Source organism: Pseudomonas palmensis, assembly GCF_017848315.1.
Taxonomy (GTDB): domain Bacteria; phylum Pseudomonadota; class Gammaproteobacteria; order Pseudomonadales; family Pseudomonadaceae; genus Aquipseudomonas; species Aquipseudomonas palmensis.
This window is the reverse complement of sequence record NZ_JAFKEC010000002.1, coordinates 171,448-226,572: the sequence shown is the minus strand read 5'-3', so window position 1 is coordinate 226,572 and position 55,125 is coordinate 171,448. Positions and strand designations below refer to the sequence as shown.

Below are 55,125 nucleotides of genomic sequence, written 5' to 3'. Positions count from 1 at the left end.
GCCAGGCGTTGCTGGGCCACCACGACGTGGCCCAGCGCATCGACCAGGGCATGGTGCTGGTGCCCGAGAGCCGCGAGCTGTTCGGCCTGATGAGCGTGGAGGACAACCTGCGCCTGGGCGCCTTCAGCCGCCACCGGCGCGGTTTTCGCGACCATCAGCAGACCCTCGACGAGGTGTTCGGGCTGTTCCCGCGCCTGCTCGAACGGCGCCAGCAGGCCGCCTGCACGCTGTCGGGCGGCGAGCGCCAGATGCTCGCCATCGGCCGCGCGCTGATGGCCAAACCGCGCCTGCTGATGCTCGACGAACCGAGCCTGGGCCTGGCGCCGCGGGTGATCGGCGAGATCTTCACCATCTTCGACACCCTGCGCCAGAGCGGCGTGTCGATCCTGCTGGTGGAGCAGAACGCCCGCGCTGCGCTGAAGATTTCCGACTACGGCTACGTGCTGGAGGTCGGCGAGATCGTGCTTGAAGGCGACGCCCAGGCGTTGGCCAGCAACCCCCGGGTGGTCGAAAGCTACCTGGGCCGCGCACCCGCGCCCACCGCCACCACGGAGGTGATCAGCGCTACCGGCACGTAGCGCCCCGCAGCACTTGCCACACCCATAAAAACAATATCAGGAGCTTGCATGAAACCGATTCTTCCCTTGCTGTTGCTGGCCACGCTGTCGACCGCTGCACAGGCCGACATGACCGTCGGCGTGATTCTCTCCACCACCGGCCCGGGGGCCTCGCTGGGCATCCCCGAGCGCAACACCGTGGCGCTGCTGCCCAGGGAGATTGCCGGGCAGGCCGTGAAATACGTGGTACTGGACGATGCCAGCGACAGTACCGCCGCGGCCAAGAACGCGCGCAAGCTGGTCAGCGAGCACAAGGTCGACCTGCTGATCGGCTCGACCACCGTGCCCACCTCGGCAGCAGTCGCGCAGATCGCCAAGGAGAGCCAGACCGCGCAGATCGCCCTGGCACCGTTCAGCCCCGCCAGCGGCGAGCAGAGCTGGATCTTCACCATCGCCCAGACCAACACCCTGATGGCCCAGGCGCTGATCGAGCACATGCAGCAGAACGGTGTGAAGACCCTCGCCTACATCGGCTACAACGATGTGTGGGGCGAAGACTGGCACAAGGTGCTCAGCGAAATGGCGCCGGCGGCAGGCATCACGCTGGTGCGCGACGAGCGCTTCAACCGCACCGACTCGTCGGTCAGCGGCCAGGCGCTGAAGGTGATGAGCAGCAAGCCCGACGCGGTGCTGATCGGCGCCACCGGCACCCCGGCGGCACTGCCGCATACCGAGCTGCGCCGGCTGGGCTACAAGGGCACCGTGTACCACACCCACGGCGCGGCCAACAGCGCGTTCCTGCGCATCGGCGACAAGGCGCTCAACGGTGCGATACTGCCGGTGGGCCCGGTGGTGGTGTGGGACAAGCTGCCCGCCAGCCACCCCTCCAAGGCCATCGCCAGCCAGTACGCGCAGGACTACCAGGCCAAGTACGGGGACAACAGCCTGTCGCCGTTCGGCGCCTACCTGTACGACGCCATGCTGCTGGTGCAGGCGGCCACCCCGGCGGCGCTCAAGGGTGCCGAGCCCGGCACCGCGCAATTTCGCCAGCAACTGCGCGACCAGCTGGAGCAGACCCGCGACGTGGTCGGCACCCATGGCGTGTACAACCTCAGCGCCACCGACCATTTCGGCCATGACCAGCGCGCGCGTGCACTGGTGAGCGTGCAGGACCAGCAATGGGTCCTGCTGCATGCCCCTGAATAAACCCCCACAACAATAATAAAAAAGGCAGATCCATGAGCACTCTGAAACGGGTCAACACCACCCTCGCCCTCGGCACCCTGTGCGGGCTCAGCCCGGCACTGCTGGCCCAGGGTTTCATCGAAGACAGCAAGGCCACCCTGACCGCGCGCAACTACTACTTCGACCGTGACTACAAGGGCGAATCGGCGCAGTCGGCGACGCGCGAATGGGCCCAGGGCTTCATCCTGCGCTTCACTTCCGGCTACTCCCCGGGCACCGTCGGCTTCGGCCTGGATGCCCAGGCCATGCTGGGCCTGAAACTGGACTCCAGCCCCGCGCGCACTGGCACCGGGCTGCTGCCGTTCGACCCCAGGGACCGCGACCCGCGCGACGATTATTCGGAGCTGGGCCTGACCGGCAAGGTCAAGGTCTCCAGGACCGAACTGCAGGCCGGCACCCTGGCACCGTTTTCGCCGATCCTGTTCGCCAGCCCCACGCGCCTGCTGCCGCAGACCTTTCGCGGGGTGCAGTTCAAGTCCCAGGACATCGACAACCTGACCCTCAGCGGCGGGCGCCTGGACCGCATGAACCAGCGCGATTCCACCAACTACCAGAAGATCACCGTCGCCGCGCCCAACCGGCGCTTCAATGGTGCAGCCGAGTCGGACAGCTTCACCTATGGCGGCGGCGACTATCAGTGGTCCGAGCAGCTGGTGCTCAAGTACTACCATGCGCAGCTGGAGGACATCTATCGCCAGGACTACGTCGGCTTCGTCGACAACCGTGCGGTGGCGAACGGGCGCCTGAAGACCGATGTGCGTTACCACATCAGCGGCGAGGACGGCCCGGCCAGGGCCGGCAAGGTCGACAACCGTACCTTCGGCGTGATGAGCACCTACAGCCTGGGCGCACACAGCCTGGGGCTGGGCTACATGCAATTGAGCGGCGATACGGCGATGCCGTACATCGCCGGGTCCGAGCCGATGGTGGTGAGCGAGGGCGCATTGAGCAGCGAGTTCCTCAACCCCAAGGAGCGTACCTGGCAGGTGCGCTATGACTACGACTTCGTCGCCCTGGGCGTACCGGGGCTCAAGGGCATGCTGCGTTACCTGGACGGCAGCCGCATCGAATTGCCGAATGCGCTGGGCGGCAGCGGGCGCAGCGAGAGCGAGAAGGACATCGAGTTGTCGTACGTGGTGCAGAGCGGCACGTTCAAGAACGTTGCATTGCGGTTGCGCCATGCGTGGTACCGCAATGACTTTGCCTCGACTGCGGCGTTCAGGGATGACAACGAGCTGCGGGTGAACGTGGATTACACCGTGGCGCTTTGGTAACGCGCTGGCATCGTGTGTAGATGAACAAACGCCCCGGCTTGCCGGGGCGTTTTGCGTTGGCAGCGTCGAATCACCGCGGTACCTGTAGGAGCCGGCCTTGCCGGCGAACGGGCGCGCTGCGCTCGCGGGGCAGTCAGGCCGCCTGTGCCGGTCCTGCTGGTGCTTCGCACCAGTTCGCGGGGCAAGGCCCGCTCCTACACGTCCGTTGCCGCGCCCTACCCCGTAACCACCTGCCCCACCTGCTCCTCCAGCTGCTGCGCCAACGCCCTCAGCTCATCACACGACTGGCGCGTCTGCTCGATGGTGCGCGCGCTCACCGTCGAGGCGTCGTGGATGCGCGTGACGCTGCGGTTGATACCGTCTGCCGTGGCCGCCTGCTGCTCCGCCGCACTGGCAATCTGCAAGGTCATCTGGCTCACCGTGGACGCCGACGCATCGATCAACGCCAGCGCCTGCCCGGCCCGCGCCGAGGCGGCCACCGGCTGCTGCGCCGACTCGACGTTGGCGCCGATCTGCGCCGCCGCCTGGCTGGCACCGGCCTGCACGCGGTTGATGATCTGCTGGATCTCCAGCGTCGACTGCTGCGTACGCCGCGCCAACGTGCGCACCTCGTCCGCCACCACCGCAAAGCCACGCCCATGCTCACCCGCGCGCGCCGCCTCGATGGCAGCATTCAACGCCAGCAGGTTGGTCTGCTCGGCAATCGCGGTGATCACGTCCAGCACGCGCCCGACACTGCCCGAGTCGGTGGCCAGTTGGTCCACCACGCTGCGGCTGTGCTCCAGCGCCTCGGCCAGCGCACCAATCGCCTCACCGGCATCGCGCACCGTGGCGCTGCCGGCCGTGGCCTGTTGCTCGGCATCGCGGGTGGCGCTGGCGGCGACGCTGGCGTTGTGCGCCACGTCCTGCACGGTGCTGACCATCTCGCTCATGGCCGTGACCACGCTGTCGGTCTCCAGTTGCTGGGCCTGCATGCTGCGCTGCGCCGCCTCGGTGATCTGCCCCAGGCTGTCGCTGGTGCTGGAGATGCGCTGGCTGGCCTTGGCCATGCTGCGGGTGACGCGGTGCGCAGCCTCCACCAGGCGGTTGAAGCTGTGCGCCACCTGGGTCAGCTCGTCGAAGCCGTCGGTGGGCAGGCGCAAGGTCAGGTCGGTGTGGCCATCGGTGGCGCGGGCCAGCGCCTGCACGGTGTGGTTGAGCGGCCGGGTGATGCTGCGAATCAGCAGCCAGGCGCACAGCGCCATGCCGAGCAACGCCACCAGCACCAGCAACGCCGGCATGCGCAGCACCGTGTTCACTTCGTGGCGCACGTCCTGCGGGTGGATGCCGCTGGCCAGCACCCAGCCCCAGGGCTTGAACAGCACCACCTCGGACACCTTGAATTCCGGCGCCTGCCCGGCTGCCCGCGGGAACCAGTACTCGACCGTGCCGCGCCCCTGGGCCACGGCCCGGTCGATCATTTCGCGGGCGAACGGCTTGCCGTTGACGTCCTTGAAATCGGCCTGCGACTTGCCCACCAGGGCGGGTGCCTTGGGGTGCATGAGCATGCGGTGCTGCAGGTCGAGAATCAGCAGGTAGTTGTCGCCCAGGTAGCGAATGCGGCTGACCATTTCTGCCGCCTGGCGCTGCGCCTCGGCGCGGCTCAGGTGGCCTTCCTCGGCCTGCTTCTCATAATGCGCCAGCAGGGTGGATGCGGTGTCCAGCGCAGTGCCGACACCGGCCATCTTCTCCTGCAGCAGGCTGCGTTGCAGGGTCAGCCCCAGCCAGCCACTGAGCAACACGACAAACAGGGTGATACCGATCACCAGCACGGTGATGCGGGTGCTGATACGCAGATGTCTCAACCCGATCATAGGGGGCAATACCTCATTTTATTGTTATGCACGACGGCGCAAGGCGCACCGCGCACAAACATACACTATTGTATTTTAAAATGAAGATTGACCCGCCTCTAATCTGGCATTTCCCTCTTACAAAAAGATTCAGACATGTATTCGATCAGTAGGCGAATGCAGCCCGGTGCTTGCGCACGAAATCCACCCAGCGCACCGGCTCGCGACCGGTGATGGCCTGGAAGTTGTCGAACACCTGGTCGACCCCGGGGATGGTGCCGGCGGCCATGCGCGTGAAGTTGTCGTGCACGCAGCTCATGTAGGCCATCTCGGCGCCGGCGGCGCGCATGTTTTCGAGAAACACGTCGGGTGATTGCGCGTCATAGCGAAACGGCTGGCCGAGTACCTCGCTCATCACCTGTGCCACCTCGTCGTAGGACTTCACGTCGTAGCCCAGGCGGTAGGTCTGCCCGGCATGGCGCTGCGGGTGCAGCAGGGCCTGCGCCGCCACCCGCGCCACGTCTTCGCCGTCGACCCAGCTGAACCGCGTGTGGCCGGTGTACTGTTCGATCACGCCGTTGCGCACGGCCTGGGTGCCGTCGTAGCTGAGCAGGTTCTGCATGAAGCACTCCGGGCGCAGGTGGGTGAAGCTGAAGCCGCACCATTGCACATAGCGCTCCACGAACTGGTGCCAGGCCCAGTGACCGATGGTGGCGTCGTCGTCGCCACAGGCCCCCAGGTGCACCACGTGCTGCACCCCGGCGTGGCGTGCGCGGTCGAGAAAGGCCTTGCTCTGGCGCAGCATGTCGACGCTGTAGCCGGTCACCAGCAGCACCCGGTCGACGCCCTGCAGGGCCGGCGCCAGGGTGTGCTCGTGGTCGAAATCCATGATCACCGTGCGGATGCCACGGGCCTGGAAGGGCTGCGCCTTGGCCGGCGAACGCACGGCGGCCACCAGTTCGATGGTGTCGTCGCCTTGCAGAAAGCGCAGGGTGTCGCCGCCGATCTGGCCGGTGGCGCCGGTGATGAGGACGGTGGGCTTGGTGTCGTGCATGGTCGCAACCTGTTGTGCAGTAGAGGTCGAATCAGGCTACTCGGGAACAAACGGCGTATTGGCGATATGTTTTACCGGGTAAAGTGACTGCAATTCATCAATGGGGTGGGCACATGTATTCTTCGGAACGCCTCAAGGGCATCGACGTGTTCGTCTGCGTGGCCGACCTGGGCAGCTTCAAGGCCGCGGCCGAGCGCCTTAACCTGACCGGCTCGGCAGTCAGCAAGAGCGTCGCGCGGCTCGAGGCGCGGCTGCACACGCGCCTGTTGGCACGCACAACACGGCGCGTGGCGCTGACCGAAGCCGGGGCGGCGTTCTATCGCACCTGTACCGGCGTGCTGGCCGAGCTGGAAGAGGCAGAGCTGGCGCTGAGCACCCAAGACGCCGAGCCGCGCGGCCGGGTACGCATCGACCTGCCGGCGGCCTTCGGGCGCCTGCACGGGCTGCCGGCGATTCTGGCCTGCGTGCGCGAGCATGCGCTGCTGATGCCGCACGTGACCTTCTCCGACCGCTTCGTGGACCCGGTCGAGGCCGGCATCGACCTGTTCGTGCGCATCGGCGGGCCGCAAAGCTGGCCGGCGGCGGTGGGGCACCATTACCTGGGCTCGCAGCGCGTGGTGTTCTGCGCCGCCCCCGCGTACCTGGAGCGCCATGGCGAGCCCGGCAACGAGCTCGAACTGGAACGCCACAGCTGCATCGTGTACGGGCTCAATGACGGCATGGTCGGCCCGTGGCACTTCCCTACCGCCCGCCCCGGGCATACCGAGCGTCGGATCATGCCGGCACGCATGGCGGTGGGCGATGCCGAGGGCCAGGTGGCCGCAGTGCTGGCCGGGCATGGCATCGCACAGCTGCCGACCTGGCTGATTCGTCGTCAGCTGGAAGACGGCAGCCTGGTGGAGGTGCTGGCGCAGTTGGCCACCGACGGCCTGCCGATTCACCTGGCGTGGCTCAAGAGCCGGCAGGCGCAGCCCAAGGTCGCGACGCTGCTGACGCACCTGCGCCAGTGCCTGTCGGGGGACGGTTTCGAGCCGCCGTCGCCGTCATCGTGTGGCAACGCGTCGCGCTCCCGGGCGAACGTTTCCAGATAATTCGTATACCATATCCCTAAATCCCCTCGAATGATTGCCACCGTGAACCTACCCAAACTCAACGCGCCGGACCTGGGCAACACGCCCTCCACGTCCGAGATCATCACCCGGCACCTGCGCGATGCCATCGTGGCCGGGCACTTCGACGAAGACGAGCCGATTCGCCAGGACGACATCGCGCGTCAGTTCAACGTCAGCAAGATCCCGGTGCGCGAGGCACTCAAGCGGCTTGAGGCCGAGGGGTTGGTGATGTTCCAGCGCAACCGTGGGGCGATGGTCACGCGCTTGTCAGATTTCGAGCTGGCGCAGATGTTCGAGGTGCGCATGTTGCTGGAGGACAAGGTGTTGCGCCTGGCCATCCCGAACATGACCGAGGCCACGTTCGAACAGGCCGAGCGCATCTGCCAGGAGTTCATTGGCGAGAACGACGTGGGGCGCTGGGCGCAGTTGAACTGGGAGTTGCATGCGTGCCTGTACGAGCCGGCGCAGCGACCTTTTCTGGTGAGCATGATCCGTTCGGTGAACGACAAGCTGGAGCGGTACCTGCGCATGCAGATGAGCCTGTCGGCAGGCAAGGAGCGTGCCGACCACGAACACCGCGAGATCCTCGATGCATGCCGGGCGGGTGACGTGGAGCGCGCGGTGGGCTTGCTGGATGAGCACATTGCGGGGGTGTGCGAGACCTTGCTGGAGCACTTGCCGATGGCCAAGCCCCACCCCGGTCTGGAGCCGGGCCAACAAGGCTGACCTCTCAAAACCCCCAGGCCATGGCGCGTTGCAACAGTTCGGACATGTCATGGCCCTATGCCGATTTCGTCATCCACACCGCGCAATTCCATCAAGACGCCACCCCCCACCAACCGCCACCCTTGCGTCCATACCCCCAACGGACGCGCCCCATGAAACGCATCACCGTGATCGACTCCCACACCGGCGGCGAACCCACGCGCCTGGTCACCGCAGGCTTCCCCGACCTGGGCCACGGCAGCATGGCCGAACGCAGGCAACAGCTGGCCGAACACCACGATCAGTGGCGCGCCGCCTGCATGCTCGAACCCCGCGGCAATGATGTGCTGGTGGGCGCACTGCTCTGCGAACCGGTCGACCCCAGCGCCTGCGCCGGGGTGATCTTCTTCAACAACACCGGCTACCTGGGCATGTGCGGCCACGGCACCATCGGCCTGGTGATCTCGCTGGCCCACCTGGGCAGGATCGGCCCCGGCACCCACACCCTCGAAACCCCCGTGGGCAACGTGCAAGCCACCCTGCACGACGACCACTCGGTCAGCGTGCGCAATGTACCCGCCTACCGCTATCGCCACGCCGTCAGCGTGCAGGTGCCCGGCATCGGCGAAGTGACCGGCGATATCGCCTGGGGCGGCAACTGGTTCTTCCTGGTGGCCGAGCACGGCCTGCGTGTCAGCGGCGACAACCTCGACGCGCTCACCGCCTACACCGTGGCCGTGCAGCAGGCCCTGGAAGATCAGGGCCTGCGCGGCGAGGACGGCGGCCTGATCGATCACGTCGAGCTGTTCGCCGACGACCCCTACGCCGACAGCCGCAACTTCGTGCTGTGCCCCGGCAAGGCCTATGATCGCTCGCCCTGCGGCACCGGCACCAGCGCCAAGCTGGCGTGCCTGGCCGCCGACGGCAAGCTGCAACCGGGCCAGATCTGGCGCCAGGCCAGCGTGATCGGCAGCCAGTTCGAAGGCTCGTTCGAAACCGCCGGCGATCGCATCGTGCCGACCATTCGCGGCCGCGCGCATATCAGCGCCGAAGCCACGCTGATCATCGAGCAGGACGACCCGTTCGCCTGGGGCATCCGCCTGTGACCCAGGGCCTGGCCGCCGATGTGATCGTGGTGGGCGCCGGCATCATCGGCGCGGCCTGCGCCCAGGCCCTGGCCCGGCGCGGCCTCGACGTGCTGGTGCTGGATGCCGGGCTGCCCGGCGCCACCGCCGCCGGCATGGGCCACCTGCTGGTGCTGGACGACAACCCCGCCGAACTGGCCCTGAGCCAATACTCGCTGCAACGCTGGCGCGACATTGCGCGCAACCTGCCCGAAGGCTGCGCCTACCGCAGCAACGGCACCCTGTGGCTGGCCGCCAACGCTGAAGAAATGGCCGTGGCCGAGCACAAGCATGCCAACCTGCGCGCCCATGGGGTGATCTGCCAGTTGGTCGGCGCACCTCGATTGTGCGAACGCGAACCGCTGCTGCGCGAAGGGCTGGAGGGCGGCCTGCTGATCGAGGACGACGGCATTCTGTATGCCCCGGCCACCGCACGCTGGATGCTCGACCAGCCGCGCATTCGCCAGCGCCAGGCACGGGTCGCCGAGGTGGATGGCGCCCGCGTGCGCCTGGACGACGGCCAGTGGCTGGCCGCCACGGCCGTTGTGCTGGCCAACGGTATCCAGGCCACCGAACTGTGCCCCGAACTGCCGATACAACCCAAGAAGGGCCACCTGCTGATCACCGACCGCTACCCCGGCCAGGTCACCCACACCCTGGTGGAACTGGGCTACGTGACCAGTGCGCACAACGCCAGCGGCCCGTCGGCCGCGTGCAATATCCAGCCGCGCCCTACCGGCCAGCTGTTCATCGGTGCCTCACGCCAGTTCGGCACCACCGACCCGCAGGTGGAAGGCTGGATGCTTGCCAGGATGCTCAAGCGCGCCACCGAATACGTGCCGGCGCTGGCCCAGCTCAATGCGATTCGCGCCTGGACCGGCTTTCGCGCCGCCAGCCCCGACGGCCTGCCGCTGGTGGGCCAGCACCCGCAACGCCCCGGCCTGTGGCTGGCGGTGGGGCATGAAGGACTGGGCGTGACCACGGCCCCGGCCACCGCCGACCTGCTGGTGGCGCAACTGTTCGACGAACACCCGCCCCTGGCCGCACAGGCCTACCTGCCACAGCGTTTTCTCGGAGAACCGACCCATGCCTGAACTGACCCTGGACGGACGTGCCCTGCGCGTGGCCGAAGGCACCAGCGTGGCCGCTGCACTGGCCCTGGCTGGCGACGGCTGCACGCGTACCTCGGTGAGCGGCCAGCGCCGCGCACCGCTGTGCGGCATGGGCATCTGCCAGGAATGCCGGGTGAGCATCGACGGCCGGCGCCGCCTGGCCTGCCAGACCCTGTGCCGCGACGGCATGCAGGTGGAGACCCGCGCATGAGCGCCCATGCCGACGTACTGATCATCGGCGCCGGCCCGGCCGGCCTCAATGCCGCACTGGCCGCTGCCCCCAGCGGTGCACGCATCGTGCTGCTGGACGACAACCCCTGGCCCGGCGGGCAGATCTGGCGCGCCGGCCCGCAGGCCAGCGTGCCGGCGCAGGCACAGCGCCTGCGCGAGCACGTGGGCGCCTTGAACAATGTGCAGCACCACCCGCAGACCCGCGTGATCGCCGCCACCGGCCCGCGCCAGTTGCTGGTGGAAGACGCCGAGCGCGGCTGGTTGATCGACTACGACACGCTGATCCTGTGCACCGGCGCACGCGAACTGCTGCTGCCCTTCCCCGGCTGGACCCTGCCCGGCGTGACCGGTGCCGGTGGCCTGCAGGCACTGGTCAAGGGCGGCCTGCCGGTGCGCGACCAGCGCGTGGTGATCGCCGGCAGCGGCCCGCTGCTGCTGGCCAGCGCTGCCACGGCGCGGCACAACGGCGCGCAGGTGGTAGGCGTTGCCGAACAGGCAACCCGCGGCGCGGTGGCGGGTTTTGCCGCACAACTGCCGCGCTGGCCAAACAAGCTGCTGCAAGCGTTCGGCCTGTTCGACCGCCACTACCGCACCGACAGCCATGTGGTGGAGGCACTCGGCACCGAGCGCCTCGAAGGCGTGCGCCTGCGCCAGCACGGCAAGCTGGTCGAGCTGGCCTGCGAGCGCCTGGCCTGCGGCTTCGGCCTGATTCCCAACAGCCAGCTCGGCCAGGCCCTGGGCTGCACACTCCACGGCCAGGCGCTGGCCGTGGATGCGTGGCAGGCCACCAGTGAGCCGGGCCTGTTCGCGGCCGGGGAATGCACCGGTTTTGGGGGCAGCGAACTGGCGCTGGTGGAAGGCACCATTGCCGGGCTGGCGGCCGTGGGCGACCGCCAGGGCGCCGCCCGCCACTGGCCGCAGCGAGCGCGCTGGCAGGGCTTCGCCAAGGCGCTCAACCACGCCTTCGCCCTCGCCCCGCAGCTCAAGCAACTGGCCCGCCCCGACACCCTGGTATGCCGCTGCGAGGACGTGCCCTACAGCAAGCTCGCCGGCCAGCGTGACTGGCGCGAGGCCAAGCTGAGCAGCCGCTGCGGCATGGGCGCCTGCCAGGGCCGGGTGTGCGGCGCCGCAGCGCAGCACCTGTTCGGCTGGCAGCCCTCGGCGCCGCGCCCGCCGTTCAGCCCGGCGCGCATCGAGACCCTGCTGTGCCTGGACGACACCCCGCCCGCATGAAACGCACCCCGGGGCTTTCGAGGCGGGCGCCGGATCTCTATGATCCCGAAGGTGCCCACCAGACCGTCAGCGCCATGTACGTATCGCTCAACAGCTTCCAGCCCTGCGACCTGCCCAGCCTGCTGAGCAGCCTGCAGCCGATCGCGCCGCTGCTCGATACGCTGAGCGACGTGGTGTTCTTCATCAAGGACACCCAGGCCCGCTACGCCTTCGTCAACCACACCCTGGCGCGGCGCTGCGGCTTCAGGCACAGCCACGAGCTGCTGGGGCTGACGGCCGACAGCGTGTTCCCCGAACGCTTCGGCCCGCTGTACACCGCGCAGGACCGCCGCGTGCTCGACAGCGGCCGCGAACTGGCCGACCAGCTCGAACTGCACCTGTACTTCGGCAACCAGCCGGTGTGGTGCCTGACCCACAAGCTGGCACTGTTCGACACCCAGGGCCAGATCGTCGGCCTGGCCGGCATCTCCCGCGACCTGCAGGCGCCCCAGGCCAGCCACCCCGGCTTCGATCGCCTGGCGGCGGTGGATGCGCACATTCGCGAGCACTTCGCACGGCCCGTGAGCCTGGCCGAGCTGACCGCGATTGCCGGGTTGTCTGCCGCGCAGCTGGAGCGCAACTGCAAACGTGTGTTCCAGCTCACCCCGCGCCAGATGATCCACAAGGTGCGCCTTGAAGAAGCCTCGCGGCTGCTGCACCACAGCGACCTGCCGATCACCGAGATCGCCCTGCGCTGCGGCTACACCGACCACAGCGCATTCAGCCGCCAGTTCCGCGCCCTCACCAGCCTGTCGCCAAGCCAGTACCGCGATACCCGCCGCTAGACGCGGTGTGTTCCTTTAGGGTGCGCCGCCGCGTCCACTGCTCCCATATGTAACACCGCCGGCACCGGGCAGCGTTTCCTGCGCACCGCCCGCCTGCCCTGCCGGATTCAACGCAAGTCCTCTGGCTCAAGGGCCGCACAGCAATTGCATCGCGCGGGCAAAAACAGGCACGGGCATTGCTATAAAAATATCGTATACGAAATTCACAATACGCCCGCTACCAGCACCTTCCGACAAACGAGGCTTCCATGAAAAACCCCGCTTTTGTTGTAGCTCTCAGCGCTGTGCTCAGTACCTCCTTCATCGCCACCGCCCAGGCCGACAAGCTCGATGACATCATCGGCTCCGGCAAGCTGCGCTGCGCCGTGACCCTGGACTTCCCGCCCATGGGCTTTCGCGACGACGCCAACAAGCCGGCCGGCTTCGACGTCGACTACTGCAACGACCTGGCGAAGGTCCTCGGGGTAGATGCCGAGATCGTCGAGACGCCGTTCCCGGACCGTATCCCGGCGCTGGTCTCGGGGCGGGCCGACGTGATCGTGGCGTCCACCTCCGACACCCTGGAGCGAGCCAAGACGGTCGGCCTCACGGTGCCCTACTTTGCCTTCCAGATGGTCGTGCTGACCCGCGACAACACCGGCATCAACAGCTTCGACGACATCAAGGGCAAGGCCCTGGGCAACACCAGCGGCACCTATGAAGCCATCGCGCTGGAGAAGGACGTGAAGCAGTGGGGCAGCGGCAGTTTCCGCGCCTACCAGTCGCAGAACGACACCATCCTGGCCGTGGCCCAGGGGCACATCGATGCCACCGTGGTGACCAACACCGTGGCCGCCGCCACGCTCAAGTCGGGCAAGTACAAGAACCTGAAGATCGCCGGCAACGCACCCTACGTGATCGACTACGTGTCGCTGGGAGCCAAGCGCAACGAGTACGGCCTGCTCAACTACCTCAACCTGTTCGTCAACCAGCAGGTACGTAGCGGCCGCTACAACGAGCTGTTCGTCAAATGGGTAGGCACCGATATCCCGCCGACCGACCTGACCGTGCCGAAGGTCTACTACTGAGGTGCCCGGCATGCCCAGCCCTTCCACTGCCCTGAACGGGCGTAGCCTGGTCGATGGCGCGGCCAGTGGCGAGTTGCTGTTCGCCGACATCGGCCTGAGTTTCTGGGGCGGTGTCGACGCCTTCAGCGGCGAGGTCATCGACCGCCATCACCCGCTCAGCGGCGCACACCTGGCCGGCCGCGTGCTGGCCATTCCCAGCGGGCGCGGCTCGTGTACCGGCAGCAGTGTGATGATGGAACTGATCAGCAATGGCCATGCACCGGCGGCACTGGTGCTGGCCGAGCCGGATGAGATCCTGACCCTGGGCGTGCTGGTGGCGCAGTTGCTGTTCGGGCGCTCGCTGCCGGTGCTGTGCATCGGCCAGCAGGCCTTTGCCGCCCTGCGCGGCAAGGCCTTCGCGCAGGTGCAGGGCGAGCGCCTGATGCTGTTCGACCAGGCCCCCGCCGAGGCGCTGCCGGCAGCCCCGGCCAGCCCGCCGGCGGCGACGCGCCCGACCACCCTCACCCTTACCGACCACGACCAGGCCTTGCTCGCGGGCGACCTGGGCAAGGCCGCGCAGGTGGCGATGCAGATCGTGCTGCGCATGGCCGAGCTGCAGGGCGCACACAGCCTGGTGGACATCAGCCAGGCGCATATCGACGGCTGCATCTACACCGGCCCCGCCAGCCTGCGCTTTGCGCAGCAGCTGGTGCAGTGGGGCGCCAGGGTGCGGGTGCCGACCACCCTCAATTCGATTTCCGTGGACCAGCGCCGCTGGCGCGAACTGGGTATCGACGCGGCGCTGGGCGAACCTGCCAGTGCGCTGGGCGATGCCTACATGGCGATGGGCGCGCAGATGAGCTTTACCTGCGCCCCCTACCTGCTCGACAGCGCGCCGAAGCTCGGCGAGCAGATCGTGTGGGCCGAGTCCAACGCCGTGGTGTACGCCAACAGCGTGCTCGGCGCGCGTACCCTGAAATACCCCGACTACCTGGATATCTGCATCGCCCTGACCGGCCGCGCGCCGCTGATCGGCTGCCACCTGGAGGCCCAGCGCAAGGCGCGGGTGCAGATCGACCTGCCGGCGCTGACCCACCTGGACGATGCGTTCTACCCGCTGCTGGGCTATCACATCGGCGCCATGGTCGGCAGCCAGATCCCGCTGGTGACAGGGCTGGAGCGTTTTGCCCCGACCCACGACGACCTCAAGGCCTTCGGCGCCGCGTTCGCCACCACCTCGGCGGCGCCGCTGTTCCATATCGCCGGGGTCACACCCGAAGCGCTGGACCCGGCCCAGGCGGTCAGCGCGGGCGAGGTGCTGCCGGTAAAACGCATTGCCCTGGCCGACCTGCTGGTGAGCTGGCGCGAGCTGAACAGTGCCCGTGACAGCCAGGTGGACCTGGTGTCGCTGGGCAACCCGCACTTCTCCCTGGGCGAGTTCGCGCACCTGGCACAGCTGTGCCGCGGGCGCACACGCAACCCGGCGGTCAGCCTGGTGATCACCTGCGGCCGTGCGGTGCTGGAGCAGGCCCGTGACGCCGGCCACCTTGCCCCGATCGAAGCCTTCGGCGCGGTGCTGGTGACCGACACCTGCTGGTGCATGCTCGGCGAGCCGGTGATCCCGCCCGCCGCCCGCACACTGATGACCAACTCGGGCAAATACGCCCATTACGCCCCCGGGCTGGCGGGCCGGGCGGTGCATTTCGCCAGCCTTGGCGAGTGCGTCGAGGCCGCCTGCACCGGCAGCGCCAGCGGTCGCCTGCCGGCCTGGCTGCAACCGGCCGCCCCACAGGAGAGCCCCGCGCATGTTTGACTACACCTTCCAATGGCGCTCGGCCCTGCGCGCCCTGCCCGACATGCTGGCCGGTGCCTGGGTCACCTTCGAGACCGCCGCGCTGTCGATGATCTTCGGCGTGCTGATCGCCCTGGCCTTGACCGTGATGCGTGAAGCGCAGCAGCCGGTGTTGCGCGGCATCGGCAATGCCTGGGTATCGATTGCGCGCAACACCCCTTCGCTGTTCCAGATCTACATCCTGTACTTCGGGCTTGGCTCGCTGGGGCTGCACGTGAGTTCGTGGTTCGCACTGCTGGCCGGCATCACCTTCAACAACGCCGGGTACCTGGCGGAGAACTTTCGCGGCGGGCTCAAGGCAGTGCCGACCACGCAGATGCGCGCGGCACGCTCGCTGGGCATGAGCGCGTTCCAGGCCTACCGCATGATCATCGTGCCGCAGTTGCTGCGGGTGGTGTTCTACCCCTTGAGCAACCAGATGGTGTGGGCGGTGCTGATGACCTCGCTGGGGGTGATCGTGGGGCTCAACAACGACCTCACCGGCGTGACCCAGGACTACAACGTCAAGACCTTCCGCACCTTCGAGTACTTCGCCATTGCAGCGGTGCTGTATTACCTGATCGCCAAGCTGATCGTCGCGGTGGCCCGGCTGATGGCCTGGCGGCTGTTCCGTTACTGAGGAGCTGTCCATGTTTTCTACAAGCTTTACCTGGAACGACATGCTGTTCCTGCTCGACGGGGCCTGGGTCACCCTGCAGCTGACCTTCTGGTCGATCATGCTGGGCTCGGTGGCCGGGCTGGTGTTCGGCCTGCTGCGTGCGCTGCTGCCACGCGCCAGCCTGCCGCTGGCCTGGGTGCTGGATGTGTTTCGCAGCGTGCCGCTGCTGATCCAGTTCGTGCTGTTCAACTCGTTCAAGAGCATCGTGGGCCTGAACATCAGCGCCTTCAGCGTGGGCTGCATCGTGCTGGGGGTGTACGCCGCGGCGTACTTCACCGAGATCGTGCGCAGCGGTGTGCTGGCGGTACCGCCCAGCGTGCGCCGGGCCAGCCGGTCGCTGGGCCTGAGCTACCTGCAGGACCTGCGCTGGATCGTGCTGCCGATGGCCTCGCGGGTGGCCTTTCCGGGCTGGCTGAACCTGGTGCTGAGCGTGATGAAGGACACCGCGCTGGTGATGTGGATCGGCATCGTCGAATTGCTGCGCGCCTCCCAGACCATCGTCACACGGATTCAGGAACCCCTGCTGGTGCTGTGCATCGCGGGCCTCATCTATTACGTCATGAGCCTGGTGGTCGCACGCCTGGGCGCCCGACTGGAAAGAAGGTGGCAAGAAAATGATTGAGATCGACAACGTACACAAATCCTTCGGCGACCTGGAAGTGGTCAAGGGCGTGAGCCTGACGGTGAACAAGGGCGAGGTGGTGTCGATCATCGGCGGTTCGGGCTCGGGCAAGTCGACCCTGCTGATGTGCATCAACGGCCTGGAGCCGATCCAGAAGGGCAGCATTCGCGTGGACGGCATCGAGGTGCACAACCGCGCCACCGACCTCAACCGCCTGCGCCAGAAGATCGGCATCGTGTTCCAGCAGTGGAATGCCTTCCCGCACCTGACGGTGCTGGAGAACGTGATGCTGGCGCCGCGCAAGGTACTGGGCAAGAGCCGCGAGGAAGCCGAGGCACTGGCGATCCAGCAGCTGACCCACGTGGGGCTGGGCGACAAGTTCAAGACCTTCCCCGGCAAGTTGTCCGGTGGTCAGCAGCAGCGCATGGCGATTGCCCGGGCGCTGGCGATGTCGCCGGACTACATGCTGTTCGACGAGGCCACCTCGGCGCTCGATCCGCAACTGGTGGGCGAAGTGCTGGACACCATGCGCATGCTTGCCGAGGACGGCATGACCATGGTGCTGGTGACCCACGAGATCCGCTTTGCGCGGGATGTGTCGGACCGGGTGGCGTTCTTTCGCAACGGGCTGGTGCACGAGATCGGCTCGCCGGACCAGGTGATCGGCAACCCGCAGCAGCCGGAGACGGCGGCGTTTCTCAAGTCAGTGAAGTAACCAGGGGCCTCATCGCGGGTCAAGCCCGCTCCCACACAGATCAGCCCATACCCTGTGGGAGCGGGCTTGACCCGCGATGGGCTGCGCAGCAGCCCCAATCAATCAGGAGCCAGGCAATGCGTTCATCAAAGGTGATTCATGTAGTCAGCTGCCACGCCGAAGGCGAGGTCGGCGATGTGATTGTCGGTGGCGTCGCGCCGCCACCGGGCGACACCCTGTGGGAACAGTCGCGCTGGATCGCGCAGGACGACACCCTGCGCAATTTCGTGCTCAACGAACCGCGTGGCGGCGTGTTCCGCCACGTCAACCTGCTGGTGCCGCCCAAGAACCCGGCCGCGCAGATGGGCTGGATCATCATGGAGCCGGCCGACACCCCGCCGATGTCCGGCTCCAACTCGCTGTGCGTGGCCACGGTGTTGCTCGACAGCGGCATCCTGCCGATGACCGAGCCGCAGACCCGCCTGGTGCTCGAAGCCCCCGGCGGCCTGATCGAGGCCGTGGCCGAATGCCGGGACGGCAAGGTGCAGCGCGTGGAGGTCAGGAACGTGCCCTCCTTCGCCGACCGCCTGGACGCCTGGATCGAGGTCGAGGGCGTGGGCTCGCTGCAGGTCGACACCGCCTATGGCGGCGACAGTTTCGCGATTGTCGATGCCCAGCGCCTGGGCTTTGCCATTCGCCCCGACGAGGCCGCCGACCTGGTGGAGGTGGGCCTGAAGATCACCCGCGCCGCCAACGAGCAACTGGGTTTTGTGCACCCGCTCAACCCCGGCTGGTCGCATATCTCGTTCTGCCAGATCGCCGCGCCCATCGTGATGGAGAATGGCGTGGCCACCGGTGCCAACGCGGTGGTGATCCAGCCCGGCAAGATCGACCGCTCCCCCACCGGCACCGGCTGTTCGGCGCGCATGGCAGTGTTGCAGGCCAAGGGCCTGATGCAGGTGGGCGAACGCTTCATCGGCCGCTCGATCCTGGGCTCGGAGTTCCACTGTCGCATCGATTCGCTGACCGAAGTGGCCGGGCGCGCCGCCATCTACCCGTGCATTTCGGGGCGTGCCTGGATCACCGGTACCCATCAGTTGCTGCTCGACCCTGCCGACCCGTGGCCACAAGGCTACCGACTGTCGGACACCTGGCCCGGCGCCTGATCGCTAAGCCCTTGATTCACAAACCCTAAGCAAAAAGACCAGCAAAAACCCCGAAATAACGCTGGTCTGCTTCACACACATAAAATATCGTATACGAAATACTAACAACCACCGGAGACAACCAATGAGCAAGCGCATCAACTGGAGTGGCGTGTTCCCTGCGGTCACCACCCAATTCAACGACGACTTCTCCATCAACCTGGAAAAAACCCACCAGGTGATTTCCAACGTGATCCGCGACGGCGTGTCGGGCCTGGTGGTGTGCGGCTCGGTGGGCGAGAACACCTCGCTGACGGCCGAAGAAAAGATTGCCGTGACCGAAGTGGCGGTGGATGCCTCGCGTGGGCGTGTGCCGGTGATCTGCGGCGTGGCCGAGTTCACCAGCGTGCAGGCCGCCAAGGTGGCCAACGCGGTGCGCAAGGTGGGCGTGGACGGGGTGATGCTGATGCCGGCGCTGGTGTACGGCTCCAAGCCGTTCGAGACCGCCGAGCACTACCGTTACGTGGCCAAGCATGCCGACGTGCCGCTGATGGTCTACAACAACCCGCCGATCTACAAAAACGACGTGACCCCGGACATCCTGATTTCCCTGGCCGACTGCGACAACGTGGTGTGCTTCAAGGATTCCTCCGGCGACACCCGCCGCTTCATCGACGTGCGCAACGAGGTGGGCGACCGCTTCGTGCTGTTCGCCGGCCTCGACGACGTGGTGCTCGAAAGCATCGCGGTGGGCGCCGAGGGCTGGGTGTCGGGCATGTCCAACGTGTTCCCCAAGGAGGGCGAGACGATCTTCCGCCTGGCCAAGGCCGGACGCTTTGCCGAGGCCATGCCGATCTACGAGTGGCTGATGCCGATCCTGCACCTGGATGCCCGCGCCGACCTGGTGCAGTGCATCAAGCTGTGTGAAGCCATTGCCGGTCGCGGCAGCGCGCTGACCCGTCCACCGCGCCTGGCCCTGCCAAAGGACGACCGCGAGTTCGTCGAGCAGATCATGGCCAAGGCCCTGGCCAATCGCCCTGAACTGCCGGATGTCGGCCTCTGAGTGAGTGCCGGGCGGGCCTCTCTGCGGGGCCCACCCGGCGCGCCAGTTTTTCTGTCTTGCGCCTGCACAGGAAACGCCAGCATGAGCACTGCACACCCCTCTCCCCGCGCAACCACCGCCCCGGCGGGCCTCAAGCGTGTGGTAGCGGCCGCCATGGCCGGTACCGTCGCCGAATGGTATGGATTCTTTCTCTACGGTACGGCCTCGGCACTGGTGTTCGGCCAGTTGTTCTTTCGCCAGACCGACAGCCCCATCGACGGCATCATCGCCGCCTTCGCCCTCTACGCCGTAGGTTTTCTGGCCCGCCCGCTGGGCGGCCTGGTGTTCGGCCACTATGGCGACAAGTTCGGGCGCAAGCGCCTGTTGCAACTGAGCCTGGTGGTGGTCGGCATCACCACCTTTCTGATGGGCTGCCTGCCCGGTTTCGACAGCATCGGCTACGCCGCGCCCATCCTGCTGGTGCTGCTGCGCCTGATCCAGGGGTTCGCCTTTGGCGGCGAATGGGGCGGCGCGATTCTGCTGGTGTCCGAGCACTGCCCGGACAACCGTCGCGGCTTCTGGGCCAGCTGGCCGCAGGCCGGCGTACCGGCGGGCAACCTGCTGGCCACGGTGGCGCTGCTGGCGCTGTCGAGCACCCTGAGCGAGGAGCAGTTCCTGGCCTGGGGCTGGCGCGTGGCGTTCTGGCTGTCGGCACTGGTGGTGCTGATCGGCTACTGGATCCGCACCAGCGTGGATGATGCCCCGATCTTCAAGCAGGCCCAGGCCCGCCAGGCGCAGCACAAGGTGCAGCAGCTGGGTGTGGTGGAAGTGCTGCGCCATCACTGGCGTTCGGTACTGGTGGGCATCGGCGCCCGGTTTGCCGAGAACATCCTGTACTACACCGTGGTGACCTTCTCGATCACCTACCTCAAGCTGGTGGTGCACAAGGACACCTCGCAGATTCTGCTGCTGATGTTCGGCGCGCACCTGCTGCACTTCTTCCTGATCCCGCTGATGGGCTACCTGTCCGACCTGGTGGGGCGCAAGCCGGTGTACCTGACCGGTGCGGTGCTGACCGCGTTCTGGGGCTTCGTCGGCTTCCCGATGATGGACACCGGCAACAACTGGCTGATCATGGCGGCGATCACCCTGGGCCTTGCCATCGAGTCGATGACCTATGCGCCCTACTCGGCGCTGATGGCCGAGATGTTCCCCACCCATGTGCGCTACACCGCCTTGTCGCTGTGCTATCAGGTGGCGCCGATTTTCGCCGGCTCCCTGGCACCGCTGATCGCCATCACCCTGCTCAACAAGTACAACAGCTCGACGCCGATTGCCTGGTACCTGGTGGGCGCCGCGGCGATCTCCATCGTCGCCGTCGGCCTGACCCGTGAAACCCGTGGCAAGTCGCTGCACCTGGTCGACGCCGAGTCGGCCGAGCGGGTTGCCGCCAGCACCGACACCGCCAGCGCTCGCGGCAACTCGCTGGCCTGAGCCCAACCCTTTCAACAGGAGGTCTGCATGACCGAGATCATCGGCCACAACTACATCGGCGGTGCGCGCAGCGCCGCCGGCAGCATCACCCTGCACAGCCATGACGCCACCACCGGCGACGCCCTGCCGTACCGTTTCACCCAGGCCACCGCCGAGGAAGTGGACGCTGCCGCCCGCGCCGCAGCGGCGGCCTACCCGACGTTTCGCAACCTGCCGGCCGGGCGCCGGGCGGAGTTTCTGGAGGCCATAGCCGAGCAGCTGGACGCGCTGGACGATGACTTCGTCGCGCTGGTAACCCGCGAAACGGCCTTGCCCACGGCACGGATCAAGGGCGAGCGCGGCCGCACCAGCGGGCAGATGCGCCTGTTTGCCCAGGTGCTGCGCCGGGGCGACTTCTACGGTGCACGCATCGACCGCGCATTGCCCGAGCGCCAGCCGCTGCCACGGGTGGACCTGCGCCAGTACCGTATCGGCGTGGGGCCGGTGGCGGTGTTCGGCGCCAGCAACTTTCCGCTGGCGTTCTCCACCGCCGGGGGCGATACCGCAGCGGCGCTGGCGGCCGGCTGCCCGGTGGTGTTCAAGGCCCACAGCGGGCACATGGCCACGGCCGAGCACGTGGCCAACGCGATCATTCGCGCCGCCGAGTGCACCGGCATGCCCGAGGGCGTGTTCAACATGATCTATGGCGCCGGGGTGGGCGAGGCGCTGGTCAAGCACCCGGCGATCCAGGCCGTGGGCTTTACCGGCTCGCTCAAGGGCGGGCGCGCGCTGTGCGACATGGCGGCGGCGCGGGCGCAGCCGATCCCGGTGTTTGCCGAAATGAGCAGCATCAACCCGGTGCTGGTGCTGCCGCAGGCGCTGCAGGTGCGCAGCGAGAAAATCGCCACGGAGCTGGCAGCGTCGGTGGTGATGGGCTGCGGGCAGTTCTGTACCAACCCCGGGCTGGTGATCGGGCTGCGCTCGCCGCAGTTTTCGGCGTTTGTTGCGCACTTGGCGGCGACGCTGGGCGAGCAGCCGGCGCAGACCATGCTCAATGCCGGCACCCTGCGCAGTTATGCCAAGGGCGTACAGGCGTTGCAGGCGCACCCTGGGGTGAGCCACCTGGCGGGCCGTGAACAACAGGGCAACCAGGCGCAGCCGCAGCTGTTCAAGGCAGATGTGAGCTTGCTGCTCGACGGTGATGCGCTGTTGCAGGAGGAGGTGTTCGGGCCGACCACGGTGGTGGTGGAAGTGGCCGATGCGGATCAGTTGCATAGCGCGCTGGCGAGCCTGCATGGGCAGTTGACCGCCACCCTGATTGCAGAAGCCGACGACCTGGCGCAATTTGCCCAGGTGCTGCCGCTGCTGGAACAAAAGGTTGGGCGGGTGCTGTTCAATGGCTACCCGACCGGTGTTGAAGTGTGCGATGCGATGGTGCATGGCGGGCCCTACCCGGCCACCTCGGATGCGCGGGGGACGTCGGTGGGGAGCCTGGCGATCGATCGGTTCCTGCGGCCGGTGTGTTACCAGAACTGCCCGGATGATCTGCTGCCGGCGGCGTTGCAGGATGGCAACCCGTTGGGGATTGTGCGGTTGGTGGAGGGGGTGCAGAGCCGGGAGGCAGTGGCAGGCTGACGGGCCTCTTCGCCGGCAACGCCGGCTCCTACAGGAGCTGGCGTTGCCGGCGAAAGGATCAGTTCAGCAATGCCTTGAGGTCGTTGTACAGCGCCTCGGGGATCTGCACGCCCTCCTCCAGGCTGCGCTTGCGCGCCTCGAAGCGGCGCTGTGACGGCAGCCGCGCACCCTGCCCCTCGATGCCCGCAAACACCGCCTCCGCCCGCGCCAGGTGCGCCTCGGCGCCCGCCCCCAGAAACCGCTGCGGGTCCAGCGCGAGGATCAGCTCGCCATGGTACGGCGAGGACTTGCTGCCCGCGTCATAGGCCAGCGACTCGGCACTGGTCAGGTCGCCGATCAGCGGCCCGGCAATCAGCTCGACCATCGCCGCCAGCGCCGAGCCCTTGTGCCCGCCAAAGGTCAGCATGGCGCCACTGTCGAGCACCACGTTCGGGTCGGTGCTCGGCTGCCCCTGGGCATCCACGCCCCAGCCTTCGGGGATGGCCTTGCCGGCGCGCCGATGCAGCTCGATGTCGCCGCGCGCAATCGCGCTGGTGGCAAAGTCGAACACGAACGGGTTGGCGCCCGCACGCGGCCAGCCGAACGCGATGGGGTTGGTGCCAAATACCGGCTGGCTGCCCCCGGCCGGCGCCACCCAGGCATGGCTGGGGTTGCACGCCAGCGCCACCAGGCCGGCCTCGGTCAGTTGTTCGATCTCGACCCACAACGCCGAAAAGTGCACGCAGTGGTTGATGGCCAGGGCCGCGATACCGTTGCTGCGGGCCTTGGCCTGCAGCATCGGCAAGCCGGCCTGGAACGCCAGCTGCGAGAAGCCGCCAGCAGCATCCACACGCACGATCGAGGGCGCCTGGTCGATCACCTGCGGCTCGGCCGCCGCCGACACCTTGCCGGCCTTGAGCGAGTTCACACAGCCGATCACCCGGTACAGCCCATGGGAGGCGCAGCCATCGCGCTCCCCGGCGACCACCGTGGCCGTCACGGCTGCGGCGTGCGCCGCGTTGAAACCGTTGTGCAGCAGGATCGACTCTGCCAGTTCATGGGCTTGGGTAAGGGTCAGTCGAATCATGGTCAGCTCCTTGGACAGACCGCCCATCGTGCCCCATCGACCGGGGCCGGGCTTGATCGATTCGGACCACGGGCATGACGAACTTGGCACAGTGGCCAACAGCCCCCGACGCATACCCAGGGAAGCTGTTCAGTTTGTAATCAAACTGACGCAGCCCTTGTGGTACGCAGCGTGTAGCGCTTTATCCACAGAGCTACCCACTTTTTTTGTGGATAGCTTCAGCGCAGTTCGACCGGTTGCAGGTCGGCCCAGGATTCCACCGGGCCGGGGTTGCTCGGGTCGCTCGCGCCGCCCAGGCACACGGCAATCTTGTTCACGGCATTGAGTGCGCTGGTGACCGCGCCCTCGGCCCAGCCACCGGTCCAGGACACGTCGTCGCCGGCCAGCACGAAGCCGTAGGGCGTGGCGCTGCCCACCCCGGTCATGAACTGCGCGAAGAGCCTGCGCTGGTAGGCGTACTGCCCGGGCAGGTTCATCTTGAAGGCGCCCAGGTAGTGCGGCTGGTCCTCCCAGTTGAACTCGACGAAGGTGTTGCTGGCACTGTAGTGCGCGGCGAGGTCCACGTTGGGGTAGATGGCCTGCAGCAACGTGGTGCACAGCTGGGCATGCTGCGGCGCCGGCCTGGCGCGGTCGCCCAGGAACTTCAGCGCATCGTCGTTCCAGGTGTACGACAGGAAGATGCCGCTGCCGCGGTAGCCGCTTGGCGCCTGCGCGTAATCGACCAGGTAGGTGCCACGGGTGAGGCCATCGGACAGCGTCACGCTCAGCGTGCGTTCCTGCATCGGCCCCGGTCGTTCGTGCCAGAAGGGCCGCCGGGTGGCCGCGAAGATCTTTGCCGACTGCATGTAGTGGGTGTATTTGACGGCCTCCCAGGTCGCGCTGGGCAGCAGCGCGTCCATGGCCTTCAGTTGCGGCACGGTGCCGCTGGCGCGCAGTTTGTCGAGCACCCGCAGGTGCGGGGTGTAGACCACGTGGCCGATGGTCAGCCAGGCGCTGGTATCGCGCTTGAGGTCGTGGACCAGTACCGAGAACTCACCGTTCGCCAGCGGGCTGATATGCCGGACTTCCTGGTTGAACGGCTCGGCAAATACCTGGCGGGTCATCGACTCGACGCTGCTGTCGCCCTGGCCGTTGGCGCAGGGGTCGCCCAACGCAGTGGGCGATTGCGTCCACAGCGCCCTGGGCAGTGCATCGGCGCCCTGGTACATGAGCCGGTGGCTGGCATCCAGCCCGGTGTACAGCACCCGCAGCACTTCGAGGATGCTGTTGGGGTAGTCGGTGTTCCAGCCACCGGTGCCGAAGCCGATCTGGCCGAACAGGTTGATCTGCTCGCGGCTCCACCCCGACTCCTGCAGCAGGGCCTGGTAGAAGCTGACGTCGTCCCAGCTGCGGCCGGCGCCGCAGTGGACGATGGCATTCCACAGGCGCTTGATGGCTTTCTGGTCGATGCTGCCTTCGGTCATGGCGGTTTCCAGTTCATGGAAGTGGAACGGCGCGCCCGCCAGAAAGGTATCGAAGAACTGCTCTTCGAGCTGCAGGTACTCCGGTGGCACGGGGAACACCGGGCTGTCGTGCTCGTAGTACTTCACGCGGCCCTGGTAGTCGACCACGGTGCTGACTGCGGCCGCTGTGCCGGGGTTGGGAAAGTCCGCCGACTGCGCGCTCATGCCCACCTTGTCGAAGTAGTGGAACAGCGCCTTGCCGGATACCGGAAAGCGCATGGCGCCCAGCTCGCAGATCACCTCGGCACCGGGGTCGCCCATGACCCTGGAATACAGCCGCCCGCCGATGCGCTCGCCGGCCTCCAGCACCACCGGGTGCAGGCCCATCTTCAGCAGTTCGTAGGCCGCCACCAGGCCGGCGATACCGGCGCCGACCACCAGCACCTTGCGGCCCCAGCACTCGGGCGGCACGCGGCACAGCGGCTGGCCGGCGGCACGGGCGGCGGCGAGGTAGTCGGCGTAGTGGAACGGGAAGTCCGGGACCAGCGCGGTCACGTCCTTGTTGCGGGCAAGTGGCGTCCTGCGGGGGCTGCGCGAAGGGATGGCGGACATGGCAGTGGCTCCAGGGGCAATCGGGCTCTTGCGTTGAAGTCACAAAGACTGCCAGCGATGTGACTTCTTTCAGAAAAGACCAGATCGACCCGGAGCACCAACACGCACCCGACCGGCGGCCTGTGACGTACACAGGCCGCCGGTGCGATTCAAGGTGCGGCTTTGTGGCGCGCCATGTAGTCCTCGTACTCGCGCGACATCACGTAGAGCTTGATCTGCTCGACCTCCTCGGGCTTGAGCGAGTCGTCGAACGACGGCATGCCCAGTGGCTTGAGCGCGCCCTGCAGGACGATCTGCTGGAAGTGCTCGCGGGTGGCGTCACTGGACTGGCGCAGGTCGGGGATCAAACCGCCGCTGATGGTGCCCATGCCGTGGCACACGCTGCAGAACTGGCCATACAGCTGCTTGCCGGCCTGCACCTGCTCGGGTGCTGCGGTGACGGGCTGGGGCACGCGCTCGACCTTGGCGGGCGCCGGGGCCGGTGGCGGCAACTGCGCCTTGCCATCGAGGGCGAACACCAGCAGGCGGCTGCGGTTCTTCATGCCCGGCAGGTTCATCGACTCGCCGCCGGTCAGGGTGGCCACGCCGCCCCAGCCGGCCATGATCGCCACGTACTGACGCCCGGCCAGTTCGAAGGTCATGGGCGCGGCAACGATGCCGCTTTGCGCCTCGAACTGCCACAGCGCCTCGCCCTTGTCGGCGGAATAGGCATGCATCTGCCCCGCCGCAGTGCCCTGGAACACCAGGTTGCCGGCGGTGCTCAGGGTGCCGCCGTTCCAGTGCGTGGGGTACGGCACCTTCCAGGCGGCCTTCTGCTTGACCGGGTCCCAGGCCAGCAAGGCGCCGCTGACCACGGCGGCCGGCACGTCGGTGGCGTCGGCAAAGCCGGCGGCGGTGTTGAATGCCTTGCGGGTAACGAAGTCCTCGCCTTCGTTGCGGTACACACCGGGTACTTCCTGGTAGGGGATGTACACCAGGCCGGTGCCGGGGTTGAACGACATCGAATGCCAGTTGTGCGCGCCGAAGGGGCTGGGCCACATCACGATGGGCTCTTTTTCGTAGCGCACCCCAGGGGCCTCGACCGGCCGGCCGGTGGCGAGGTCGACCTTCTCGGCCCAGGTGACCTTGCCGAACTTCTCGGCCGAGATCAGCTTGCCGTTGGTGCGGTCGAGCACGTAGAAGAAGCCGTTTTTAGGCGCCTGCATCAGGACCTTGCGCGGTTTGCCGTCGATGTTCAGCTCGGCCAGGGTGATCTGCTGGGTGGCGGTGAAGTCCCAGCTGTCGCCCGGGGTGACCTGGTAGTGCCAGGCCAGCTTGCCGGTGTCGGGGCGGATGGCGAGGATCGACGACAGGTACAGGTTGTCGCCACCGCCCGGGCTGCGCACCTCGCGGTTCCACGGCGAGCCGTTGCCGGTGCCGACGTAGAGCAGGTCCAGCTCGGGGTCGTAGGCCATGCTGTCCCACACCGTGCCGCCACCGCCGAGCTTCCAGTACTGGTCGCCCTGCCAGGTCTTGGCCGCTTCGCGCAGTTCGGGGTGCTCGTAGGGCAGCGCCGGGTCGCCCGGTACGGTGTAGAAGCGCCAGGCCAGTTTGCCGGTGTCGGCGTCATAGGCCGAGACGAAGCCGCGCACGCCGTATTCGGCGCCGCCGTTGCCGATGATGACCTTGCCTTTGACCACCCGTGGCGCGCCGGTGATGCTGTAGGGCTTGGCCGGGTCGGTGGTCTGCTGGCTCCAGATGGCCTTGCCGGTCTTGGCGTCGAGGGCGATCAGACGCCCGTCCAGGGTGCCGACGTAGACCTTGTCGCCCCACAGTGCCACGCCGCGGTTGACCGCGTCGCAGCACGAGGTACGGGCCTTGACCTTGGCCACCTCGGGGTCGTAGCGCCACAGCTCCTTGCCGCTGGCGGCGTCGACCGCGATCACCCGGCTCCAGGACATCGAGGTGTAGATCACCCCGTCGTGGAACAGCGGTGTCGCCTCCAGGCCGCGGGTGTTGTCCAGGTCCATGTACCAGGCCAGGCCCAGTGACCTGACGTTGCTGGCGTCGATCTGTTTGAGCGGGCTGAAGCGTTGTTCGGCATAGGTGCGGCCGTGGCTGAGCCACTCGCCGCCGGCCTGTTCGGTGGCGCGGATGGCGGCCTCGTCCACCCCGGCGGCAAGGGCTGCCAGCGGGGTGGCCAGGCACAGCATCAGCAATGAAGTACGCAAAGGTTTTTTCATGTTCGGTGTCCTCGGTGATGGCTGCAGGTGCGGGTCAGAACACCTGCATCAGGCGTACGTTGAAGCGGTCGCCTTCCTTGAAACCGTTTTCCACCGACTGGTCACGGCCATAGTTGAACAGCAGCTGGGTCTTGGGCGTGACGAACCAGCCTGCGCCCACCAGAAACTTGGCGGTGTCGGGTTTGTCGTGCTGGTCGACGCCGTCCAGGCGGGTTTCGCCGCCCCACAACCTGGAGTAGCCCACGCGCAGGTCCAGGCTCGGGGTGAGCTGGTAGCGCAGGAACGCCTGGCCCTGGTACAGCGCGGACTGGCGCAGGGTCAGGCCGGCGGAGGTGGCGTCGTCGTTCTTGCCGAACCAGGTGACGTCGCCGATCAGGTCCAGCCACCACTTGTCGCCCAGGCCCTGGATATAGCCGGCCTGCAGCGCGAACTTCCAGCGGTTCTCGCCGATGTTGAGCGCGTCGTCGCGGTCGTAGCGGCCGGTGGGCACGTAGAGAAACGGGGTGATGCCGAAATAGGTCTTTTCTTCCGGGCGCTCCACCAGCCACACGGTGGAGGCCAGGATCAGGTCGCCGATGCCGCCATCGCTCTTGCCCAGGCCCGAGGTGTCGCGCTTGCCTTCGAGCTGGCCGAAGGGCAGCAGGAACTGCGGGTCGATGGTGAACCCGCCCAGCTTCATGAAGTGCACGCCCCTGAGAATGCCGATGTCGGAGTTCAGCCCGGCACGCACCGGCTGCTTGTGGCCACCGGCGTACAGCGAGCGACGTTCGGCATGCTGGTAGTAGACCATGCCCAGGTTGGTGCCTTCGGGCAAGGCGGTGTAGTCCCCGGCGTCCACATCCACGGCGTGCGCCTGGCTGCCCAGGCAGCCGGCGAGGCCCAGCGTCCAGGCCTTTGCCCAGCCCAATGCAGTACGACGGCGGTGTGCCGGCACGCTTGACAGTACGGTCTTGCTCATCGAGTCACCTGTTTATTGTTTTTGTCGGATGAGCCACCCAACGGGCGGCACACAGGCCGTAGCAGGCTTCGTGCCAACGAAATTAATCCATTGATATCAATTGGTTGCGCTTTGAGGGCGTCAACCTGCGGTGAAGTGCCCGGCTGCCACCTGCCCCGTTGCAGGCCCGGTTTTCAAGGCTTTGCGGGGTTTCTCAGGGGCGTCTCATGTGTCTCACCGTTTGTCTCGACCTAATACGCACAGAACCGGCTCAAGCCCTCCAAACCCCTGAAAAACAAGTACTTTGGTAGTAGAAAAAAGCTGGCACAAGGGTTGCTGAATGCCTCGGGTTCCTTTCAATAACAAGAGAGCCACACCCATGACCCATGCCTTCCCGGTTCACAGTGATACCCAGGCGTTCGTACAGCGTCAGCACCGCATGCTGATCGGTGCCGACTGGCGCGGCGCCAGCGATGGCGCCACGCTGCAACTGCTCAACCCGGCCAACGGCCAGGCGCTGGCCCAGGTGCCTGCCGCCACGGTCGAGGATGTCGACCAGGCGGTACGTGCCGCGCGCCAGGCGTTCGATGACTCGCCCTGGAGCCGCATGCGCCCGCGCGAGCGCCAGAACCTGCTGTGGAAGCTGGCCGACCTGATCGAGCGCGATGCCCAGGTGTTCGCCGAGCTTGAATGCCTGAACAACGGCAAGAGCGCGCAGGTGGCGCGGGTGATGGACGTGCAGATGGCCATCGACTCGCTGCGCTACATGGCCGGCTGGGCAACCAAGATCGAAGGCACCACGGTCGACCCGTCGCTGCCGCTGTTCGACGGCGAGTTCCATGCCTATGTGCGCCGCGAGGCGGTGGGTGTGGTGGGTGCCATCGTGGCGTGGAACTTCCCCCTGCTGCTGGCCTGCTGGAAGCTGGGCCCGGCGCTGGCCACCGGGTGCAGCGTAGTGCTCAAGCCGGCGGACGAAACCCCGTTGAGCGCGCTCAAGCTGGCCGAACTGGTACTGGAGGCCGGCTACCCGGCGGGCGTGTTCAACGTGGTCACCGGCGTGGGCGCGGTGGCCGGTGCGGCGCTGTCGGCGCACCCGCTGCTGGACAAGGTGACCTTCACCGGCTCGACCGAGGTGGGCAAGCTGATCGGCAAGGCGGCGATGGATTCGATGACGCGGGTGACGCTGGAGCTGGGCGGCAAATCGCCGACCATCATCCTGGCCGACGCCGACCTTGAGGTGGCCGCTGCCGGTGCCGCCAGCGCGATCTTCTTCAACCAGGGGCAGGTGTGCTGCGCGGGGTCGCGCCTGTATGTGCACCGCAAGCATTTCGACCGCGTGGTGGCCGATATTGCCGGCATCGCCAACGGCATGAAGCTGGGCAATGGCCTGGACCCGAGCATCGACATGGGGCCGTTGATCTCGGCCAAGCAGCAGGCACGGGTGGGCCGCTACATCGACATGGGCCGCGAGCTGGGCGCCAAGGTGGCGTGTGGCGGCGAGTATTACGGGCCGGGGTATTTCGTGCAGCCGACGGTGATTGCCGACGTCGACCAGCAGTGCCCGCTGGTGCAGGAGGAGATTTTCGGGCCGGTGCTGGTGGCGATTCCGTTCGACGACATGGACGAGGCGATTCGCCTGGCCAACGACAGTGCCTATGGCCTGGGCGCGAGCATCTGGTCCAACGACCTGGCGCAGGTGCACCGCATGGTGCCGCGCATCAAGTCGGGCTCGGTGTGGGTCAACTGTCACAGTGCGCTGGACCCGGCGCTGCCGTTTGGCGGCTACAAGCTGTCGGGCGTGGGGCGCGAGATGGGCGCGGCGGCCATCGAGCATTACACCGAGCTGAAGTCGGTGGTGATGAAGCTGTAGGCCGCAGTTGGGGCCGCTCTGCGGCCCGATCGCGGGTCAAGCCCGCTCCCACAGGAGGGGGCTTGCGCCGTGATGGGGTCAGCCCAGTACAGGGCGGAAGAAACTGCGCTCGTAGCTGATGATGCACCGGGTGTCTTCGGCGTACTTGAACGCGGCGATGCACTCGGCGTCGGTTTTCGACTGTTCGCGGTAACGTTCGTACGCTGCCAGGCTGGGGAACGAGAACATCGCCAGGGCGACGTTGTTGGCGCCTTCGCTGGGCAGGAAGTAGCCATGGTGCTGGCCGCCGAATTTCTCAACCAGCGGTATCCACATGCGCCCGTAGGCTTCGAACTCTTGCAGCTTGTAGGCATCGACGATGTAGCGCAGGTAGCAGGTAACCATTGCAGCACTCCATGAAAGGGACCGGCAGCGAGCCTAGTGGGCGTCACGGGCGGGCGTCAATACGCGACAGGTGCAGCGAGCATCAGCGCTCGCACCGTTGAACCCGCGTGCAGCCCTTCAGCGGGTCGGTGCCGCCGGCGCCTGTTCGATGTGGCGCAGATGGCTTGAAGGCACCCAGCCGGCCTGCGCGTCGCGCGACCTTGTGCACCAGGACCAGCCGTTGAGCGACCTCACGCAGAGCAACTCATCGCCAATGTCCACGTCCAGCTCCCTGGCGGTGTAGTCCTCGCGCGCGCGGCCTGCCTGCTCGCCCAGCCTTTCGATCACCTGCGCCGGCACCCAGCCACCCTGCTGGCCGGGCGTGGTGCAGAAGTACCAGTTGTCCCATCCTTCATCGCCCTGGTACACCTCCCCCACCTCCAGCACGGCCCCCTTGGCAAAGGTGATGGGCTGAGGGAATTCGCTGCGGTGCGCTTTAATCACGCGGTATTGCATGTGCCTTCTCCTTGGTGAACTGAAGCCGGCGCCCACCCAGCGGCGCGGCTGTGCGAAAATAGCGCCTTTGTTATCAACAGGTTGGAGATGTACGGTTTGGTTACACACTATTCGGCGAACGGCGCCAATGCCGCCTGCGGGCGTACCAGTCAGACCCTCAACAGCACTCAGGCAGCGGATCAGGTGTCGTGCAAGTCCTGCCTGCGCTCGCTGGCTGCCCCCGACTCGGCAGCCGTGGCCGCCAAGGCCAAGACCCCTTCGCTGGCCGAACTGCGCAAGCAGCGCCAGCAACAGGCCGCACCGGCGCCGGTGCCCGCGTTCAGCGTCAAGGCCAGCTGGCAGGCCCGCCTGAGCAGCCAGGCCGACCGTTGCCGCCTGCCACGCGGTGCGCGCAAGCAGATCTGCGTGTGACCCCCAGGCAGGCCGGCTTGCCGTGGCAAGTCGGCCTGCCCGCCGTTGCCCTGCAACGGATAATCGAGCGGTTTTCATAACCCCGCGCCACCACCGCTTGCGCGCCTGGCGACTTCAGGCCAGTGGCTGGATCACGTCGACCCACTGCGCGTTGACCAGGGTGGCCAGGCGCTCGGGCTCGATGCGCACCGCCGCATTGACCGCGCCGCCGGCGGGGAAGACCACCTCGAAGTCCTTCAGCGACTCGTCGCAGTACACCCGCAGCGGCTGGCTCAGGCCGAAGGGGCACACGCCGCCGATGGGGTGGCCGGTGTGCTGCTCGACCTGCTCGGCCTCGAGCATGCGTGCCTTGACGCCGAACTGCTGCTTGTACTTGCGGTTGCACAGGCGCGCATCGCCGCGTACCACCAGCACGATCACCTCCTCGCCCACGCGCAGCGAGAGCGATTTGGCGATCTGCCCCGGCTCGACCGCCAGCGCCTCGGCGGCCAGGGCGACGGTGGCGGTGCTGGACGCCAGTTCCAGCACCTGCAGGTCGGGTGAATGGTGGGAGAAAAACGCTTTGACTGACTGCAGACTCATCTTCGCTTGATCCTCTGAAAAAACAGCCCTGGCGGGATACCGTTGCGTACCCTACCAGCTTGGGCAGGCAAAAAACTCAGTCGCCCAACGCGACGCCCTCGCGACGTGGGTCGGCACCGGCCGACCAGCCCTGCCCATCACGCACGATGACCTGCGTGCCGCTGGTCATCTCGATGGGCGATACCGCATGCCCGCGGGCCTTGAGCTGCTCGATCAGGGCAGGGCCGACCAGCCCGGCCTCCACTTCGGTGCCGACGTTGCGGCTGCCGAAGTTGGGCAGGTCGACGGCCTGCTGCGGGTCGAGCTTCCAGTCCAGCAAGCCGATCAGCGCCTTGTTCACGTACTCGATGATCTGCGAGCCGCCGGGCGAGCCGAGGGCAGCCACCAGCTGGCCGCTGGCCTGGTCGAACACCAGGGTCGGCGCCATCGAGGAGCGCGGCCGCTTGCCCGGTGCGATGCGGTTGGCCACCGGCTTGCCGTTCTCCTCGGGGATGAACGAAAAGTCGGTCATCTGGTTGTTGAGCAGAAAGCCCTTGACCAGCACATGAGAGCCGAACGCCGCCTCGACCGAGGTGGTCATCGACAGCGCGCCGCCCTGATCGTCCACCGCGACGATCTGCGAGGTGGAAATGCGCAACGGCGAGCGGTCAGGCGCCCATGCCAGGGGCATGCCGGGCGGCACACCGGCAGTGGCGACGCCCATGCTCCGGTCACCGATCAGCGTGGCGCGTTGGGCCAGGTACGCCTTGCTGGTGAGCCCTGGCACATTGACCGGCACCTGGTCGCTGTCGGCCAGGTACAGGGCGCGGTCGGCATAGGCCAGGCGCTCGGCTTCGGCAATCAGGTGCACGGCCTGGGCGGAGGGTTGCATGACGCCCCCGGGGCGAGCTTTTTCGGGCGCCATCGCGGCCAGGTCCAGTGCCGGTTTCTGGCGCTGCAGCGCCTCCAGAATGCCCAGCGTCTGCAGTACCGCGACGCCACCGGACGACGGTGGCGGCATGCCGCAGACCGTCCACTGCTTGTACGGCCCGCATACCGGCGCGCGCACCTTGGCCCGATAGCCTGCAATGTCGCTCAGCGACAACGTGCCGGGGTTACTGTGGGTATTGACCTGCTGCACCATCGCCTCGGCGATGGGCCCGTGGTAGAAGGCGTCCGGGCCCTGGTTGGCGATGGCCTCCAGGGTTTGCGCCAGCTCGGGGTTCTTCAGCAGCGTGCCCACGGGCAAGGGCTGGCCCTGGGCCGTGAGCAGGTAGCGGGCCAGTGCAGGCGACTGCGGTATCGAGGTGGAGGCGGCAATCAGGGCATGCAGCCGCGCAGACACGGGGAAGCCGTCGCGGGCCAGGTCGATGGCCGGCTGGAACAGCGCGCGCCAGGGCAGCTTGCCGTGTTGCTGGTGCGCCATCTCCAGGGCCCTGAGCACACCGGGCACGCCCACCGAGCGACCGCCGATCTGGGCGTCCTTGAATCCCATCGGCGTGCCGTCCGGCTTCAGGAACAGGCGGCTGTCGGCCCCTTGGGGCGCCGTCTCCCGCCCATCGAACGCCTGCACCTGCCTGCCATCCCAGTACAGGATGAAGGCGCCGCCGCCGATGCCGCTGGACTGCGGCTCCACCAGGGTCAACACCGCCTGCATGGCAATGGCGGCATCGATCGCAGACCCGCCCTTGCGCAACATCGCCTGGCCGGCGGCGCTTGCCAGGGGGTTGGCTGCCGCGGCCATATGGTGCTGTGCCTGTACCGGGGCCATGCCTGTGCGGTAGCCCGAGGCGACTTCCGGGGCGGCGGGCAAGGCGGTGCTGGATGGCGCAGGCGGGGTTGCGCTGGTACAGGCGCCGAGCAGCAACGCTGCCATCGAGAAGCCGAGGGCGTGGATCAGGTGTTTGCGGGTGGTTGGGTAACCGGTCAAGACCAACTCCATTGAGCGTTTGGGGAACGCGGGCAATGGTAGCGTGATTGACGCGAGCAGGCCCGGTACTCACCGCGGCTTGTGCGGCGATTCCAATGCGCGTGCCCTGATTCTCGACGCGTAGGGTGCAGATTGATTAAGCTTCCCGCTTTAACGTTTCAGTTTGTTTCAAGGATTCAGATGACCATTCAGCAAGCGCCGCCACTCGCCTATTCCAGAGCCACCGTCGGCAAGATGGAAGCCGCCATGGCCCTGGGAAGTTTTGCCATCGGTACCGGCGAGTTCGCGATCATGGGGCTGATGCCCGACATCGCCAGCAACCTGCACCTGAGCGAGCCCCAGGTGGGCCATGCCATCAGCGCTTATGCCCTGGGCGTGATGGTGGGTGCGCCGGCCCTGGCGATTCTGGGTGCCAAGCTGCTGCGCAAGCACATGCTGCTGTTGCTGATGGCGCTGTATGCGATCGGCAACCTGGCCACGGCCTTCGCGCCCTCCTTCGCCGGGCTGGTGGCGTTTCGCTTTATCAGCGGCCTGCCCCACGGCGCCTACTTCGGCATCGCGGCGGTGGTGGCCTCGAGCATGGTGGCCACCGACCAGCGCGCGGGCGCGGTGGCACGGGTGATGATGGGGCTCACCCTGGCGATGCTGCTGGGCAACCCGGTGGCGACCTTCCTGGGGCAGTTCTTCGGCTGGCGTGCGGCGTTCGTGCTGGTGGGCGCGATTGCGCTGTGCACCATCGGGCTGGTGTGGCGCTACGTGCCGCAGCGTCACGATGAAGTGCGCAGCGACCCGCGCAAGGAGCTCCAGGCGTTTCGCCTGCCGCAGGTGTGGATGGCGCTGGCCATCGCCTCGATCGGTTTTGCCGGCATGTTCTGCGTGTTCAGTTACCTGGCGCCGACCATGCTGCAGGTGACCAAGGTGTCGCCACAGTGGATTCCATTCGGGCTGGCGGCGTTCGGGGTGGGCGGCATCATCGGCAACATCGCGGGCGGCAAGCTGTTCGACCGCCTGCAGTTTCGCGCGGTGGGGTTGGTGCTGGTATGGTCGATTCTCGTGCTGAGCCTGTTCCCCTTCGCGGCCAGTTCGCCGTGGGGCGTGCTGCTGGGCTGCGGGCTGGTCGGCACCATGATCGCACTGGCCGCCCCCTTGCAGATTCGCCTGATGGACATTGCACATGAAGCGCCGAGCCTGGCGGCGGCATCGAACCATGCGGCGTTCAACCTGGCCAATGCGCTGGGGCCATGGTTTGGCGGCATGGCGATTACCGCGGGGTTCGGCTGGACCAGTACCGGCTACATTGGCGCGGCGACTGCGCTGGTGGGGTTGGGGATCTACCTGGTGGCGCGGCGCATGAAGGGCGGGCACTGAGGGCCTGCCAGGTTTTGCCAAAGGAAAGAAACCAACGTGAACCAGCTTTCAATCGCCAGCTTCAAATCGAAGTACAGCCAGGGCTTCTACTCGACCTTCGCCATCGATGGCGCGCCGCTGGAAGTCTGGCTGCCAGCACGAGACCCCGCTGCACAGCTTCATCTGGTGGCAGCGCATGCCGGCCTCTACGGCGAAGACGATAATGAACTGGTGTGGGACCGCAGCTACTCCACTGCCCCTGGGTGGACCACCCTGGTGCCGCTGCTGGTGTGCTCCGATGACCTGGACCTGAGTTGCACGGTCATCGTCGTGGAGCAACACGCCCATGAGGATCACATCCACTGGCGGCGCTTCGGCCTGCTGCACGAGGTGATCACCCTGGAGCAGCCCCGCGTCAGCTGGTTCGAGGCCGCTTGCACCGCCACCTTTGAACGCGCCGAATTCCACCGCACACTGGATGAATTTCGCCGGCTGGAAGGCGTGGTGATGGCCTGGGACTAGGGTCTGTATGAAAAGTCTTGAGACGAAGGTCAGGCTGTTTTCAACGCAGCATCACCGAGTATCAAGGCTTTTCGTACAGAGCCTAGGCCGCTATCGAAGCCTGGACTGTTCGCAGGCAGCCTTGAGGCGTTGCATGGCATCGGGCGCCATGGGCGCGGTCATCATGGCGTGATAGTTCATGCATTCCCGGGTTTGCTGCTCAGCCGTGGGAGCGCCGCTGGAGGTACAGCCGGCGAGGATGAACAGCGCAAGGGCCGTGATCAGTGGTTTCATTTATATATCCGCAACAAGTGACGCCATGGCCTCCAGCGCCTTGAGGCCTCAATGGTCACCATGGCCTGCGCGCATCTTGAAAAAGCGAACCTGCCGCTTATTGGCCAAGGTGGAAAATAATAATCAAAAGCCCTGCAGATGAGCATCATGAGGGTGGCTAACGTTCCCATGAAATCAATTCAATTTAACTCGTTCGATGCCCGGACATAAAATACGCCCCAATTAAGGAACACTTCAAGACGCCCGAGCAAAAAAACCTACAACGAATCAAACTTGCCGAAGAGGGCAAATGTAGATTCGGTTTTTATCTCGGACCATCAGGGCATCCGATTAAAATGAGCACAGCATTTACATTCTCGATCAAGCGTATTCGTTTCGACGAACATTATCGCCCCGCTGAAAACACCCGCACGACCACCAACTTCGCAAACCTGGCGAGGGGGCAGCGTCGCCAGGAAAACCTGCGCAATACCCTGACGATGATCGACAATCGTTTCAACGCCCTGGCGCACTGGGACAACCCGAAAGGCGACCGCTACAACGTCGAACTTGAAATCATTTCCGTGGAAATGAACATGGATGCCGAGCACAGCGACACCGCCCTGCCGCTGATTGAAATATTGCAGACCACCATTGTGGATCGCAAAACAAGCGAACGCATCGAGGGCATCGTAGGCAACAACTTCTCCTCGTACGTGCGCGATTATGACTTCAGCGTGCTGTTGCTGGGGCACAACAAGAACCAGCAGGGGTTCAGCACGCCGGATGATTTCGGCGAGCTGCACGGCAAGCTGTTCAAGCATTTCGTGAGTTCGAGCACTTATAAAGAACACTTCAAAAAACCGCCGGTCATCTGCCTGAGTGTTTCAAGCAGCAAGACTTATCAGCGCACCGAAAACCAGCACCCGGTATTGGGCACCGAATACCAGCAGGACGAATATTCCCTGACCGATGAGTACTTCCGGAAGATGGGCCTGAAGGTTCGCTACTTCATGCCTGCCAACAGCGTGGCACCGCTGGCGTTCTACTTTGCGGGGGACCTGCTTGGGGATTACACCAACCTTGAACTGATCAGCACCATCAGCACGATGGATACCTTCCAGAAGATCTATCGCCCTGAAATCTACAACGCGAATTCAGCAGCAGGTCGATCCTATCAGCCGAGCTTGAATCACCAGGATTACTCGTTGACCCGCATTGTCTACGATCGAGAAGAGCGCAGTCAGTTGGCCATCGAACAGGGCAGGTTTGTCGAAGAGCACTTCATCAAGCCCTACCAGACCGTGCTTGAGCAGTGGTCCGCCCAATACGCGCTTTGATCATTCAGAACATACAAGGTCATCTATCGTGAAAAAACTGCTACCCACCTCCACTGCTGGCAGCCTGCCCAAACCGTCCTGGCTTGCACAACCCGAGACGCTCTGGTCGCCCTGGAAGCTGCACGGCGAGGAGCTGCTCGAAGGCAAGCAGGACGCCTTGCGCCTGGCCCTGCAGGAACAGCAACACGCAGGCATTGATATCGTCAGCGACGGCGAACAGACCCGCCAGCATTTCGTTACCACCTTTATCGAGCACCTGAGCGGAGTGGATTTCGAGAAGCGCGAAACCGTCAGAATTCGTGACCGCTATGACGCAAGCGTGCCGACCGTTGTGGGTGCTGTTGCCAGGCAGAAACCGGTGTTTGTCGAAGATGCCAGGTTTCTGCGCCAGCAGACCAGCCAGCCCATCAAATGGGCCCTGCCCGGCCCCATGACCATGATCGACACGCTGTATGACAGCCACTACAAAAGCCGGGAAAAGCTGGCTTGGGAATTTGCCAAGATCCTCAATCAGGAAGCCCGAGAGCTGGAGGCGGCGGGCGTGGACATCATCCAGTTCGACGAGCCTGCCTTCAACGTGTTCTTCGACGAGGTGAATGACTGGGGCGTGGCCACCCTGGAACGGGCGATCGAAGGGCTCAAATGTGAAACGGCCGTGCATATTTGCTACGGCTACGGCATCAAGGCCAATACCGACTGGAAAAAGACGCTGGGCTCGGAGTGGCGCCAATATGAGGAAGCCTTCCCCAAGCTGCAGAAATCCGGCATCGATATCATCTCGCTGGAGTGCCACAACTCCCATGTCCCGATGGACCTGATCGAGCTGATTCGCGGCAAGAAAGTGATGGTGGGGGCCATCGATGTGGCGAACCACGCCATCGAAACCCCCGAGGAAGTGGCCAACACCCTGCGCAAAGCGCTGCAGTTCGTGGACGCCGACAAGCTCTACCCTTGCACCAACTGCGGCATGGCCCCTCTGCCCCGCGAGGTGGCACGCGGCAAGCTGAACGCCTTGAGCGCCGGCGCGGACATCGTGCGCAGAGAGCTCTTGAACCGATAAGGGTGCAGGAGGGGTTGCAGCGCTGATCGAGCGGCTTGCCCCCTCCCCGCCGCCTTTGGACCCGCCCTTTCAGCCAGGACCTACCATGTCACGTTCCAGTACTGCCATCGAGCCATTGCGCTTTCGCGAAGCGCTCGGGCACTACGCATCGGGTATCACGGTGATCACGTCGCAAATCGAGGAGGAGCCGGTCGGCTTTACCTGCCAGTCGTTCTATAGCGTGTCGATGAGCCCGCCGCTGGTGTCGTTCAGCGTGATGGCCGGTTCGGCCAGCTACCCCAGGATCCGCCAGGCAGGCCGCTTCGCGGTCAATATCCTGTCCGGTGAACAGGTCGGGATCTCCAACCAGTTCGCCCGACGAGGTACCGACAAGTGGCAGGGCGTGCAATGGCAGGCATCGCCACTGGGCAACCCGATCATTGCCGGCAGCCTGCACTGGCTCGATTGCGAGATCCACGCCGAACACGTCGCCGGTGATCACCTGATCGTGATTGGCGAAGTGAAGGCGCTGAACCTGCAGCAAACTGCCGCCACGCAGCCCTTGCTGTACTTCAAGGGGCAATACTGCAACCTCGCCGCCCACGGCGCAGGCTGACGAACAAGGGCCTGGCCTTCTCAACAAGCCCCTTGCATCGCGGTATCGACCGCTTCCACAAGCATCTGCGCATGCGCCTGGGTAAACGCCAGCAGCGGACGGATTTTGAGCACGTTCTGGTGCGGACCGGCGGCGCTGATCAGCACGCCCTGCTCGCGCATCGCGTTGACCACCTGGCGGGCCTGCCTGGCTGCGGGTGCCCTGGTGGCGCGGTCGGTGACCAGCTCAACCCCAAGGAACATGCCGGCCCCCCTGACGTCGCCGATCATTTCATGGCGCTGGGCAAGCCGTGTCAGGCCGTCCAGCAGGTAGCTGCCAATGTGATGGGCCCTCTGCTGCAGGTGTTCTTCGCGGATGACGTCCAGCACCGCCTGACCTGCCGCGCACGAGACCGGGTTGCCGCCAAAGGTATTGAAGTAGCGCATGCTCCTGCCGAAGTGATCGACCACCTGGGAGCGCCCGACGATGCCGGCAATGGGCTGGCCATTGCCCATGGGCTTGCCGAGGGTGACGAGGTCCGGGCGCACGTCGTGCCTGGTAAACCCCCACATGTTTAGGCCGGTACGCGCAAAACCCGGCTGTACCTCATCGGCGATGTACAGCAGGCCTTCGGCCTGGGCCAGCGCCACACCTTCGGCGATACTGCCCGCCGGCCCGGGCAGCACGCCGTCGCTGGAGAAGATGCCATCCAGCAGGATTGCCGCCGGGCGGATGCCGTGCGCCTTGAGGTCGTCGATTGCGGCGCGCACGTCTGCGGCGAACATCGACGCCACGTTTTCGGCCCCCAGACGGTAAGCGTCAGGTGCGCGAACGGTGCGCACATGCGCCGGGAGCACCATGGCGCTGCCAAGCGATGGTGAAAGCTCGGCGATGTCTGCGGTGACGCCGTGGTAGGCGAACCGGGTGATGATGACGCCAGTGCCACCGGTGCAGTGCCTGGCGATGCGCAGCGCCAGATCATTCGCCTCGCTCCCGGAGCAGGTGAACATGACGCGATCCAGGTCATCGGTGAAGGTACCGAGCAACTGCTCGGCATAGTCGAGAATGCCCTCCTGCAGGTAACGGGTGTGCGTGTTCAGCACCTGCGACTGCCGATGCATCGCCTCGACCACCCGGGGATGGCAGTGACCGATGGAGGCAACGTTGTTGTAGGCGTCCAGGTAGCGACGGCCCTGCTCGTCGAAGAGCCATACGCCCTCCCCTCGAACAGTGTGCAGCGGTCGCTCGTAGAACAGGCGGTATGCCGGGCCCAGTAGCCGCTCGCGGCGCTCGATCAGACGTCGCTGCGATGCCGAAAGCCGGGTGGCGTCGGCTGACGTGAAGCCGTTGATCATGCTCATGCTCGATTTGCTCGCAGGCAGGCCGAAGCAATTCGGTCTTCTGTTTCAGCACGAGACAGCGCCGACAGTGCCTTCAGGTTTGCCCAGGCACGTTGGGTGTTTCGAAGGATGTACTGGCGATTGTCCGGATGCAGTTCGGCGCGCCAGGAGTTGATGCACAGGGCCAACGCCAGGCGCGTGGCCAGCAGCTCGGGCAGCAGCGCCAGCTCCTGCTGGTTCAGGGGGTTGCACTGGTGGTAGCCGACAATCACATCCAGGGCCGGTTCCAGTACATCGCCTACCTGCCCAAGGTGGTAGGAAGCGGCAACCGCGACCTCGTTGACCAGGGGCGCATGCACCATGTCACCGAAATCGAGGATGCTGCGCAGCACATCGGGGTTGTGGGCATCCACGATGATGTTGTGCGGGTTGGTGTCATTGTGAATGACCTGCTTGCGCAGCCCGGGGATGCTTGGCACCACCGCCGACGCGTACTGCTCGAGGCTGCGCTGCACCAGGCTTCGTCCGGGGCCGGGTTCGATGTGCACCGACAGCGGTCGAAGGTGCGCGGCGTGCTGCATGTCCCACAGCAGCGCATGCCCGGCGGCGGGGTGGGCAAACCCTTGCAGCGCCACGTCAAGCCGGGCGATGGACTGCCCGATGACCCGGCGAAACGTCGGTGTGGGGTGACTCACGCAGTGAAGGGGCATGCCGTCTTCGAAGGACAGCAGCCGCGCCAGCATGCGCTGCCCGTCGACCTCGACGAAGGTGGCGTACTGGCCCTCAAGCGAGGGGTGCACGCGCTGAACCGCAAGCCCGGGATCGCGAAGTTCGATTCTTCGCATCGCCTGGTTGTGGAAGTCGACCACATCGGGGTTTTCAAGCGGGTGGGAGAGCTTGAACAACCGGGATGAGCCGTCTTCGAGCATCACGCGGAAATTGAGGTCGCGCTCGCCGCCCAGTTTTTCGAGCGTGCCGGTCAAACCGAATTGCTGGCGCAGCACTGCACACGCCTGCGCATCGGTGACCCGTGCCGGAGCAGCTTCGAGCAGGCTGTCATCGACAGCCAGATTTTCAAGGGGCATGACTGGCATCCTTATACGGCCTTTGAATGGCGCCCCCGGTTTCAGGGGCGCCATGCATCACTTGTTGACCCAGGCGTTGAAGCGTTCCTCCAGGTCCTCACCGTGGTCGATCCAGAACTCGGCGTCGGTGGCACGGGCGTTTTTCAGGTTTTGCGGGGCGGTGGGCAGTTTTTCGCCCACGCGCTTGTCCAGCAGGTCCATCGCGCCGGTGTTGCTGGGCCCGTAGGGGATGGCCTCGACGAAGTTCTTCTGTTGCATGGGCTCGCTGGCGAACGCGATGAAGCGCTCTGCCAGTTCCTTTTTCGGCGCCCCTTTCACGATGGCCCAGTGATCGAGATCGTAGAGGCTGCCATTCCATTGCATCGCAAACGACTGGCCTTCCTCCTGGGCAGAGGTGACACGGCCGTTGTAGGCGGAGGTCATGACCACGTCACCGGCGATCAGCCATTGCAGCGGCTGCGCGCCGGAGTCCCACCACTGGATGCTGGACTTGATTTCATCGAGCTTCTTGAACGCACGTTTGACACCCTCTTCAGTACCCAGCAGCGTGTAGAGGTCCTTGTTGTCTACCCCATCGGCAAGCAGCGCGAACTCCAGCGTGAACTTCGCGCCGCGGCGCAGGCCGCGCTTGCCGGGGTACTTCTTCAGGTCCCAGAAGTCGGCCCAGCCTTGCGGGCTGGAGGCGAGTTTGTTGGGGTCGTAGGTCAGCACGGTGGACCAGATGAAGATGCCGACACCACAGTCGCTGACGGCCGCAGGAATGAAGTCTTCCTTGTTGCCTATCCGGCTCCAGTCCAGCGGTTCGAACACCCCTTCGCTGCAACCACGGATGAGCTCGGGCGATTCGACCTCCACCACATCCCAGCTGGTTTTGCCGGTGTCGGCCATCACCTTGATCTTGGCCATTTCGCCGTTGTAGTCGTCGGCGGTGATGGCCACGCCGGTCTGGGCGGTGAAGGGTTTGTAGAACGCCTTCTCCTGCGCCTGGCGGTTGTTGCCGCCGAAGGACACCACGGTCAGCTTTTCAGCGGCATACAGCGGGCTTGCGATGGTTGCGAGCAAAAGTACAGCTGCGATTTTCTTATTCATGCGTCTCTCCAGGTCAGCTACGGGTCGTGGGCAGCTTTAAAGGGATGGCAGTTTTCTTGTAGTGGCAGCAATCGATCGAACGTGACGCTTCCCCGGTGGGGACGGAACGCATTAAAACACATAATAAATATGATGCATCATATTTTACGCTACACTTGCCCTTACCAATGAACAGGGAACCCGCCATGACCGATCAACGTACGCTGCTTCTCACCGGTGCCAGCCGGGGCATCGGCCACGCCACCGTGAAACATTTCAGTGCTGCGGGTTGGCGCGTGTTTACCGCCTCGAGGCAGGACCTGGGCGAAGGCTGCCCCTGGGCCGAAGGCATCGCCAACCACATTCACCTCGACCTGGGGAGCGTGGAGGACATACAGCGCAGGCTTCCGGAAATCCGGGAAAAACTCGGTGGGCGGCTGGATGCGTTGGTCAACAACGCCGGCGTTTCACCCAAAGGCCCGGATGGGGAGCGACTGGGGGTGCTGGAGTCCGACTACTCGACCTGGCTGAACGTGTTCAACGTGAACATCTTCTCGACCGCCCTGCTGGCGCGGGGGTTGTTCGAGGAGCTCAAGGCGGCAAAGGGCTCGGTGATCAACGTCACCTCCATTGCCGGTTCGCGGGTGCACCCGTTCGCAGGGGTGGCGTATGCCTGCTCCAAAGCGGCGCTGTCGGCGCTGACGCGCGAGATGGCGCATGACTTCGGGCCCTATGGGGTTCGGGTGAACGCGATCGCCCCGGGGGAGATCGACACCTCCATCCTCTCCGCTGGCACCGAGCTGATCGTGGAGCGATCGATCCCGATGAAACGCATGGGCAAGCCCGAGGAGGTCGCGGCGTTGGTGCATTTTCTCTGCACGCAGGGCGCTTCGTACGTCAATGGCGCAGAAATCCATGTAAACGGTGGGCAACATGTTTGAGTTACTCGATAATCGCTGCCGGTAGCCTCCCCTCTCCCGCCGGGCCTGCGCCGCACACGAGTACGCGATGAATTATCCGATTGAGCACCTGAAACACTCCTACCTTGGCAGCGGTATCTATGGCCTGCTGCGCGAAGCCCTGATTACAGGGCGCTTCCAGCCTAACGACCGGCTGCGCATACGCGACCTTGCCGAACAGCTGGGTACGAGTGTCACACCAGTGCGGGACGCGATTCTTCAACTGGCAAAGGAGCAGGCGCTGGTTCTGAAGACACCGCGGGACATTCGTGTGCCGGTACTGACTTCCAAGCAGTACCTGGAGATCAGGAGCATCCGGCTCTCGCTCGAGGGGTTGGCGGCCGAAACAGCTGCATCGCTGGCGACCGAGGAGCAAGTGGCGCGGCTGCAAACCTGCATTCAGAACAACCTGGTGGCGATCAAGGACAATGACTTGAGGTCCGCGCTGACCTTCAACCACGAGTTTCACTTCAGGTTGGCGGAAATCGCCGATATGCCGGTGCTGGTCAGCCTGCTGGATGGGTTGTGGATGCGTACCGGGCCGCTGATTGCCCGGGCCTACGGCGGGTTCAACGAGCGCATGGCGATTGATCATCACTGGGATGTGCTGGAGGCGTTGAAGCAGCGCGATGGTGCGGCGGCTCGCCTGGCGATCTGCAGTGACATTCTGGATGGGAGCCAGAAGATGCTGGAGTATGTTCAGATGGAGCATGACTGAAGGGGCGTGGTGCTGGCGATAACTCGGCATGCGACAGGCCGCATGCTGCAAGTGGCGCCGCTGGCGTTCTGAAACCGATTCTCACCCCTGTTCCGGCGTCCTGCCGACCGAAAAAATCCCCCTCCCCGTGCAATTCGTCGCCTCGGCTCGCCGTGCTCGCCCGACTGGATTACTGTATATGCAAACAGTATCCATATGGTGGCGGAAATGACCCAAGACATTGAAGACCTTGACGGCTTCGGAGCGCCCACTGAGCTGGAGATGTGGAAGCACCAGGTGGTGCTCATTACGAATGAGGCCGAATACCTGACCCGAGAGCCGGGCAAGGCGCGCAGGAACATTGCCAAGCTTGTGGCGATGAACCAGGGGCTGACGAAGGACCTGCACGACCTGCAGCTGAAATCGACAGGGCGAGTGCTCCCCACGAGCTGCGCACTCAGTGGCAGCCCGGCAAAGGAAATCGCGGAACTTCATAAAAACTCATAAGGCGTGTCGTCACCGTAAAACTTAGTGGGAAAGGCAGGAAACTTACACGGTGCACGACCCCATTAAAGTGAGAGCGAAACTTTTTTGAACAAGAAATAAATTGTAACAATGACCTGTTGAAATATTTTAAATACCAGGAACCCAACCTTTATTGACCAAAAAATGTGAAGCCGTGCGTTTTTATAGCTGGATGGAAACCCAGTTCAATAAAACCTCACCCGATGGTAACGTATGCTTTCGCATTGCTCAGAATAATAAAAAACACGAGCAAACTTGTTGGTTGAATAAAGGATTAACGAATGACTATCGAGCGAGAGATTTTCTCGGCCCTTATCGCGCAGAACGCATTTCAAGGTGAAAAGCCAAGCGTACAAAGCTACGCCCAGCTAGCCGTAGACAAGGGTTTCAGAGCGCTTACGTCAAGGCAGCAGGCGGTGGTGAGCCCCTTCCTGAAGAAACAATGCGAGGGGATGAGAAAACCAAACGAAAAACACAACAACTGCCAAAACACGATAGCCGGTCGTGATCTGGTTGCAGCGCTTGAAAAAGCCGAAAGTTACAAGGGATGGCGCTGCGAAAGCTGCCGGAGTGCATCTTAAAAACCAGAAAGCACCGTAAAAAGAGTAGCCCTCCAGAAAAGCTGTAAAGTAAAAAACACTATTGCACTCGCTACTCCTGACTGTTATTGCAGCAGGCCGCCATGGCCTGCTCGCAAGTTTTTCTTTTTAGGCCCTGATCAGCCCACCCGCCAATCGTCGTTCACTCGTCACGCACCTGAGCGCCTTGAAAAAATAGTGCACGAAACAGCCCGATTCTTTTGCGCGGCTAACTTTTTCAGAGAGAAAATAATTGTCTATCTATCAGGCAGCACTGCTGGTTGTGCGCCGGGTCATCGCTTACGGTGAGGCCAGCATCCTCGACAGCGATTCGGTGCGGGCGGGCTGGCACTCGTAGCCAGACCAATTAGGCTCTGTCTGAAAAAAGGTGTCGTATACACCGCATGACACAAGCCAGCGAGACCATCGCGCCATAACTTTTTGCGAGCTTGTCGAAGCGTGTCACGACTCGTCGGTTCTCTTTTAGCCAGCCGAACATGCGCTCGATCACGTTACGCTGGCGGTACTTGGGACGATCAAACAGGCGGGGCAATCCAGGCTTGGGTTTACGCTTCATCGAACGCAAAGGAATAACCGGTTGCATGCGGTATCGGTCACAAAAACGCCGCAGTGCATCAGCGTCGTAGCCCTTGTCAGCCAAAAGCCAACGGCAGCGCTTGCGAGGTCGGCCGCGTTTGCTCGACTGGATACAGACGTCATCCAGCAATGGCTGTGCATAACTGATATCGCTGACTTGACCGCCAGAAAGGAGAAAGCGCAGGGGCACGCCGTTGGCGTCGCAGAGCATATGAATCTTGGTGGTGAGGCCACCGCGGCTGCGGCCTAGAGCGTGATCAGCGGGTTCATCCGGCCCCCTTTTTTACCTGCACCTGACGAGGCGCGGGTTGCACGGACAGCGGTTGAATCGATCATCCAGGTCTGCAGGTCAATGAGCCCTTGATCATTGAGTTTGAGATGTAATCGCTTGAGCATCTGATCGAATGTTCCTCGGTTTCGCCAAACGCGAAAGCGGTGATAAACCGTCCGCCAGGGTCCAAAACACTCGGGCATGTCCCGCCAAGCAGCACCTGAGCGCAACAACCACAGCACGCCATCTAGCATCAGACGATCACTTGATCGTGGCCTGCCTCTGGTGTGGGTTGGGGTGAAGAGATCCGCGACCACATCCCATGCTTCATCCGAAATCTCGTAGCGCTTAGCCATCACAGGAGTCCTTTCCATAGATGGCTGAAAACCTTACAAAATCTCAGCGTTCGCGGCGCGTTAGTTCAGTTTCTCCGAATTTCAGACAGAGCCTAGGTACCCTCTCCCCAACTCCCTGTATGCCCTTGAAATCAAAGCTCTCAAACAACCTCTAGCCCAACGATTCCGGGCCCTGCCGAGGCAGCGCCCCACCCTCGCTAAGCATGCATTCAACTGCACACTTGCTAACCCCATCGAAATCATTGGATTACGACTGTCCGAACAGGTGAGATGACAGTAGGCCTTCTGTCCCGCTCAATCTCCCAGGGTATGGCTCTCATGGCGGCAACGCTTGGCGATGGCCACCTCACTGGTCGCATTGGTGTCAAAACCCGGAAATTTAGCTTTGACCAGCTGGTTCAGTTTTTTTAGGTGCGCTTCCCCTTCATACACCCCGCTCCGGAAGTTCTCGTGAGCCTCCCTAGCGTCAGGGTACCGATAAATGTCTCTCTTGCTGTCGAATTTCTGCAGTTCTTCATTTGAGCATTCGTGAAAGTACTCATCCTGCGACAGGGCCTTGCTGAGCCCGGCGAATAGGCCCTCCACTTCAACCTCCAGCTCCAAGTCGTTCAGATGGAAGTGGGCGGACTCCACGACCCCCTGAATGCCGTGGTAGTAATAGAGCACAGGCATGTAGATGTACATCGACTTCCCGTAATCGAAGAAGAGGTCTAGGGTGTCCATGTCAAAGGATGAGAAGAATGCCTCAATGACCTCCTTGTCCGCAGCCAATGCAGGATCTACCTTGAGCGCGGACTTGCGATCCACGTACCAATTGATGCCGATGACCACCACGCCCAGCCCCAGGATAATCCAGCCTGCTGTGCCATCAGAGGGCGTCGCCTGAATACCGGTATAGCGCGAAAACAAGGCTCTCAGGTAAGGCTCCCAAAATGGCGCCGATATCATTGCCAGTCCCGCAATGACCAGCTTCTTCGAGAGCCATTTACGCGGTTCCGGCAAGAACCAACGCTTCGCAAAGTCCCAAGCTTGTTGCCTATCCGTAATCATCTTCCCTACCCGTCTGCCATCAGAGCCCGCTCACCCGTTGAGGCAGAAGCCCAAGGCGCGGCATTGTGCCATGACGAACGGAGAATGCTGCAAGCTAACACAAGAACAAACACGCACATCTCCTACAGGCATGCGTAGATTCAGAGGATGATGGGTTCAGCTAGAGCGCTTGCACATGAAATCTGACAATTGCTATTCTGCAGATCAGGGCCTGGAGCCCAGGTCACCGTACGCCGCCCTGCTGCGTGGGAAAGTACGGTGCAGTAGCCGCCAACCACATTACTCCCGTGGCCAGCCCGGCTCGCAGCAAGCCCAGCAAAGCGCGTCAGATCTGCAAAGGTCTAATCTCTAAGGTGCTTATACGGCCATGACAGTGGAGCTAATGTCATGAGTTTTTCTGCTGAATCCATCCTGGAAACCTTCAAAGACACGAAGGTGGCGGATGCGCCAAAGCTTAAGCACACTCAGTACCTCAACTACCTAGCCAAACGCTTGGGGTATGAGGACTACAACCACTTTAAAGGTTGCGTCAAAACCGCCCCATCCGATCGCATCGGTCATTTCTACATGGGTCTGATGCAGAAAATCTGTGCCCTGCGACTGCCGAAGGAAGGCGTCGACCACGTGCGCCTGAATGATTGCACGTGGACGTCAGTCGGCTTTGACTCGTACTTCATTGGCTGGGACAAGCGCGGACGCGAGGTGCGAGTGCCGACTCCCGGTCATGGCACGCTGAGCGCCATGGACTTCCGCGAGATTTTTGATGAACCGCTGTACGTCATCGAGACTGAAGCGGAGTTTCACGCTTGGCAGTTGAAATGGGGCTCGTTCGCCTTGGTGCCTGTGGACATGGCCAAGTCCAGATTCCCGTCGCTCTTCAGACAGCAATCCAAGGTTGTCGAAAACCCACCAATCGCCAAGATCGAACGTCGTGTCCAGCGTGAGCTGAAGGACAAAGGACTTATATAAAGCCTTTCACATGGGCGGGGCACTCCCGCCCATGTGAGGTTGATCAGACCGACACCGCACTTCTTATGCGGCTAGCCGCGATCAACCCCACTCTAAAACTCAGCCCGCCTTGATCGTCTTTTTTATCGATTCAAGTGCATAACGCAACAATGGCCTAGAGCCTTTATCCAACTCAGGCTCAAGAAGAATAAGACTTTCAATATTAACTAAAGCGAAAAACCTCTCTCCTGCTTTAACTACTTCTTCAATAGTAGCAAGCTTGTGATCTAATCCTTGCCCCCACCTTGCAAATTCACGCTTGAATAAAGACGAAGATCCCGAGAGTGATTGATCGTCAAGCCTGTCTAACTCCGAAACTTTATTCAGGACATCCTGCCTGAAAATTTGATGCAGATCGAACCTCCAAAAGAGTAGTCCTTCCAAGGAAGCAACCTGTACAACTTTCGTGGGCCGCCGGCGATCAAACCATTTTTCAAATGGTTCCACCTCGCCTCTTTCATCCTCTTTGGCCTCATGAAAATGCAAGCCTTTTGCTTCAGCCTTACTCATTGGCACCGGCTTGGTCAGGGCCGGCTTGTCGAGTTTTGCACGCTCGACAATCAATCTTGCTAACTGGACATGGGCTTTGTTACATATCATTTTCAGCTTAACGACCGTGTTAGCTCTTACGTGCAAGTCCTCAAGTTTAGGACGAACGAGTTCGATTTTTTCTTTAAGATCAAGAATCAATGAAACGTTGCGTATTTCATTTTGCTTCTGAACAAATATTGCCTTCTTAACTTTGAAGCTTTCGCCAAGATGCTTTTTGCCGCAAACGTTACCTATATTAGTTTCCAGTCCATCAGTGGTTAAAACCAGAAACCCCCGCATATGCGGAGTGCGGCAGCCTTGAATGCCGCACTGAATCATCTTCGTATCAGGAAACGCATAATCACCGAGTATATCGAGAAGTTCTCTTCCGCTGTTTTCGCCGAAGTCTAGAAACTCTCGGTAATTCTCACGCTCCTTAAGATCTTCCGCGCTAGTTATAAGCGTTGACATTCCACTCATCCTTGGCTGCCGTCAGTAAGTAGGTTAAAGCATTTGGGGTGGTTTTGTCAGGGCGCGGAATCAATTCGCTACTACTGAACTGAGCTGGCTCGACTTTCGCCCTACCTTGGGTGGTTTCACCACGGCCAGCGTCATGCAGCCCCCATCGAGGCATTCATGGAATCGACAATCGTTAGCGGACAGCGGAAAGGTCAACTCGGGCGCGGCCTGGCCCAGCGCGAGCTTCATTGCCTGCTCGCTGTTGCCCAGGGCATGACCGCGAAAGAGATCGCCCGCTCAATCGACATTGCACCGGGCACGGTCACGAAGCGGCTGTCGGCGGCGATGTTCAAGCTCGGCGTGCAGCGCCGCGCCGCGATGGTCGCTGAGGCATGAAGCGCCAGATCATCAGCCCGATGTGCTTCGTGATCGTCGCATTGATCGCCATGCACTCACTTTCTGCTGGTGGCGGCAACTCAATGCGGCGCGACCGCCGGCCCCTGAACGACGCATTGCCCAAGTTCGCGTGCTGCGCCGCGCCGAGGCCTACGAACTGCACTCATAGGTGGCCGCTGCCTTCCCAGCGGCGAACAACGGAGGATGCCGCCATGTAACCGCCAGCCCTTGCCGGACCGCCACATGCGGCCTCGGTAGCTCACGTGAGGTGGTACTTACTGAGCGAGCCCGGTACGCCGGCTTTTTCTTGCCCGTCCCTTGGAGCTCTCCATGCACCCTTCCATGCAGCAGCACGTCGACGGCCTGGCCGCGATGCGTGCCCGAACCACCCTGCCGCCGGCAAACCTGCACGTCATTCTCGGCCTAACCGCGCCGGCCCAGTCAGTGCGCTACCAGCTCGTCGCCAAGGACAAGGCCTACCACATCATCGAGCGCTCCACCGGCAAGACTCGGGTGTTCTGCTTCAACTACAAGGTCGCGGTCAACCCCGCCCAGGCGCTGATCGCAAGGCGGGTCGCCAATGAACATCGGCAGCCCTATTCCCGGCCCACGGCTGCAAGTAAAGGCCGTCCTCAGCGCGCAGATCGATCAGTTCTTCGCGGCAGGCCGGCGCCCCGTAGTGATCCCTTCCGGCGTGAGCGGCGAATGCTGCGGCATGAAGACGCACCAGCGCAAGCAGCGCGCCGCGCGTGACGCAGCGGCGCCCATGGTGCGCGAGTTGGCAGCCCAGGGCTTGAATGCTCAGGAGATCGGCGAGGCGATGCAGACCAGCCACACGCGCATCAGGCTGATCGCCCAAGAGAACAGCATCATCCTCGGCGGGTCGGCATGATCCGGCGAGTACTCAACCGCGCACGGCACGGCTGGCGCCAGCAGCAGATCACTTTGTCGCCCAGCGGCTTAGGAGGTACCGGCCATGGCCGAGAAGAAGACGGGTTCAGCGAAGCACTCAGCGGATTACCGCGAGAGGAAAAAGGCCGAGGCCGAGCGCCGGGAGTTAGAGATCTTGCCAGTGGAGTCAGCTGCTGGGACGCGTGCCGACATGGCCAAGGCGATGAAAGCTCACGGTTACACCCAGTTGCAGGAGCTGCTGCAGGACCTGCACTGGGCGTTCATTGCTGTTGACCATCGAGAGCAAGCGCGCCGCCTGAAAAAGCCTGACGCGCCAGCTTTAAGATATCTAAAAAACTAGCACGTCAGTTTGAAGAAGCCAGCGTCGCCGAGCTAAGACGCGATCCTGGCGACGAAATTGTCAGCACACGCGGAGTTGCTCGTAAAGCGGCACTGTCGAGGATTCTACAGCCTCATCCTTTGGGTGTCCCCTTAGAATGCGATGCAACATATCATATCGCTATAAGGTCAAGAACTTTAAGATTAACTTGATGACATAGGTCGAGAATAACACCTGAGTCGATTCCATCAGGCGTTTCAATAGAAAGATTCACGCAAGAGCTAAATACAGTTCCAGACTTATGATGAGATCCCGCTCGATCCCTTATCAAGCAGTTAGGGTGCGCTCTCATCAACGAGTTTTTGAATCTATCTACAGCCTCTCCCGACTCAACAACCAGCATAAGCTTATGATTCTTTCGGGTCAACCTATCAAACTTATCCCCCGCGAACCTTAAATCGCCCAACAACGATTCGATATTATCAAGGCGCTCAATAAGTATTGTTTTCGCATCGCCCTGATCAAGCGACTCAAGCAATACTCGATTTTTTCTCACTCGGGTCACAGGATTATCTGAATCGGTGCGCACCATCGCACCTTCAATTGCAATACGCAACGCCGGAGTCAACTCAAATACTCCACGCATATCGTTCGTGTAAAACACGGTTCTTTCATCTGAAATGTCAAACGGTAGCTTAGTGCCACTTTCAGCGATTGCTACGACCGGAAGCCCCGTGCAGTGCCTGACGGCCAGCTCGTACATCACATTCGGATTAAGCTCAGACAAATTTGCAATTACTAACTCAGCAGTGAGGATATGCTCAACGACTTGCCGAGTAATTGAGCCGGTTAAAGATATTTCGTGTGCGACGTGGACATCAAAAGCCATCTCAGCAAGTAGGGGCTTAAGCACAGAGCTAATAAGGCCATCAGCCGCTCTGCGAATTGAAGACTCGCTCGAACCAATAGGTGTAACTATAAAACAATTCTTGTTCTTTTGAATCTGCGCTCCAGTCTCAGCGGACTTAGCGGGTCGTTCTTTGGTCACTTTTCGAACATCCAAATTTAGTTTCAGTAAATATACAGAACCGGGTGGCGTTTGGCCATCATCCCGGCATATCTACTCAGCCGATCTTAATGCCAAATCCTCAAAAACCTATTGTCTTGGCGGGGCGCTGCCCGCTGGAGTGAACTATGAGCACATTCGCAGTCTTCGGCATGACCGCCGACGTAGCGCTGGCTGAGGCCAGGAAGATCAGCGAGACGACCAGGCCAAGCGGGAAAGTCGCCCCCCCCCCTTGGGCTCACCCTTGCCGAGTGGAATGAGGCCGTTGAACAGCGCGCCGCAGCGATCATGGCCGGCGAAAAGGTGAAGCAATCGAGCCAAATGTTCGATGCCCCGCAGTACCTTGTTCCGCCCGAACTATCGCCCATTGCATCCGTCGATTGTCTATAGAGAATCGATTGTAGAAGCCCAACAACTGCACACTTGCAGCGAATCTGCCAGGCATGATTCCGTCCAAAATGAATGTAACATGCTTGCTTTCGAGAATTTCCTGTTCGTTTTTCGTAAGGTGATCGCCCCTCAACTCTGGAAAGTTAATATCTGGCAGGCCCTCCATCTTAAACTTATTGCCGAGTTCTCCAGAGACTGAAGAACTCTTCCACAACGCGCTTCTCCAAAACTCCAATAGTTTTTACGGTTCCGGATAGGATTCCGTCAACCAAGGACCCGAAGCAGTCTTCAGTCTGCTTTGCAATTCCAGTCTCGGCACTCTGGTCCCGCACCCGTTCACGCAAAAAAAATGGATTTCCTGGAGCCAAATGGAGAGCCTTCCCCAGTTTTCTACTGAACACTTGAACAGCACCTTCAGGATTGCAGAAGCGCCGTATCCCCGACTTTGGGAACACATGCTGGTCGACTGTCAGTCTGTGAGGGCTCTCCGTCTGCGTTTTTTCTAACTTCATGCTCTTTCCTGAAAGTAGAAACTTCCGACTATCCCACAGCCCAGTTTTTTCAGGTATCCCCATGACCACAGCAATCGACCTGTTCGCCGGCCTCTGGGGATGGAGCACCAGCGCGCGCGCCGCAGGTGTCCAGGTTCTCTGGGCGGCAAACCACTGGCCTGTGGCCGTTGAGTGGCACAGCGCCAACCACCCGAGACGCAGCACGTTTGCCAGGACCTTCACCAGGCGCGCTGGGAGCAGGTGCTGGCGCACGACATCCTACTCGCCTCGCCCTGCTGCCAGGGCAACGCCAAGGCCCGCGGCAAGAAGTCAGGGAACCCCGAGCATGACGCCTCTCGCTCGACATGGGCGCCGGTACCGGCTCTGGAATTCCACCGGCCGCAGGCGGCAGTGATCGAGAACGTACCGGAGTTCACCGACTGGGTGCTCTACCCGGCCTGGCTACAGGCGGTTCAAGCGCTGGGATATCAGGCGGCACCGCACATCGTGGACTGCGCCGACCTAGGCATGCCACATGCATCGCGTACGCCTGTTCATGGTGCTGACCCGCAGCAAGGCTGCCGCTGATGCTTCAGCTACCGCAGGATCGGCATGTGCCGGCCAGCAGCTTCCTCGACTTCGATGCCGGGCGCTGCTCACAAATCGAGAAGCCAGGTCGGGCCCAGGCCACGCTCGACCGGGTACGCAATGGCCGAGCGCGGTTCGGCGATAGGTTCATCATGCCCTACTACGGCAAAGGCTCCGGCACGCCAGGCCGGGACATCAATCGGCCGATCGTCACGATTGCCACTGTGGATCGCTGGGCGCTGGTCGGTGGCAACCGGATGCGGATGCTCAGTGCTGACGAGGGTCTGGCCGCGATGTCATTCCCGATCGACATCCTGCGCCCGGACAACCACCGGCTGACCATGCACATGGCGGGCAACGCAGTTCCACCACTTGCAGGCCAGCTGGTGATTGAAGCCATGCTGAAAGCGGCTTAGACCAAGTTGCCAGCGATTATGTCATTGATGAGCGGAATTTCACCGCTTCCTTGGTGCCTGCGTAACCAATCCCTTGCAATGTCGACGTTGAACCTCAACTTGTTTTTCTTCATGAGATCAAGCGCGGTGTTGCTGATCTTGTATTCGCCGCATTCAGGGCACGCCAACCGCTGATGATCACCAGTCGGATCAAGCTTTGTTGATTTGGCCTGGCAGATAAAGCATTCCATATTTAAGTCCTCCTTAATGAGCTAATGACTGTAGCCGATCCGGCGAGGTATCCCCATGCCCACAGAAAACCGACGAGTAACACCGAACAGATGGTCAGCGTGCCGCGCATTGACGCGGAATTGATGGCCGAGCCCTCTGCGCCAAAGGAGCGCATTTCTATCCGCCGTCATGAGGCAATGTTCCGCACGCGCCTACTTCTCGCCCAGCCGGGCGCCCAAGTTTGCCAATCGGTAGCCTGCTAGGCTCAGGCGGCGCCAGGTTGGAAGTATTGCCAGCAGCACAAGCTCTACATGCTGC

Annotated in this window: 53 protein-coding genes and 3 pseudogenes (2 of these 56 cut by a window edge); 36 read left to right on the top strand and 20 right to left on the bottom strand. The window is 63.6% G+C overall.

Going from position 1 to position 55,125, the window contains the following annotated elements; translation table 11 throughout:
• The 3 genes in view from JZZ72_RS02465 to JZZ72_RS02455 are tightly spaced (at most 48 nt apart) and all read left to right on the top strand, a layout consistent with a single transcriptional unit that may run on beyond the window.
• Nucleotides 1–578, top strand: the 3' portion of a protein-coding gene (locus JZZ72_RS02465) for an ABC transporter ATP-binding protein (RefSeq protein WP_229589366.1). 181 nt of this gene lie to the left of the window's left edge; 578 of the gene's 759 nt are visible here — the last part of the coding sequence; its start codon lies off the left edge, out of view; it ends in the stop codon at nucleotides 576–578.
• Between the two features lie 48 nt (nucleotides 579–626).
• Nucleotides 627–1,763: an ABC transporter substrate-binding protein gene (locus JZZ72_RS02460; protein ID WP_043861069.1), complete on the top strand. Its 1,137-nt coding sequence runs from the start codon at nucleotides 627–629 to the stop codon at nucleotides 1,761–1,763.
• 32 nt (nucleotides 1,764–1,795) lie between these two features.
• Complete coding sequence (locus tag JZZ72_RS02455) at nucleotides 1,796–3,076, top strand: OprD family porin (protein ID WP_210014003.1); 1,281 nt, start codon at nucleotides 1,796–1,798, stop codon at nucleotides 3,074–3,076.
• A 215-nt stretch (nucleotides 3,077–3,291) separates the two neighbouring features.
• Here the strand turns inward: JZZ72_RS02455 and JZZ72_RS28190 are convergent, their stop codons facing one another.
• The 3 genes and pseudogenes from JZZ72_RS28190 to JZZ72_RS02445 form a co-directional block, all read right to left on the bottom strand.
• On the bottom strand, nucleotides 3,292–4,050 hold the full coding sequence (locus JZZ72_RS28190) for a methyl-accepting chemotaxis protein (protein WP_370409121.1): 759 nt from the start codon (nucleotides 4,048–4,050) through the stop codon (nucleotides 3,292–3,294).
• Between the two features lie 105 nt (nucleotides 4,051–4,155).
• Nucleotides 4,156–4,800: pseudogene (locus JZZ72_RS28185) on the bottom strand (cache domain-containing protein); the annotation flags it as partial.
• Between the two features lie 274 nt (nucleotides 4,801–5,074).
• The gene (locus JZZ72_RS02445) at nucleotides 5,075–5,962 is read right to left on the bottom strand and encodes an SDR family oxidoreductase (protein ID WP_210014002.1); all 888 of its coding nucleotides are present in this window, start codon (nucleotides 5,960–5,962) and stop codon (nucleotides 5,075–5,077) included.
• Between the two features lie 113 nt (nucleotides 5,963–6,075).
• On the opposite strand from JZZ72_RS02445, the gene JZZ72_RS02440 reads away from it, so the two are divergent.
• The 16 genes from JZZ72_RS02440 to JZZ72_RS02365 all read left to right on the top strand — a co-directional run bounded on the left by JZZ72_RS02440 (nucleotide 6,076) and on the right by JZZ72_RS02365 (nucleotide 22,470).
• Nucleotides 6,076–7,053: a LysR family transcriptional regulator gene (locus tag JZZ72_RS02440; RefSeq protein ID WP_210014001.1), complete on the top strand. Its 978-nt coding sequence runs from the start codon at nucleotides 6,076–6,078 to the stop codon at nucleotides 7,051–7,053.
• Between the two features lie 42 nt (nucleotides 7,054–7,095).
• Nucleotides 7,096–7,800, top strand: coding sequence for a GntR family transcriptional regulator (locus JZZ72_RS02435; protein ID WP_058541363.1), 705 nt, complete (start codon nucleotides 7,096–7,098; stop codon nucleotides 7,798–7,800).
• 152 nt (nucleotides 7,801–7,952) lie between these two features.
• Nucleotides 7,953–8,885, top strand: coding sequence for a 4-hydroxyproline epimerase (locus tag JZZ72_RS02430; RefSeq protein ID WP_210014000.1), 933 nt, complete (start codon nucleotides 7,953–7,955; stop codon nucleotides 8,883–8,885).
• Nucleotides 8,882–9,997, top strand: a complete 1,116-nt coding sequence (locus tag JZZ72_RS02425) for an NAD(P)/FAD-dependent oxidoreductase (RefSeq protein WP_328825106.1) — start codon at nucleotides 8,882–8,884, stop codon at nucleotides 9,995–9,997. Before JZZ72_RS02430 ends, JZZ72_RS02425 begins: the two co-directional genes overlap by 4 nt.
• Nucleotides 9,990–10,226, top strand: a complete 237-nt coding sequence (locus JZZ72_RS02420; RefSeq protein ID WP_043861063.1) for a 2Fe-2S iron-sulfur cluster-binding protein — start codon at nucleotides 9,990–9,992, stop codon at nucleotides 10,224–10,226. Before JZZ72_RS02425 ends, JZZ72_RS02420 begins: the two co-directional genes overlap by 8 nt.
• Nucleotides 10,223–11,479: an NAD(P)/FAD-dependent oxidoreductase gene (locus JZZ72_RS02415; protein ID WP_210013999.1), complete on the top strand. Its 1,257-nt coding sequence runs from the start codon at nucleotides 10,223–10,225 to the stop codon at nucleotides 11,477–11,479. Before JZZ72_RS02420 ends, JZZ72_RS02415 begins: the two co-directional genes overlap by 4 nt.
• Nucleotides 11,480–11,553: 74 nt before the next feature.
• The gene (locus JZZ72_RS02410; protein WP_043861061.1) at nucleotides 11,554–12,303 is read left to right on the top strand and encodes an AraC family transcriptional regulator; all 750 of its coding nucleotides are present in this window, start codon (nucleotides 11,554–11,556) and stop codon (nucleotides 12,301–12,303) included.
• A 248-nt stretch (nucleotides 12,304–12,551) separates the two neighbouring features.
• Nucleotides 12,552–13,370, top strand: coding sequence for an ABC transporter substrate-binding protein (locus tag JZZ72_RS02405; protein ID WP_043861060.1), 819 nt, complete (start codon nucleotides 12,552–12,554; stop codon nucleotides 13,368–13,370).
• Nucleotides 13,371–13,380: 10 nt separating this feature from the next.
• On the top strand, nucleotides 13,381–15,162 hold the full coding sequence (gene lhpI / locus JZZ72_RS02400; protein ID WP_210013998.1) for a cis-3-hydroxy-L-proline dehydratase: 1,782 nt from the start codon (nucleotides 13,381–13,383) through the stop codon (nucleotides 15,160–15,162).
• On the top strand, nucleotides 15,155–15,820 hold the full coding sequence (locus JZZ72_RS02395; RefSeq protein WP_043861058.1) for an amino acid ABC transporter permease: 666 nt from the start codon (nucleotides 15,155–15,157) through the stop codon (nucleotides 15,818–15,820). The genes lhpI and JZZ72_RS02395 overlap by 8 nt, the downstream gene beginning before the upstream one ends.
• Before the next feature lie 10 nt (nucleotides 15,821–15,830).
• Nucleotides 15,831–16,481 carry an amino acid ABC transporter permease gene (locus tag JZZ72_RS02390; protein WP_043861057.1) on the top strand — a complete coding sequence of 217 codons (651 nt, stop codon included), beginning with the start codon at nucleotides 15,831–15,833 and terminating at the stop codon, nucleotides 16,479–16,481.
• A complete protein-coding gene (locus tag JZZ72_RS02385) occupies nucleotides 16,474–17,196 on the top strand; it encodes an amino acid ABC transporter ATP-binding protein (protein WP_054916116.1) in 723 nt (240 codons plus the stop codon). The genes JZZ72_RS02390 and JZZ72_RS02385 overlap by 8 nt, the downstream gene beginning before the upstream one ends.
• A 116-nt stretch (nucleotides 17,197–17,312) precedes the next feature.
• Nucleotides 17,313–18,341 (top strand): trans-3-hydroxy-L-proline dehydratase, encoded by a 1,029-nt coding sequence (locus JZZ72_RS02380; RefSeq protein WP_054916117.1) that lies wholly within the window; start codon nucleotides 17,313–17,315, stop codon nucleotides 18,339–18,341.
• Between the two features lie 124 nt (nucleotides 18,342–18,465).
• Complete coding sequence (locus JZZ72_RS02375; RefSeq protein WP_043861054.1) at nucleotides 18,466–19,383, top strand: dihydrodipicolinate synthase family protein; 918 nt, start codon at nucleotides 18,466–18,468, stop codon at nucleotides 19,381–19,383.
• An 81-nt stretch (nucleotides 19,384–19,464) separates the two neighbouring features.
• Entirely contained in the window at nucleotides 19,465–20,856 is a 1,392-nt protein-coding gene (gene abaF, locus JZZ72_RS02370; protein ID WP_210013997.1) for an MFS transporter, read from the top strand.
• A 27-nt stretch (nucleotides 20,857–20,883) separates the two neighbouring features.
• On the top strand, nucleotides 20,884–22,470 hold the full coding sequence (locus JZZ72_RS02365; protein ID WP_210013996.1) for an aldehyde dehydrogenase (NADP(+)): 1,587 nt from the start codon (nucleotides 20,884–20,886) through the stop codon (nucleotides 22,468–22,470).
• 58 nt (nucleotides 22,471–22,528) lie between these two features.
• Here the strand turns inward: JZZ72_RS02365 and JZZ72_RS02360 are convergent, their stop codons facing one another.
• The 4 genes from JZZ72_RS02360 to JZZ72_RS02345 all read right to left on the bottom strand — a co-directional run bounded on the left by JZZ72_RS02360 (nucleotide 22,529) and on the right by JZZ72_RS02345 (nucleotide 28,770).
• Nucleotides 22,529–23,536, bottom strand: a complete 1,008-nt coding sequence (locus JZZ72_RS02360; protein ID WP_054916121.1) for an Ldh family oxidoreductase — start codon at nucleotides 23,534–23,536, stop codon at nucleotides 22,529–22,531.
• A gap of 218 nt (nucleotides 23,537–23,754) precedes the next feature.
• The gene (locus tag JZZ72_RS02355) at nucleotides 23,755–25,590 is read right to left on the bottom strand and encodes a flavin monoamine oxidase family protein (protein ID WP_210013995.1); all 1,836 of its coding nucleotides are present in this window, start codon (nucleotides 25,588–25,590) and stop codon (nucleotides 23,755–23,757) included.
• 149 nt (nucleotides 25,591–25,739) lie between these two features.
• Nucleotides 25,740–27,812, bottom strand: coding sequence for a PQQ-dependent dehydrogenase, methanol/ethanol family (locus tag JZZ72_RS02350; RefSeq protein ID WP_210013994.1), 2,073 nt, complete (start codon nucleotides 27,810–27,812; stop codon nucleotides 25,740–25,742).
• 34 nt (nucleotides 27,813–27,846) lie between these two features.
• Nucleotides 27,847–28,770 (bottom strand): transporter, encoded by a 924-nt coding sequence (locus JZZ72_RS02345; protein ID WP_210013993.1) that lies wholly within the window; start codon nucleotides 28,768–28,770, stop codon nucleotides 27,847–27,849.
• A 358-nt stretch (nucleotides 28,771–29,128) separates the two neighbouring features.
• Between JZZ72_RS02345 and JZZ72_RS02340 the strand changes: the two genes are divergently transcribed.
• Nucleotides 29,129–30,619: an aldehyde dehydrogenase family protein gene (locus tag JZZ72_RS02340; protein WP_043861048.1), complete on the top strand. Its 1,491-nt coding sequence runs from the start codon at nucleotides 29,129–29,131 to the stop codon at nucleotides 30,617–30,619.
• A 78-nt stretch (nucleotides 30,620–30,697) separates the two neighbouring features.
• Here the strand turns inward: JZZ72_RS02340 and JZZ72_RS02335 are convergent, their stop codons facing one another.
• Entirely contained in the window at nucleotides 30,698–31,003 is a 306-nt protein-coding gene (locus JZZ72_RS02335; protein WP_043861047.1) for an NIPSNAP family protein, read from the bottom strand.
• Between the two features lie 117 nt (nucleotides 31,004–31,120).
• The gene (locus JZZ72_RS02330) at nucleotides 31,121–31,498 is read right to left on the bottom strand and encodes an SH3 domain-containing protein (RefSeq protein ID WP_058541187.1); all 378 of its coding nucleotides are present in this window, start codon (nucleotides 31,496–31,498) and stop codon (nucleotides 31,121–31,123) included.
• A gap of 96 nt (nucleotides 31,499–31,594) precedes the next feature.
• Between JZZ72_RS02330 and JZZ72_RS02325 the strand changes: the two genes are divergently transcribed.
• Nucleotides 31,595–31,909 carry a hypothetical protein gene (locus JZZ72_RS02325; protein ID WP_043861086.1) on the top strand — a complete coding sequence of 105 codons (315 nt, stop codon included), beginning with the start codon at nucleotides 31,595–31,597 and terminating at the stop codon, nucleotides 31,907–31,909.
• Between the two features lie 114 nt (nucleotides 31,910–32,023).
• On the opposite strand, the gene JZZ72_RS02320 is transcribed toward JZZ72_RS02325, so the two are convergent.
• Both JZZ72_RS02320 and ggt read right to left on the bottom strand, forming a co-directional pair.
• The gene (locus JZZ72_RS02320; RefSeq protein ID WP_043861044.1) at nucleotides 32,024–32,491 is read right to left on the bottom strand and encodes a YbaK/EbsC family protein; all 468 of its coding nucleotides are present in this window, start codon (nucleotides 32,489–32,491) and stop codon (nucleotides 32,024–32,026) included.
• 76 nt (nucleotides 32,492–32,567) lie between these two features.
• Nucleotides 32,568–34,346, bottom strand: coding sequence for a gamma-glutamyltransferase (ggt, locus tag JZZ72_RS02315; protein ID WP_081315172.1), 1,779 nt, complete (start codon nucleotides 34,344–34,346; stop codon nucleotides 32,568–32,570).
• A gap of 234 nt (nucleotides 34,347–34,580) precedes the next feature.
• On the opposite strand from ggt, the gene JZZ72_RS02310 reads away from it, so the two are divergent.
• Both JZZ72_RS02310 and JZZ72_RS27720 read left to right on the top strand, forming a co-directional pair.
• The gene (locus JZZ72_RS02310; protein WP_058541189.1) at nucleotides 34,581–35,768 is read left to right on the top strand and encodes an MFS transporter; all 1,188 of its coding nucleotides are present in this window, start codon (nucleotides 34,581–34,583) and stop codon (nucleotides 35,766–35,768) included.
• Nucleotides 35,769–35,804: 36 nt separating this feature from the next.
• Nucleotides 35,805–36,269, top strand: a complete 465-nt coding sequence (locus tag JZZ72_RS27720; RefSeq protein ID WP_235593700.1) for a hypothetical protein — start codon at nucleotides 35,805–35,807, stop codon at nucleotides 36,267–36,269.
• Between the two features lie 90 nt (nucleotides 36,270–36,359).
• Here JZZ72_RS27720 and JZZ72_RS02300 read toward each other — a convergent pair whose 3' ends face one another.
• Nucleotides 36,360–36,542: a hypothetical protein gene (locus tag JZZ72_RS02300; protein ID WP_054916126.1), complete on the bottom strand. Its 183-nt coding sequence runs from the start codon at nucleotides 36,540–36,542 to the stop codon at nucleotides 36,360–36,362.
• A gap of 335 nt (nucleotides 36,543–36,877) precedes the next feature.
• Here JZZ72_RS02300 and JZZ72_RS02295 point away from each other — a divergent pair, with 335 nt between their 5' ends.
• The 3 genes from JZZ72_RS02295 to JZZ72_RS02285 all read left to right on the top strand — a co-directional run bounded on the left by JZZ72_RS02295 (nucleotide 36,878) and on the right by JZZ72_RS02285 (nucleotide 39,516).
• Nucleotides 36,878–37,861, top strand: a complete 984-nt coding sequence (locus tag JZZ72_RS02295) for a DUF1852 domain-containing protein (RefSeq protein ID WP_210013992.1) — start codon at nucleotides 36,878–36,880, stop codon at nucleotides 37,859–37,861.
• Nucleotides 37,862–37,889: 28 nt separating this feature from the next.
• The gene (locus JZZ72_RS02290) at nucleotides 37,890–38,921 is read left to right on the top strand and encodes a methionine synthase (protein ID WP_043861040.1); all 1,032 of its coding nucleotides are present in this window, start codon (nucleotides 37,890–37,892) and stop codon (nucleotides 38,919–38,921) included.
• An 85-nt stretch (nucleotides 38,922–39,006) separates the two neighbouring features.
• Complete coding sequence (locus JZZ72_RS02285; RefSeq protein ID WP_054916127.1) at nucleotides 39,007–39,516, top strand: flavin reductase family protein; 510 nt, start codon at nucleotides 39,007–39,009, stop codon at nucleotides 39,514–39,516.
• A gap of 20 nt (nucleotides 39,517–39,536) precedes the next feature.
• On the opposite strand, the gene JZZ72_RS02280 is transcribed toward JZZ72_RS02285, so the two are convergent.
• The 3 genes from JZZ72_RS02280 to JZZ72_RS02270 are packed head-to-tail and all read right to left on the bottom strand — an operon-like array spanning nucleotide 39,537 to nucleotide 43,009.
• Nucleotides 39,537–40,856: an aspartate aminotransferase family protein gene (locus JZZ72_RS02280; protein ID WP_210013991.1), complete on the bottom strand. Its 1,320-nt coding sequence runs from the start codon at nucleotides 40,854–40,856 to the stop codon at nucleotides 39,537–39,539.
• On the bottom strand, nucleotides 40,853–41,920 hold the full coding sequence (locus tag JZZ72_RS02275; RefSeq protein WP_210013990.1) for a phosphotransferase: 1,068 nt from the start codon (nucleotides 41,918–41,920) through the stop codon (nucleotides 40,853–40,855). Before JZZ72_RS02275 ends, JZZ72_RS02280 begins: the two co-directional genes overlap by 4 nt.
• Nucleotides 41,921–41,977: 57 nt before the next feature.
• Nucleotides 41,978–43,009 carry an ABC transporter substrate-binding protein gene (locus JZZ72_RS02270; RefSeq protein WP_043861036.1) on the bottom strand — a complete coding sequence of 344 codons (1,032 nt, stop codon included), beginning with the start codon at nucleotides 43,007–43,009 and terminating at the stop codon, nucleotides 41,978–41,980.
• A 185-nt stretch (nucleotides 43,010–43,194) separates the two neighbouring features.
• Here JZZ72_RS02270 and JZZ72_RS02265 point away from each other — a divergent pair, with 185 nt between their 5' ends.
• From JZZ72_RS02265 to JZZ72_RS02250, 4 genes are all read left to right on the top strand, one after another.
• Nucleotides 43,195–43,929, top strand: coding sequence for an SDR family NAD(P)-dependent oxidoreductase (locus JZZ72_RS02265; RefSeq protein ID WP_043861035.1), 735 nt, complete (start codon nucleotides 43,195–43,197; stop codon nucleotides 43,927–43,929).
• Between the two features lie 67 nt (nucleotides 43,930–43,996).
• A complete protein-coding gene (locus tag JZZ72_RS02260) occupies nucleotides 43,997–44,665 on the top strand; it encodes a GntR family transcriptional regulator (RefSeq protein ID WP_043861034.1) in 669 nt (222 codons plus the stop codon).
• Nucleotides 44,666–44,872: 207 nt separating this feature from the next.
• On the top strand, nucleotides 44,873–45,151 hold the full coding sequence (locus JZZ72_RS02255) for a hypothetical protein (protein ID WP_210013989.1): 279 nt from the start codon (nucleotides 44,873–44,875) through the stop codon (nucleotides 45,149–45,151).
• 299 nt (nucleotides 45,152–45,450) lie between these two features.
• On the top strand, nucleotides 45,451–45,750 hold the full coding sequence (locus JZZ72_RS02250; RefSeq protein ID WP_043861032.1) for a hypothetical protein: 300 nt from the start codon (nucleotides 45,451–45,453) through the stop codon (nucleotides 45,748–45,750).
• A gap of 364 nt (nucleotides 45,751–46,114) precedes the next feature.
• Here the strand turns inward: JZZ72_RS02250 and JZZ72_RS02245 are convergent.
• Nucleotides 46,115–46,971 (bottom strand): IS5 family transposase gene (locus JZZ72_RS02245; protein ID WP_408004333.1). Its coding sequence is split into 2 segments (ribosomal slippage): nucleotides 46,115–46,623 and nucleotides 46,623–46,971, totalling 858 coding nucleotides; the frame shifts between segments, so codons are not numbered across the junction.
• A gap of 294 nt (nucleotides 46,972–47,265) precedes the next feature.
• On the bottom strand, nucleotides 47,266–48,021 hold the full coding sequence (locus JZZ72_RS02240) for a hypothetical protein (RefSeq protein WP_210013987.1): 756 nt from the start codon (nucleotides 48,019–48,021) through the stop codon (nucleotides 47,266–47,268).
• Between the two features lie 387 nt (nucleotides 48,022–48,408).
• Between JZZ72_RS02240 and JZZ72_RS02235 the strand changes: the two genes are divergently transcribed.
• A complete protein-coding gene (locus tag JZZ72_RS02235; protein WP_210013986.1) occupies nucleotides 48,409–48,990 on the top strand; it encodes a hypothetical protein in 582 nt (193 codons plus the stop codon).
• A 99-nt stretch (nucleotides 48,991–49,089) separates the two neighbouring features.
• On the opposite strand, the gene JZZ72_RS02230 is transcribed toward JZZ72_RS02235, so the two are convergent.
• Nucleotides 49,090–50,031: a hypothetical protein gene (locus JZZ72_RS02230; RefSeq protein ID WP_210013985.1), complete on the bottom strand. Its 942-nt coding sequence runs from the start codon at nucleotides 50,029–50,031 to the stop codon at nucleotides 49,090–49,092.
• Nucleotides 50,032–50,196: 165 nt separating this feature from the next.
• Between JZZ72_RS02230 and JZZ72_RS02225 the strand changes: the two are divergent.
• From JZZ72_RS02225 to JZZ72_RS02215, 3 genes and pseudogenes are all read left to right on the top strand, one after another.
• Nucleotides 50,197–50,584 (top strand): annotated as a pseudogene (locus tag JZZ72_RS02225) (response regulator transcription factor).
• 411 nt (nucleotides 50,585–50,995) lie between these two features.
• Nucleotides 50,996–51,307: a hypothetical protein gene (locus JZZ72_RS02220; protein ID WP_210013984.1), complete on the top strand. Its 312-nt coding sequence runs from the start codon at nucleotides 50,996–50,998 to the stop codon at nucleotides 51,305–51,307.
• 84 nt (nucleotides 51,308–51,391) lie between these two features.
• A complete protein-coding gene (locus tag JZZ72_RS02215) occupies nucleotides 51,392–51,667 on the top strand; it encodes a hypothetical protein (RefSeq protein WP_210013983.1) in 276 nt (91 codons plus the stop codon).
• Nucleotides 51,668–51,818: 151 nt separating this feature from the next.
• Here JZZ72_RS02215 and JZZ72_RS02210 read toward each other — a convergent pair whose 3' ends face one another.
• Nucleotides 51,819–52,694 (bottom strand): hypothetical protein, encoded by an 876-nt coding sequence (locus JZZ72_RS02210; protein WP_210013982.1) that lies wholly within the window; start codon nucleotides 52,692–52,694, stop codon nucleotides 51,819–51,821.
• Between the two features lie 981 nt (nucleotides 52,695–53,675).
• Here JZZ72_RS02210 and JZZ72_RS02205 point away from each other — a divergent pair.
• A pseudogene (locus JZZ72_RS02205) lies at nucleotides 53,676–54,597 on the top strand (DNA cytosine methyltransferase).
• On the opposite strand, the gene JZZ72_RS02200 reads toward JZZ72_RS02205, so the two are convergent.
• Nucleotides 54,594–54,827 (bottom strand): hypothetical protein, encoded by a 234-nt coding sequence (locus JZZ72_RS02200; RefSeq protein WP_210013981.1) that lies wholly within the window; start codon nucleotides 54,825–54,827, stop codon nucleotides 54,594–54,596. The pseudogene JZZ72_RS02205 and the gene JZZ72_RS02200 overlap by 4 nt on opposite strands.
• A gap of 291 nt (nucleotides 54,828–55,118) precedes the next feature.
• Here JZZ72_RS02200 and JZZ72_RS02195 point away from each other — a divergent pair, with 291 nt between their 5' ends.
• A protein-coding gene (locus JZZ72_RS02195; RefSeq protein ID WP_210013980.1) for a hypothetical protein crosses the window boundary here: on the top strand, nucleotides 55,119–55,125 show its 5' portion. The gene runs 248 nt beyond the window's last position; the window shows 7 of its 255 coding nt (coding positions 1–7); it begins with the start codon at nucleotides 55,119–55,121; its stop codon lies off the right edge, out of view.

Excerpts from the sequence above, each read along its gene's own strand:
- JZZ72_RS02460 (WP_043861069.1), top strand. The coding sequence starts at position 627 with ATGAAACCGATTCTTCCCTTGCTGTTGCTGGCCACGCTGTCGACCGCT.
- JZZ72_RS02455 (WP_210014003.1), top strand. The coding sequence starts at position 1,796 with ATGAGCACTCTGAAACGGGTCAACACCACCCTCGCCCTCGGCACCCTG.
- JZZ72_RS28190 (WP_370409121.1), bottom strand. The coding sequence starts at position 4,050 with ATGCAGGCCCAGCAACTGGAGACCGACAGCGTGGTCACGGCCATGAGC.
- JZZ72_RS02445 (WP_210014002.1), bottom strand. The coding sequence starts at position 5,962 with ATGCACGACACCAAGCCCACCGTCCTCATCACCGGCGCCACCGGCCAG.
- JZZ72_RS02440 (WP_210014001.1), top strand. The coding sequence starts at position 6,076 with ATGTATTCTTCGGAACGCCTCAAGGGCATCGACGTGTTCGTCTGCGTG.
- JZZ72_RS02430 (WP_210014000.1), top strand. The coding sequence starts at position 7,953 with ATGAAACGCATCACCGTGATCGACTCCCACACCGGCGGCGAACCCACG.
- JZZ72_RS02420 (WP_043861063.1), top strand. The coding sequence starts at position 9,990 with ATGCCTGAACTGACCCTGGACGGACGTGCCCTGCGCGTGGCCGAAGGC.
- JZZ72_RS02415 (WP_210013999.1), top strand. The coding sequence starts at position 10,223 with ATGAGCGCCCATGCCGACGTACTGATCATCGGCGCCGGCCCGGCCGGC.
- JZZ72_RS02410 (WP_043861061.1), top strand. The coding sequence starts at position 11,554 with ATGTACGTATCGCTCAACAGCTTCCAGCCCTGCGACCTGCCCAGCCTG.
- JZZ72_RS02405 (WP_043861060.1), top strand. The coding sequence starts at position 12,552 with ATGAAAAACCCCGCTTTTGTTGTAGCTCTCAGCGCTGTGCTCAGTACC.
- lhpI (WP_210013998.1), top strand. The coding sequence starts at position 13,381 with ATGCCCAGCCCTTCCACTGCCCTGAACGGGCGTAGCCTGGTCGATGGC.
- JZZ72_RS02395 (WP_043861058.1), top strand. The coding sequence starts at position 15,155 with ATGTTTGACTACACCTTCCAATGGCGCTCGGCCCTGCGCGCCCTGCCC.
- JZZ72_RS02390 (WP_043861057.1), top strand. The coding sequence starts at position 15,831 with ATGTTTTCTACAAGCTTTACCTGGAACGACATGCTGTTCCTGCTCGAC.
- JZZ72_RS02385 (WP_054916116.1), top strand. The coding sequence starts at position 16,474 with ATGATTGAGATCGACAACGTACACAAATCCTTCGGCGACCTGGAAGTG.
- JZZ72_RS02380 (WP_054916117.1), top strand. The coding sequence starts at position 17,313 with ATGCGTTCATCAAAGGTGATTCATGTAGTCAGCTGCCACGCCGAAGGC.
- JZZ72_RS02375 (WP_043861054.1), top strand. The coding sequence starts at position 18,466 with ATGAGCAAGCGCATCAACTGGAGTGGCGTGTTCCCTGCGGTCACCACC.
- abaF (WP_210013997.1), top strand. The coding sequence starts at position 19,465 with ATGAGCACTGCACACCCCTCTCCCCGCGCAACCACCGCCCCGGCGGGC.
- JZZ72_RS02365 (WP_210013996.1), top strand. The coding sequence starts at position 20,884 with ATGACCGAGATCATCGGCCACAACTACATCGGCGGTGCGCGCAGCGCC.
- JZZ72_RS02360 (WP_054916121.1), bottom strand. The coding sequence starts at position 23,536 with ATGATTCGACTGACCCTTACCCAAGCCCATGAACTGGCAGAGTCGATC.
- JZZ72_RS02355 (WP_210013995.1), bottom strand. The coding sequence starts at position 25,590 with ATGTCCGCCATCCCTTCGCGCAGCCCCCGCAGGACGCCACTTGCCCGC.
- JZZ72_RS02350 (WP_210013994.1), bottom strand. The coding sequence starts at position 27,812 with ATGAAAAAACCTTTGCGTACTTCATTGCTGATGCTGTGCCTGGCCACC.
- JZZ72_RS02345 (WP_210013993.1), bottom strand. The coding sequence starts at position 28,770 with ATGAGCAAGACCGTACTGTCAAGCGTGCCGGCACACCGCCGTCGTACT.
- JZZ72_RS02340 (WP_043861048.1), top strand. The coding sequence starts at position 29,129 with ATGACCCATGCCTTCCCGGTTCACAGTGATACCCAGGCGTTCGTACAG.
- JZZ72_RS02335 (WP_043861047.1), bottom strand. The coding sequence starts at position 31,003 with ATGGTTACCTGCTACCTGCGCTACATCGTCGATGCCTACAAGCTGCAA.
- JZZ72_RS02330 (WP_058541187.1), bottom strand. The coding sequence starts at position 31,498 with ATGCAATACCGCGTGATTAAAGCGCACCGCAGCGAATTCCCTCAGCCC.
- JZZ72_RS02320 (WP_043861044.1), bottom strand. The coding sequence starts at position 32,491 with ATGAGTCTGCAGTCAGTCAAAGCGTTTTTCTCCCACCATTCACCCGAC.
- ggt (WP_081315172.1), bottom strand. The coding sequence starts at position 34,346 with ATGGCAGCGTTGCTGCTCGGCGCCTGTACCAGCGCAACCCCGCCTGCG.
- JZZ72_RS02310 (WP_058541189.1), top strand. The coding sequence starts at position 34,581 with ATGACCATTCAGCAAGCGCCGCCACTCGCCTATTCCAGAGCCACCGTC.
- JZZ72_RS02300 (WP_054916126.1), bottom strand. The coding sequence starts at position 36,542 with ATGAAACCACTGATCACGGCCCTTGCGCTGTTCATCCTCGCCGGCTGT.
- JZZ72_RS02295 (WP_210013992.1), top strand. The coding sequence starts at position 36,878 with ATGAGCACAGCATTTACATTCTCGATCAAGCGTATTCGTTTCGACGAA.
- JZZ72_RS02285 (WP_054916127.1), top strand. The coding sequence starts at position 39,007 with ATGTCACGTTCCAGTACTGCCATCGAGCCATTGCGCTTTCGCGAAGCG.
- JZZ72_RS02280 (WP_210013991.1), bottom strand. The coding sequence starts at position 40,856 with ATGAGCATGATCAACGGCTTCACGTCAGCCGACGCCACCCGGCTTTCG.
- JZZ72_RS02275 (WP_210013990.1), bottom strand. The coding sequence starts at position 41,920 with ATGCCCCTTGAAAATCTGGCTGTCGATGACAGCCTGCTCGAAGCTGCT.
- JZZ72_RS02270 (WP_043861036.1), bottom strand. The coding sequence starts at position 43,009 with ATGAATAAGAAAATCGCAGCTGTACTTTTGCTCGCAACCATCGCAAGC.
- JZZ72_RS02265 (WP_043861035.1), top strand. The coding sequence starts at position 43,195 with ATGACCGATCAACGTACGCTGCTTCTCACCGGTGCCAGCCGGGGCATC.
- JZZ72_RS02260 (WP_043861034.1), top strand. The coding sequence starts at position 43,997 with ATGAATTATCCGATTGAGCACCTGAAACACTCCTACCTTGGCAGCGGT.
- JZZ72_RS02255 (WP_210013989.1), top strand. The coding sequence starts at position 44,873 with ATGACCCAAGACATTGAAGACCTTGACGGCTTCGGAGCGCCCACTGAG.
- JZZ72_RS02250 (WP_043861032.1), top strand. The coding sequence starts at position 45,451 with ATGACTATCGAGCGAGAGATTTTCTCGGCCCTTATCGCGCAGAACGCA.
- JZZ72_RS02240 (WP_210013987.1), bottom strand. The coding sequence starts at position 48,021 with ATGATTACGGATAGGCAACAAGCTTGGGACTTTGCGAAGCGTTGGTTC.
- JZZ72_RS02235 (WP_210013986.1), top strand. The coding sequence starts at position 48,409 with ATGAGTTTTTCTGCTGAATCCATCCTGGAAACCTTCAAAGACACGAAG.
- JZZ72_RS02230 (WP_210013985.1), bottom strand. The coding sequence starts at position 50,031 with ATGTCAACGCTTATAACTAGCGCGGAAGATCTTAAGGAGCGTGAGAAT.
- JZZ72_RS02220 (WP_210013984.1), top strand. The coding sequence starts at position 50,996 with ATGAACATCGGCAGCCCTATTCCCGGCCCACGGCTGCAAGTAAAGGCC.
- JZZ72_RS02215 (WP_210013983.1), top strand. The coding sequence starts at position 51,392 with ATGGCCGAGAAGAAGACGGGTTCAGCGAAGCACTCAGCGGATTACCGC.
- JZZ72_RS02200 (WP_210013981.1), bottom strand. The coding sequence starts at position 54,827 with ATGGAATGCTTTATCTGCCAGGCCAAATCAACAAAGCTTGATCCGACT.